This is a genomic window from Oceanobacillus indicireducens, assembly GCF_014647195.1.
Lineage (GTDB): Bacteria > Bacillota > Bacilli > Bacillales > Amphibacillaceae > Oceanobacillus > Oceanobacillus indicireducens.
Genome location: NZ_BMOS01000022.1, coordinates 1 through 57,671 on the forward strand (window position 1 = coordinate 1; position 57,671 = coordinate 57,671).

52 protein-coding genes, 3 pseudogenes and 2 riboswitches are annotated in these 57,671 nt (G+C 38.9%); of the genes and pseudogenes, 39 read left to right on the plus strand and 16 right to left on the minus strand.

Features of this window, described 5'->3' with window-relative positions:
- The first annotated feature begins 491 nt into the window (after positions 1-491).
- Together IEX94_RS13595 and IEX94_RS13600 are read left to right on the plus strand one after the other, a co-directional pair.
- On the plus strand, positions 492-1,220 hold the full coding sequence (locus IEX94_RS13595) for a Fic family protein (protein ID WP_188858259.1): 729 nt from the start codon (positions 492-494) through the stop codon (positions 1,218-1,220).
- Position 1,221: 1 nt separating this feature from the next.
- Positions 1,222-1,947, plus strand: a pseudogene (locus IEX94_RS13600) (class I SAM-dependent methyltransferase); the annotation flags it as partial.
- A 387-nt stretch (positions 1,948-2,334) separates the two neighbouring features.
- Here the strand turns inward: IEX94_RS13600 and IEX94_RS13605 are convergent.
- Positions 2,335-3,354, minus strand: coding sequence for an AI-2E family transporter (locus IEX94_RS13605; RefSeq protein ID WP_188858261.1), 1,020 nt, complete (start codon positions 3,352-3,354; stop codon positions 2,335-2,337).
- 261 nt (positions 3,355-3,615) lie between these two features.
- Positions 3,616-3,727, plus strand: a riboswitch (SAM riboswitch).
- A 165-nt stretch (positions 3,728-3,892) separates the two neighbouring features.
- Here IEX94_RS13605 and IEX94_RS13610 point away from each other — a divergent pair.
- From IEX94_RS13610 to IEX94_RS13645, 8 genes are all read left to right on the plus strand, one after another.
- The gene (locus IEX94_RS13610; protein WP_188858263.1) at positions 3,893-4,876 is read left to right on the plus strand and encodes an aliphatic sulfonate ABC transporter substrate-binding protein; all 984 of its coding nucleotides are present in this window, start codon (positions 3,893-3,895) and stop codon (positions 4,874-4,876) included.
- A 16-nt stretch (positions 4,877-4,892) separates the two neighbouring features.
- The gene (locus IEX94_RS13615; RefSeq protein WP_188858265.1) at positions 4,893-5,735 is read left to right on the plus strand and encodes an ABC transporter permease; all 843 of its coding nucleotides are present in this window, start codon (positions 4,893-4,895) and stop codon (positions 5,733-5,735) included.
- A 13-nt stretch (positions 5,736-5,748) separates the two neighbouring features.
- On the plus strand, positions 5,749-6,450 hold the full coding sequence (locus IEX94_RS13620) for an ABC transporter ATP-binding protein (protein WP_188858267.1): 702 nt from the start codon (positions 5,749-5,751) through the stop codon (positions 6,448-6,450).
- Between the two features lie 15 nt (positions 6,451-6,465).
- Positions 6,466-8,169, plus strand: coding sequence for an acetate--CoA ligase (gene acsA / locus IEX94_RS13625; RefSeq protein WP_188858269.1), 1,704 nt, complete (start codon positions 6,466-6,468; stop codon positions 8,167-8,169).
- A 56-nt stretch (positions 8,170-8,225) separates the two neighbouring features.
- Entirely contained in the window at positions 8,226-8,903 is a 678-nt protein-coding gene (locus tag IEX94_RS13630) for a carboxymuconolactone decarboxylase family protein (RefSeq protein WP_188858271.1), read from the plus strand.
- 246 nt (positions 8,904-9,149) lie between these two features.
- On the plus strand, positions 9,150-9,359 hold the full coding sequence (locus IEX94_RS13635) for a helix-turn-helix transcriptional regulator (protein WP_188858273.1): 210 nt from the start codon (positions 9,150-9,152) through the stop codon (positions 9,357-9,359).
- On the plus strand, positions 9,356-9,778 hold the full coding sequence (locus IEX94_RS13640) for a hypothetical protein (protein ID WP_188858275.1): 423 nt from the start codon (positions 9,356-9,358) through the stop codon (positions 9,776-9,778). The genes IEX94_RS13635 and IEX94_RS13640 overlap by 4 nt, the downstream gene beginning before the upstream one ends.
- Positions 9,779-9,831: 53 nt before the next feature.
- Positions 9,832-10,926: an ISL3 family transposase gene (locus IEX94_RS13645; RefSeq protein ID WP_188858277.1), complete on the plus strand. Its 1,095-nt coding sequence runs from the start codon at positions 9,832-9,834 to the stop codon at positions 10,924-10,926.
- 322 nt (positions 10,927-11,248) lie between these two features.
- Here the strand turns inward: IEX94_RS13645 and rocF are convergent, their stop codons facing one another.
- Positions 11,249-12,172: an arginase gene (gene rocF / locus IEX94_RS13650; RefSeq protein ID WP_188858279.1), complete on the minus strand. Its 924-nt coding sequence runs from the start codon at positions 12,170-12,172 to the stop codon at positions 11,249-11,251.
- Between the two features lie 334 nt (positions 12,173-12,506).
- Between rocF and IEX94_RS13655 the strand changes: the two genes are divergently transcribed.
- The 3 genes from IEX94_RS13655 (at position 12,507) to IEX94_RS13665 (ending at position 16,404) form a co-directional block, all read left to right on the plus strand.
- Positions 12,507-13,823, plus strand: a complete 1,317-nt coding sequence (locus IEX94_RS13655; RefSeq protein WP_373290840.1) for an aspartate aminotransferase family protein — start codon at positions 12,507-12,509, stop codon at positions 13,821-13,823.
- Between the two features lie 209 nt (positions 13,824-14,032).
- Positions 14,033-15,397 carry a YjiH family protein gene (locus IEX94_RS13660; RefSeq protein WP_188858283.1) on the plus strand — a complete coding sequence of 455 codons (1,365 nt, stop codon included), beginning with the start codon at positions 14,033-14,035 and terminating at the stop codon, positions 15,395-15,397.
- A 35-nt stretch (positions 15,398-15,432) separates the two neighbouring features.
- Positions 15,433-16,404 (plus strand): C-terminal binding protein, encoded by a 972-nt coding sequence (locus tag IEX94_RS13665; RefSeq protein ID WP_188858284.1) that lies wholly within the window; start codon positions 15,433-15,435, stop codon positions 16,402-16,404.
- A 136-nt stretch (positions 16,405-16,540) separates the two neighbouring features.
- Here IEX94_RS13665 and IEX94_RS13670 read toward each other — a convergent pair whose 3' ends face one another.
- The 3 genes from IEX94_RS13670 to pruA form a co-directional block, all read right to left on the minus strand.
- Entirely contained in the window at positions 16,541-17,425 is an 885-nt protein-coding gene (locus IEX94_RS13670) for a LysR family transcriptional regulator (protein ID WP_156857502.1), read from the minus strand.
- Between the two features lie 214 nt (positions 17,426-17,639).
- A complete protein-coding gene (locus IEX94_RS13675) occupies positions 17,640-18,842 on the minus strand; it encodes an ornithine--oxo-acid transaminase (RefSeq protein ID WP_188858285.1) in 1,203 nt (400 codons plus the stop codon).
- A gap of 58 nt (positions 18,843-18,900) precedes the next feature.
- Complete coding sequence (gene pruA / locus IEX94_RS13680; RefSeq protein WP_188858286.1) at positions 18,901-20,448, minus strand: L-glutamate gamma-semialdehyde dehydrogenase; 1,548 nt, start codon at positions 20,446-20,448, stop codon at positions 18,901-18,903.
- Positions 20,449-20,653: 205 nt separating this feature from the next.
- Here pruA and IEX94_RS13685 point away from each other — a divergent pair, with 205 nt between their 5' ends.
- From IEX94_RS13685 to IEX94_RS13700, 4 genes and pseudogenes are all read left to right on the plus strand, one after another.
- Positions 20,654-22,060 (plus strand): sigma-54 interaction domain-containing protein, encoded by a 1,407-nt coding sequence (locus IEX94_RS13685; RefSeq protein WP_188858287.1) that lies wholly within the window; start codon positions 20,654-20,656, stop codon positions 22,058-22,060.
- Between the two features lie 146 nt (positions 22,061-22,206).
- A riboswitch (cobalamin riboswitch) is annotated at positions 22,207-22,400 on the plus strand.
- A 132-nt stretch (positions 22,401-22,532) separates the two neighbouring features.
- Positions 22,533-24,735: pseudogene (locus tag IEX94_RS13690) on the plus strand (ribonucleoside-diphosphate reductase subunit alpha).
- A 93-nt stretch (positions 24,736-24,828) separates the two neighbouring features.
- Complete coding sequence (locus IEX94_RS13695; protein WP_188858288.1) at positions 24,829-25,296, plus strand: flavodoxin; 468 nt, start codon at positions 24,829-24,831, stop codon at positions 25,294-25,296.
- 43 nt (positions 25,297-25,339) lie between these two features.
- The gene (locus IEX94_RS13700; protein WP_188858337.1) at positions 25,340-26,380 is read left to right on the plus strand and encodes a ribonucleotide-diphosphate reductase subunit beta; all 1,041 of its coding nucleotides are present in this window, start codon (positions 25,340-25,342) and stop codon (positions 26,378-26,380) included.
- A 122-nt stretch (positions 26,381-26,502) separates the two neighbouring features.
- On the opposite strand, the gene IEX94_RS13705 is transcribed toward IEX94_RS13700, so the two are convergent.
- The 4 genes from IEX94_RS13705 to IEX94_RS13720 form a co-directional block, all read right to left on the minus strand.
- Positions 26,503-27,693 carry an MFS transporter gene (locus IEX94_RS13705; protein ID WP_188858289.1) on the minus strand — a complete coding sequence of 397 codons (1,191 nt, stop codon included), beginning with the start codon at positions 27,691-27,693 and terminating at the stop codon, positions 26,503-26,505.
- The gene (locus IEX94_RS13710) at positions 27,680-28,105 is read right to left on the minus strand and encodes a MarR family winged helix-turn-helix transcriptional regulator (protein ID WP_188858291.1); all 426 of its coding nucleotides are present in this window, start codon (positions 28,103-28,105) and stop codon (positions 27,680-27,682) included. Before IEX94_RS13710 ends, IEX94_RS13705 begins: the two co-directional genes overlap by 14 nt.
- Before the next feature lie 136 nt (positions 28,106-28,241).
- On the minus strand, positions 28,242-29,159 hold the full coding sequence (locus IEX94_RS13715) for an EamA family transporter (protein ID WP_156857510.1): 918 nt from the start codon (positions 29,157-29,159) through the stop codon (positions 28,242-28,244).
- A gap of 29 nt (positions 29,160-29,188) precedes the next feature.
- Entirely contained in the window at positions 29,189-29,563 is a 375-nt protein-coding gene (locus IEX94_RS13720; protein ID WP_156857511.1) for a hotdog fold thioesterase, read from the minus strand.
- A 134-nt stretch (positions 29,564-29,697) separates the two neighbouring features.
- On the opposite strand from IEX94_RS13720, the gene IEX94_RS13725 reads away from it, so the two are divergent.
- The 11 genes from IEX94_RS13725 (at position 29,698) to IEX94_RS13775 (ending at position 39,726) form a co-directional block, all read left to right on the plus strand.
- A complete protein-coding gene (locus IEX94_RS13725) occupies positions 29,698-29,862 on the plus strand; it encodes a hypothetical protein (RefSeq protein WP_188858293.1) in 165 nt (54 codons plus the stop codon).
- A gap of 268 nt (positions 29,863-30,130) precedes the next feature.
- Entirely contained in the window at positions 30,131-31,585 is a 1,455-nt protein-coding gene (locus IEX94_RS13730; RefSeq protein ID WP_188858295.1) for a nicotinate phosphoribosyltransferase, read from the plus strand.
- 20 nt (positions 31,586-31,605) lie between these two features.
- Positions 31,606-32,148, plus strand: a complete 543-nt coding sequence (locus tag IEX94_RS13735; protein ID WP_188858297.1) for a cysteine hydrolase family protein — start codon at positions 31,606-31,608, stop codon at positions 32,146-32,148.
- Positions 32,149-32,240: 92 nt separating this feature from the next.
- A complete protein-coding gene (locus tag IEX94_RS13740; protein WP_156857513.1) occupies positions 32,241-32,402 on the plus strand; it encodes a hypothetical protein in 162 nt (53 codons plus the stop codon).
- A 20-nt stretch (positions 32,403-32,422) separates the two neighbouring features.
- Positions 32,423-33,145: a cytochrome c biogenesis CcdA family protein gene (locus IEX94_RS13745; protein ID WP_156857514.1), complete on the plus strand. Its 723-nt coding sequence runs from the start codon at positions 32,423-32,425 to the stop codon at positions 33,143-33,145.
- A gap of 176 nt (positions 33,146-33,321) precedes the next feature.
- The gene (locus IEX94_RS13750) at positions 33,322-34,023 is read left to right on the plus strand and encodes a response regulator transcription factor (protein WP_156857515.1); all 702 of its coding nucleotides are present in this window, start codon (positions 33,322-33,324) and stop codon (positions 34,021-34,023) included.
- Positions 34,020-34,997, plus strand: a complete 978-nt coding sequence (locus tag IEX94_RS13755) for a sensor histidine kinase (RefSeq protein ID WP_188858299.1) — start codon at positions 34,020-34,022, stop codon at positions 34,995-34,997. Before IEX94_RS13750 ends, IEX94_RS13755 begins: the two co-directional genes overlap by 4 nt.
- A 97-nt stretch (positions 34,998-35,094) precedes the next feature.
- Positions 35,095-35,865 carry an ABC transporter ATP-binding protein gene (locus IEX94_RS13760; RefSeq protein WP_188858300.1) on the plus strand — a complete coding sequence of 257 codons (771 nt, stop codon included), beginning with the start codon at positions 35,095-35,097 and terminating at the stop codon, positions 35,863-35,865.
- Positions 35,840-37,747, plus strand: a complete 1,908-nt coding sequence (locus IEX94_RS13765) for an ABC transporter permease (RefSeq protein WP_188858302.1) — start codon at positions 35,840-35,842, stop codon at positions 37,745-37,747. The genes IEX94_RS13760 and IEX94_RS13765 overlap by 26 nt, the downstream gene beginning before the upstream one ends.
- Before the next feature lie 509 nt (positions 37,748-38,256).
- Complete coding sequence (locus tag IEX94_RS13770; protein WP_188858304.1) at positions 38,257-39,249, plus strand: LLM class flavin-dependent oxidoreductase; 993 nt, start codon at positions 38,257-38,259, stop codon at positions 39,247-39,249.
- Between the two features lie 69 nt (positions 39,250-39,318).
- Positions 39,319-39,726, plus strand: a complete 408-nt coding sequence (locus IEX94_RS13775) for an NUDIX hydrolase (RefSeq protein ID WP_188858306.1) — start codon at positions 39,319-39,321, stop codon at positions 39,724-39,726.
- Positions 39,727-39,774: 48 nt separating this feature from the next.
- Here the strand turns inward: IEX94_RS13775 and IEX94_RS13780 are convergent, their stop codons facing one another.
- Positions 39,775-40,164 carry a thiol-disulfide oxidoreductase DCC family protein gene (locus IEX94_RS13780; RefSeq protein ID WP_188858308.1) on the minus strand — a complete coding sequence of 130 codons (390 nt, stop codon included), beginning with the start codon at positions 40,162-40,164 and terminating at the stop codon, positions 39,775-39,777.
- A gap of 313 nt (positions 40,165-40,477) precedes the next feature.
- On the opposite strand from IEX94_RS13780, the gene gnd reads away from it, so the two are divergent.
- Positions 40,478-41,884, plus strand: a complete 1,407-nt coding sequence (gnd, locus tag IEX94_RS13785; protein WP_188858310.1) for an NADP-dependent phosphogluconate dehydrogenase — start codon at positions 40,478-40,480, stop codon at positions 41,882-41,884.
- 373 nt (positions 41,885-42,257) lie between these two features.
- On the opposite strand, the gene IEX94_RS13790 is transcribed toward gnd, so the two are convergent.
- The gene (locus tag IEX94_RS13790) at positions 42,258-43,430 is read right to left on the minus strand and encodes an ROK family transcriptional regulator (RefSeq protein ID WP_188858312.1); all 1,173 of its coding nucleotides are present in this window, start codon (positions 43,428-43,430) and stop codon (positions 42,258-42,260) included.
- A gap of 455 nt (positions 43,431-43,885) precedes the next feature.
- Between IEX94_RS13790 and IEX94_RS13795 the strand changes: the two genes are divergently transcribed.
- A complete protein-coding gene (locus IEX94_RS13795) occupies positions 43,886-44,560 on the plus strand; it encodes a hypothetical protein (protein ID WP_188858314.1) in 675 nt (224 codons plus the stop codon).
- Positions 44,557-45,840, plus strand: coding sequence for an efflux RND transporter periplasmic adaptor subunit (locus IEX94_RS13800; RefSeq protein WP_188858316.1), 1,284 nt, complete (start codon positions 44,557-44,559; stop codon positions 45,838-45,840). Before IEX94_RS13795 ends, IEX94_RS13800 begins: the two co-directional genes overlap by 4 nt.
- A gap of 290 nt (positions 45,841-46,130) precedes the next feature.
- Here IEX94_RS13800 and IEX94_RS13805 read toward each other — a convergent pair whose 3' ends face one another.
- Together IEX94_RS13805 and IEX94_RS13810 are read right to left on the minus strand one after the other, a co-directional pair.
- Positions 46,131-47,486 carry an IS1182 family transposase gene (locus IEX94_RS13805; protein ID WP_188858318.1) on the minus strand — a complete coding sequence of 452 codons (1,356 nt, stop codon included), beginning with the start codon at positions 47,484-47,486 and terminating at the stop codon, positions 46,131-46,133.
- A 649-nt stretch (positions 47,487-48,135) separates the two neighbouring features.
- Positions 48,136-49,495: pseudogene (locus tag IEX94_RS13810) on the minus strand (IS4 family transposase).
- 193 nt (positions 49,496-49,688) lie between these two features.
- On the opposite strand from IEX94_RS13810, the gene IEX94_RS13815 reads away from it, so the two are divergent.
- Together IEX94_RS13815 and IEX94_RS13820 are read left to right on the plus strand one after the other, a co-directional pair.
- Entirely contained in the window at positions 49,689-50,282 is a 594-nt protein-coding gene (locus IEX94_RS13815) for a trypsin-like serine peptidase (protein WP_188858340.1), read from the plus strand.
- Positions 50,283-50,300: 18 nt separating this feature from the next.
- Positions 50,301-50,822, plus strand: a complete 522-nt coding sequence (locus tag IEX94_RS13820; protein ID WP_188858320.1) for a DUF3221 domain-containing protein — start codon at positions 50,301-50,303, stop codon at positions 50,820-50,822.
- Positions 50,823-51,086: 264 nt separating this feature from the next.
- Here the strand turns inward: IEX94_RS13820 and IEX94_RS13825 are convergent, their stop codons facing one another.
- A complete protein-coding gene (locus tag IEX94_RS13825) occupies positions 51,087-51,938 on the minus strand; it encodes a YihY/virulence factor BrkB family protein (protein ID WP_188858322.1) in 852 nt (283 codons plus the stop codon).
- Between the two features lie 191 nt (positions 51,939-52,129).
- Between IEX94_RS13825 and IEX94_RS13830 the strand changes: the two genes are divergently transcribed.
- From IEX94_RS13830 to IEX94_RS13840, 3 genes are read left to right on the plus strand one after another with little or no spacing between them, the layout of a single operon-like run.
- Complete coding sequence (locus tag IEX94_RS13830; RefSeq protein ID WP_188858324.1) at positions 52,130-52,609, plus strand: DUF948 domain-containing protein; 480 nt, start codon at positions 52,130-52,132, stop codon at positions 52,607-52,609.
- A 2-nt stretch (positions 52,610-52,611) separates the two neighbouring features.
- Positions 52,612-53,070 (plus strand): DUF948 domain-containing protein, encoded by a 459-nt coding sequence (locus IEX94_RS13835; RefSeq protein ID WP_188858326.1) that lies wholly within the window; start codon positions 52,612-52,614, stop codon positions 53,068-53,070.
- A complete protein-coding gene (locus IEX94_RS13840) occupies positions 53,060-53,275 on the plus strand; it encodes a hypothetical protein (protein WP_188858328.1) in 216 nt (71 codons plus the stop codon). Before IEX94_RS13835 ends, IEX94_RS13840 begins: the two co-directional genes overlap by 11 nt.
- A gap of 56 nt (positions 53,276-53,331) precedes the next feature.
- On the opposite strand, the gene IEX94_RS13845 is transcribed toward IEX94_RS13840, so the two are convergent.
- Positions 53,332-53,775 carry a DUF948 domain-containing protein gene (locus IEX94_RS13845; protein ID WP_188858330.1) on the minus strand — a complete coding sequence of 148 codons (444 nt, stop codon included), beginning with the start codon at positions 53,773-53,775 and terminating at the stop codon, positions 53,332-53,334.
- A gap of 253 nt (positions 53,776-54,028) precedes the next feature.
- Here IEX94_RS13845 and cwlD point away from each other — a divergent pair, with 253 nt between their 5' ends.
- Positions 54,029-54,748: an N-acetylmuramoyl-L-alanine amidase CwlD gene (gene cwlD / locus IEX94_RS13850; protein WP_188858332.1), complete on the plus strand. Its 720-nt coding sequence runs from the start codon at positions 54,029-54,031 to the stop codon at positions 54,746-54,748.
- Positions 54,749-54,839: 91 nt separating this feature from the next.
- The gene (gene salA, locus IEX94_RS13855; RefSeq protein WP_156857538.1) at positions 54,840-55,895 is read left to right on the plus strand and encodes an iron-sulfur carrier protein/transcriptional regulator SalA; all 1,056 of its coding nucleotides are present in this window, start codon (positions 54,840-54,842) and stop codon (positions 55,893-55,895) included.
- A gap of 33 nt (positions 55,896-55,928) precedes the next feature.
- On the opposite strand, the gene gerD is transcribed toward salA, so the two are convergent.
- Positions 55,929-56,582: a spore germination lipoprotein GerD gene (gene gerD / locus IEX94_RS13860; RefSeq protein WP_188858334.1), complete on the minus strand. Its 654-nt coding sequence runs from the start codon at positions 56,580-56,582 to the stop codon at positions 55,929-55,931.
- A 279-nt stretch (positions 56,583-56,861) separates the two neighbouring features.
- Here gerD and IEX94_RS13865 point away from each other — a divergent pair, with 279 nt between their 5' ends.
- Positions 56,862-57,536: a KinB-signaling pathway activation protein gene (locus IEX94_RS13865; RefSeq protein ID WP_156857533.1), complete on the plus strand. Its 675-nt coding sequence runs from the start codon at positions 56,862-56,864 to the stop codon at positions 57,534-57,536.
- The last annotated feature ends 135 nt before the right edge of the window (positions 57,537-57,671 follow it).

Consider the following 57,671-nt stretch of genomic DNA (forward strand, 5'->3'; position numbering starts at 1 on the left):
TTTTGGCTATAAAGTTCTTTATAAAGACAACAGTTTAGACCGCAAACAGCTGAGGATCAGCACTGATCTTGCGCTACATGGATGGCTAACAGGTCTATATTGAAGATCCAGCTGCCATTGATGCAGCTTTTTGTGCGACGGCAGTTGCACAAAAAAGGCACTTCAAATTATTTTTTGGAATAGTGAACAAGGATGTTATTATATCTATTTATAGGCATGAAACTTAATTATTTTTACTGAACTTTCATTGTATTATACACTCATTAGAAAGAACGTAAGAAATACGGTCTTAAATCTGCACGTCGCGCGCCACAGTTCTCAAAACGTCAATCTTATATTACGTATCAACCCTTTCTCACTTCGGTGGGAGAGGGTTTTTGTATAAAGAATCTTATTCCATTTCTGCTATGTTATAATGAAAAGTAATAAAACGCTTGAGTAATTCTATAAATATAGCGTCATAATGAAAAATAGTGAGAGAGGTGAATTATTTGTTAAGTAATATTCTTAAAAAAAAGGAGCAGTTAGATGCTGCTCGTCCTTTACCAACACACACATTACGGACGCTAAAAGAAAAGTTATTTTTAGAGTGGACATACAACTCTAACGCAATTGAAGGGAATACGTTAACGTTAAATGAAACAAAAGTTGTTTTAGAAGGGATAACGGTTGGTGGAAAAACATTAAGAGAACATTTAGAAGTAATTAATCATAGAGATGCGATTCGTTATGTAGAAGAAATTATTAGAAATCAGGAACCTCTTTCAGAATGGCAAATAAAAAACCTTCATCGCCTTGTGTTAAAAGGAATTGACGATGCATATGCAGGTGTATACAGAGCAGAGCAAGTGTTTATTTCGGGAGCGGAGCATGTCCCCCCTGCTGCCTTTTTGATTCATGAAAAGATGGAAAAGATGATGAAATGGTATGAAAATGAAGGGGCCCTTCATCATGCTATTAAACGTGGCGCAATGTTACATGCCATATTTGTAGGTATTCATCCGTTTATTGACGGAAACGGAAGAACTGCGAGGCTCTTACTAAACTTAGAGTTAATGAAAGACGGGTATCCACCGGTTGTTATCAAAGTGGAAAATCGATTAGCTTATTATGAAGCTTTGGATAAAGCGCATACGACAAAAGATTATCATGATTTTATTTCATTAGTTGAAGCAGAAGTCGAAAATTCACTTGATCTCTATTTACAAGCGATAAAATAAGGATGAAATTTACAAGAGTGTAATCATATATTTCTTTAACAGGAGAGTTCAACTATCCCTAATATCATTAGCACGTTCTGCTTACTGTGAAAAAGTATTGCTAAATGAAGTTAATTTAGGAGTAGAATAATATGTCATACTCGGAGCTGGATTAGATACTTTTGGCTTCCGATATCCAGAGTTGAACAACAGCTTGAAGATTTTTGAAATTGATCATCCAGCTACGCAAGAATTTAAAAAGAAGAAGTTAAAGGATGTTAAACTTAATATCCCAAAAAATCTTCATTTTGTTTCTATGGATTTTACTAATAAGTTTTCTAAGCAATATTTAATAGATAAAGGATTTGACAACAAAAAGACTTTCTTTAGCCTATTGGGCGTTTCATATTATTTAACAAAAGAGGAAAACGCGAGATTGATTAGTCATTTATTTACTAACATCTCACCGGGTAGTTCTCTTGTTTTTGATTATGCAGACGAAAAACTCTTTGAAGAAAAAGGGATGCCTAATAGAGTTGAAAATATGGTAAAAATGGCTTTAGCAAGTGGGGAACCAATGAAGTCAAGTTTCACTCATAATGAAATAGAGAGTATGTTAGAAAAATCAGGTTTGCTAATTTATGAACATTTATCACCAAATTCGATAAATGAACTTTATTTTAGAAATAGGACAGATTATTTATCTGCCTTTGAGACAATTCATTTTATACACACTGTAAAGAAATAATTTCAATAAAAGAAGGGGTGCTAAACATTTTTATTGCACCCCTAATTTATATATTATTGCGGATAATATAAAACCAATAGACTTGTAAGACCTTGTTATATCAAAAACGCCTGTTTGGATTTTTCCAAATGGGCGTTTTTTATAAATTAATATGCATGTGTATGTTTTAATAATTTGCATTTAGATCATTCATTTCGTTAATAAGCATATTGAATTTGAGTCGGACACTCCTGGAAATAATAAAAGTTCAAATTAAGAATCCAATTACCTCAAGTCTTAGTCAGCTCCCGTAATGTTTTTTCTCTACGGAGTTACAAGGACATCAAGCGAACCGCGAGCCTTTTTTATTTTATGAATAAGTGGGACAAATAACCCCGTGTCCCACCTCTACTCTATTTGCTCATGTTTATCATTATCGGTTACATCCAGTATATCCAGCAAGAATACGAACACTGGTATTCCGATAATTAATCCCCAGACACCAAAGAAATGCTGTGAAAAGATTAAGACGATAAATGTATAAAATACAGGTAAATCCGTTTTAGAAGACATCAATTTTGGATTAAGAATATACGCTTCAATTGCATGGATAACCATAATTGCGGTGAGCAAGTAAATAACGGTTAAAAAGCCCCCGATTGTATAGGCGATGAGAGATAGCGGGATAAGTGAAATGATTACACCTGCAACAGGGATAAGCCCTAAGAAAAAGACCATAATCGCTAATCCAAAGATCTGTGGGAATCCAAGAATGATTAATACAATGACCGTAAGAAATGTATTAATCAGGGCAATCATAAATTGTGCTTCAATTACTTTGCCAAAGGTGCGTGAAAACTTACTGCCGAAGTACTCGATCTCCAGGTAAAATGGCGCAACCTTACTTTTTTTGAACTTACTCGTAAATGCAAGTAGGCGGGGTTTTTCGAGCAGGAAGAATAAGCTAAGTATTAACGAGATTAAAACCTGTACACTTACCGTGCTAATATCTGTAATCGATTTTAAGAGAAATGAAAAGCCGTTTTCTATGTAGCTCGTAATTTGAGCGCTTGAAATAATCGGTTCTATAAAACTAAAAACTGGATTATTATACGATTGGATGGAGAAATTTGAAATCTGCCCAATGACTTGACTGATTTCCATCGTAATAATTGGTAAGTATTTTACAGCTCCTACTGTTAATAAACCGACGATTACGGAGTATAGCAATAACACGAGAATCGATCGGTTAAATTTGATCCGTTTCACTGTAAATTCAACTAGCCCATTCATCAAAAATGAAAAAATAAAAGTAAGGAGGATAATATTTATTAAACTTCTTACACTGTAAAGAATTAGAATGATTAAACCAAAAATAATAATGCGTTTTACTCCGGTTTTTCGGAAAAAGTCGACGATTGATTCCATATAATATTTCCTCTCTTATGCCATGTGAAGTAAGTTAACTAGTTTTGCCTATATCCTTTAGTATCCACTTATAGCAGGAAAAATACAAGATAAAATCTTAAGTAATTCTGCAATCATATTAAAACTGGGACAAATGCTCTGACCCTCTGTCCCACTGAAATTTTAAAAAAGAAGTTGACAATTTTATTCACTTTGATTAGAATAGTTTCCAATCGGTAAAATTTTAAAATAATTTGTTCAATACAATTACATATGTATACTCTCTTATTAAGAGTGGTGGAGGGAATAGGCCCGACGAAACCCGGCAACCTGCAGTTGGCTAAACTGCAAAGGTGCTAAATCCTACAGTTTTTAAGAATCTGAAAGATAAGAGGAGGAATTTTAAAACCCTCTTCTTAAGGAAGGGGGTTTTTTATATGAAACATCTTTGAAAAGATGGAAAGTCCACACTTAAACCCGACTATACTTATAAGGAAAATGATATTTAGCAAACTTAAATTGAAATTCAATATAAAAATAAGCCTAGGAGGAACTAGACATGAGAAAGTGGATTGCGTTTATTGCAGTAATGATTGGAGCATCGCTCATTATAACAGCTTGTGGCTCTGCCAAGGGAGAAGGAAAGGACACATTAGATAAAGTGGTATTAGATTATGCATATTATTCCCCGACAAGTCTGGCATTGAAAGAATTTGGTTGGGCGGAGGAAGTGTTTGAGGAGCAGGGGATAGAAGTGGAATGGGTGCTCAGTCATGGAAGTAATAAAGCACTTGAGTTTTTAAATTCGAGTAGTGTAGATTTCGGTTCGACTGCTGGGGCAGCTGCATTAATTGCAAAGTCAAATGGATCGGCAATTGAGTCCGTCTATATTTATTCGAAGCCGGAATGGACGGCACTTGTCGCAACAGCTGATTCTGACATTAAATCGGTAGAACAGCTGGAAGGAAAGAAAGTAGCTGCCACATTAGGAACAGACCCATACATTTTCCTGTTGCGTTCGTTGCAGGAAGTGGGACTTTCCTCACAGGATTTGGAAATTGTGAACTTACAACATGCTGATGGGGCAAATGCTCTTTTAACCGATCAAGTCGATGCATGGGCTGGGTTAGATCCACATATGGCAAGAGTTGAAGTTGATTCTGGTGCAAATTTATTTTTACGGGACCATGACAAAAATACGTATGGAACATTAAATGTCCGCTCTGAATTTGCAGAACAGCATCCAGAGGTTGTAGAAAAAGTAATTGAGGTCTATGAAAAGGCGAGAGAATGGGTCATCGAAAATCCAGAGGAGGCAGCGGAAATATTGGCACGAGAAGCAGATATGGATTTAAAGGTAGCCGAGAAGAGCTTGGAACGGAATGACTTTTCAGATCCGATTCCCGGAGAGAAGCAAATTGAAGCACTGAACGCAGCAGGTGAAGTACTGCAAGCGGAAAATGTCATTCAAGAAAATATTGATGTTAAGGAACTGGTGGAAGAATTAATCGTAGAAAAATTTTCAAAAAATGTAATTGAATGAAGTAGGGGGAAGAGGCATGTCGGTCAAAACAGATGTAAATGAAATATTTGAAGTAAAAGAAAAGAAAGCAATTAAGGTCAACTCAGAATGGAAGAAAGTGAAGGGGTTTGCGCTTGGTCTCATCATCCCAGCTGTTCTGTTGATCATCTGGGAAGTGGCGGTTCGTTTCAGCTTGCTCGATGCATATGTCTTCCCCGCTCCAACAACGATTGTACAAAAAATCATCGAGTTAGCAAATGAAGGGACACTTTGGGGGCATGTTGGGGTCACTTTCTATCGGGTTGCCGTTGGGTTCCTAGCTGGGATGGTTGCAGCAGTCGTAATTGGATCTGTTGTCGGTTATTTTAAATGGTTTGAACAATTGATGGATCCATTAATTCAAGCGTTTCGTTCGATTCCGTCGCTCGCGTGGGTGCCGCTATTTATCCTATGGATGGGGATTGGAGAGGCCTCTAAAGTGATGTTAATTGCAGTTGGTGTCTTTTTCCCAATTTATTTGAATATCGTTTCGGGAATTCAAGGTGTAGACCGGAAGTTAATTGAAGTTGGGAAGATTCATCATTTCACAGCCCTACAAACAGTTCGTCGCATTATTTTTCCAGCATCCCTCCCATCTTTCCTCGTTGGGTTACGGAGTGGGGTTGGTTTAGGCTGGATGTTCGTTGTTGCCTCCGAGTTAATGGGGGCGAGCCAGGGGCTAGGTTATTTGCTCGTTGTCGGCCAAAATACGTATTCACCTGAACTTATCATCGCAAGCATTATATTATTCGCACTACTAGGTAAAGCAACCGATTTCCTATTGAAGACATTAGAGGCCCGTGCATTAAAATGGCAGGATAACTTACAAAATCAGTTCTGACGGAGGGATCATCATGTTGAAAGTAGAAAATGCATCTAGAACGTTCAATAACGGACTGGCAGGCTTTAAAGATCTATCATTTGCCATTCAAGAAGGTGAAACGGTCGGGATCTTAGGGACGAGTGGCTGTGGTAAAAGTACATTGTTACGGGTGTTGTCTGGTCTGGATGCGGGGTTTGAGGGAGATATTGTACTTGCAAGCTTAGGTGAGCGACCAATCGGAATGATTTTCCAAGAACCGAGATTAATGCCTTGGCTAACCGTGAAAGAAAATATCTTATTTGGTGTAAAAGATAAGAAAAGTGTTGACGTGCAGGAATATTTGAATCTAGTCGGGTTGTCTGAATTTGGCAATCATTTTCCAAAAGATTTATCCGGTGGAATGGCGCAACGAACGGCGATTGCCCGCGCACTTATTGGAGAGCCTAGTGTTTTGTTATTAGACGAGCCGTTTAGCGCACTTGATGCTTTCACCAAGATGCAATTGCAGGATTTATTGTTAGAAATTCAAGAGATTCGCTCGACAACGATGATTATCGTTACACATGATATTGATGAAGCATTGTATTTATGCGACCGGATATTGATTCTTGGTGGTCAGCCGGGGAGATTGGAAGGAAAGCTGTCCATTGAGGAAGCGAAGCCCCGTGACCGGGGAGATTCAAACTTAGCAGCAAAAAAAGCTAAAATTTTAGATGTATTACATATTGAATAAGGGGGCTAACGAACGATGGGGAAAGAAGAAGTCATTGATTCATATGAAGGGAATTATAATATAGCAGCTGATCTGCCTGTCAGAGAGGATTTCACTTGGAAGACAATCGAGTCTCATTTTAGTTGGTCGGATACTGGAAAAGTAAATATGGTATATGAGAGTGTGGATCGCCATGTGGCAGATGGTTATGGAGAAAAAATCGCACTTCATTATTTCGGAGAAGCTGAAGAATATACATTGACTTACCGTGAATTAAAAGAGAAATCGGATCTTTGGGCGACAGTTCTAAAAAATAAAGGGGTGAAAAAAGGTGATTTCGTATTCGTTTTTTTAGAAAAACATCCTGATTGTCATATAGCTATGCTTGCCGCAATCAAGCTTGGTGCGATTGTCGGCCCACTGTTTGAAGCGTTTATGGAAGATGCTGTGAAAGAGCGTATTGCGGACTGTGAAGGTACTTACTTAATTGCTTCACCGGAATTGATCAAGCGTGTTCCGCGGGAAGAGTTGCCTTCCCTTCAGACGGTCTGGATTACTGGAGAGCCCGAGCAATGTAACGGTGATGAAATCTCTCTCTATGCGGAGGCGCGAGCGACACAAGCAGAAGAAGGCATTACCGAGTGGGTGGATTTAAACCACGGACTCAATATTCACTATACGAGTGGCTCGACTGGTCGCCCGAAAGGTATTATCCATGCACACCGGGCAATGATCCAGCAATACATCACGGGTAGATGGGTTTTGGATTTAAAAGATGATGATGTTTACTGGTGTACGGCTCATCCTGGTTGGGTGACTGGAACGGTATACGGGGTCTTTGCACCACTCTTAAACCGGGCAACGATTGTCATTCATGGTGGCAGATTTGATGCGGATGAATGGTATTCTGTTTTAGAGAAAGCAGGTGTAACGGTTTGGTATAGTGCCCCGACAGCTTATAGAATGTTGATGGCAAAAGGGGATGAGAAGTTAACAAACTATGATTTATCTAAGATTCGTCATATTTTAAGTGTTGGTGAACCATTAAACCCAGAAGTCATTCGTTGGGGGATTAAAACATTATCTAGACGTATCCATGATACATGGTGGATGACAGAGACGGGGGCACAGCTTATTGTCAATTTACCGACAGAAAGAATCGTTCCAGGATCAATGGGCAAGCCTTTTCCAGGGGTTGAAGCAGTGATTTTAGATGAGGCTGGAAAAGAACTTTTACCTGGAAAGGTAGGGCATTTAGCGCTGAAAGCAAATTGGCCTGCTATTATGCGCGAAGTTTGGAAAGACCCGGCGAAATATGAGACGTACTTCCCGTTTGAAGGCTGGTATGTGTCAGGTGACTTGGCGACGATGGATGAGAATGGCTATATCTTTTTCCAAGGGAGAAGTGACGATATGATTAATTCTTCCGGTGAACGAATCGGTCCATTTGAAGTAGAAAGTAAGCTGATGGAACATCCTGCAGTCGCAGAAGTTGGTGTTATTGGGAAGCCAGATGCGGTCAGAGGAGAAATTGTGAAGGCGTTTATTGTATTGAAGAGTGGCTATGAGACGAGTGAAGCGTTACTACAAGAATTGCGCCAATTCGTCCGTAAAGGTCTTGCAGCACATGCCTCCCCAAAAGAAATTGAATTTATGGAGGAGCTTCCGAAAACACCGATCAGCGGAAAAATTTTACGTCGGGAGTTAAAAGCGAAAGAGCTTGAAAAAGTAGGAGTTTAATTCATTGGAGAAGTAATTGTTTTTAAATAGATGAACATAACAAGGAGGAATTTATCATGAGTCAAGAAACAGTAGCTACAAATCAGGAAGCATTGTACCAAAAATCATATTTCAACCGTCTTGGTGAATTAGGTGATCTGGCGCCGGATGCGTTTAAAGCGTTCGCGCAGTTTGATAAGGTGGCATTGGCTGAAGGAAAGTTATCTAGAAAGTTGAAAGAACTCATTGCGATTGCTGTTGCACATACGACAGGTTGCCCGTATTGCATCGAGGTCCATGTGAAAGCGGCTAAAACTGAAGGTGTAACGAAAGAAGAATTGTCTGAAGTAGTTCTCGTTGCAACAGCGTTAAAAGCAGGATCTGCAATTGCTCATGGTGTAAACGCACTGAATGCTTACGATGAAATCCAGGATGAAGAATTATATAAACAATCTTATTTCAACCGGTTAAAAGAGTTTTCCGCCCTTAATGGCGATATATTCAAAGCGTTTGTAGATTTTGATACGTTGTCACTCAAGGATAATATATTAAGTGTGAAAGAAAAGGAACTTATCGCAGTAGCTGTTGCGCATACAACGGGTTGCCCGTATTGCATTGATATCCATACAAAGGGTGCAAAGAAAGCGGGTGTGACGAAAGAAGAGCTAGCAGAGTCGATCTTTGTTGCAACGGCATTAAAGGCGGGCTCGGCGATCGCGCATAGTGTGAATGCTTTAAATGCGTATGATGACTAAGATTAAAAGTCTATAGAAAAAACAATAGAAAAGCCGCATGGAAACAAGAGAAAAAAATCTAATATTCTCCCCCTATTCCATGTGGTTTTGATTTTATCATGTTATCGCCCGAACGAACTTAAATGGGGTATTCGGATTATCGTGTGGGAAAAATAACGACTGACTGTAAAGAAGTCTTTACAGTCGGTCGTTATTTTGTTATTGTATGTGTAAAGATATCTTTACTATGACTTGGAGGGGTGATTAATGAGGGTAATTAACCATATTCGAGAAATCCGCCTAAAAAAGGGGATAACCCAAGTTAAAATGGCTGAAGATTTACAAGTTACACGTCAAACTATAAATGCAATTGAAAAAAACAAGTATAATCCCAGTCTGGAGTTAGCGTTGAAATTAATAGCATATTTTGACGTACCAATTGATGAATTATTTATTTTAGAGGAGGATGACAAATGAATGTAAAGGATAGAAAAAAATGGGGAGCATTTTTAGAAAAGTGGACTCCTTTCTTTATAATTATTTGCACTTTTATGGGTGCTGTTTTAGGTTCAATTCTTATTTACTTTATTCAAGGAGAATTTCCGTCTGAAGTTCTTACAGCTGGTTTGATAGTAGCGGTTATTCTTACAATTATTGAAGTGGTTAAACAAAAAGGAAAAAAAGATAATCTTCCCGAAGCAGATGAACGAATCATTCGTAATGTGTTCCGTTTTTTTGCATACGCATCGCATATTTCCTTAGCTATTTTATTTATAGCTTTAGGAGTTTTTACACTTTTAGGAAACGAGTCGATTTCAATTTTTTACCTATGGATCTTTTTCTTTTCGTATATTTGGATTGTAGGTATAGGTTCTCTTATTATTAAAAGAAGATAATAGGATTTAATTAACAACCGAGTATTAACTACCGACAGTAAGGGATTGTAAAAATGTTAACCAATATGATTAATCTATCAAACTTTAATATTCTGGACGTCAATCGTTCTGTTACTAATAGGCTATTTAATTGGATTCAAGAAGCAAGCCTTAAAAAGACGTTTACTAGTGTTGCAGATGAGATTGGCGTTGATGAAAAAACTGTACGAAACATCTTTAATGACTACGTTGCTGAACTTGAAGATCAAACTGATTTTAGAACTCCTAAATGGCTTGGTATTGATGAAGTTCATTTGCTTAAAAACTATCGTTGTGTTATCACCGATGTTGAAAATAAGTCAGTAATTGATATTTTAGGAAAACTCAATAAGGATATGGTTATCAGTTACTTTTCAAAGCTCAAAGACATTGATAAAGTTGAACTTGTAGCAATGGATATGTGGAATCCCTATAAAAGTGCTGTTAACTCAGTGATACCACATGCCAAAATCGTAATTGATAAGTTCCATGTTGTTAAATTAGCTAATGAAGCCTTGGAAAAGATACGAAAGGCTAACCGTGAAAATGTATCAGCTAAAGAGCGTAGGCAACTCATGAGAGACCGTTATGTGCTTCTAAAAAGGCGTAAAGAGCTTAATGATTTTGACGATCAAATTAAACTGCAAGTGTGGACTGATATGTTCCCGTTACTGGGTCAAGCGTACGAGCTTAAGGAACAATTCATTGATATTTATGAAGCTAATACAGTCAACGAAGCCTATGAACTCTATCAAAACTGGCTTTCAAACGTACCCACAGAATTAATAATCTACTTTGAGGATCTGATTAGGGCAGTGAACAACTGGGAAGAAGAGATATTCAACTATTTTAATTCTCCCATTACAAACGCTTATACAGAATCCCTAAATCGCTTAATTAAAACAATGAACCATGTTGGTCGTGGATATTTGAGGCACTTAGAGCAAAGATTTTGTTTACTCAAGGCTATCGTAAAGCTAAAAAGAAAAAGAAATTCAAAGAGGTTGAGGTTACTTTCGGAAAAATGTTGCCTGATCAATTACCAAATTGGACACAAACTGGCTTTGAATGGGTATATGAAGAAATCTATGGTGCTGACTTTTCCACACTATTTTCCGATTACCCCTTAAATGTATCTAGTTCGGTTGGTAAGAACACCTTTAATTGCCCGAACAAACTCAAATCTAAGCCCGTTCGAGTGATTATAGCACTCCTAATCACCCGAACGAATTCAAAACTTGTTCAAATGGGCAATGAAAAATGAAAATGCCTATGCCCTCTTGATTAAGATGTTGGAAACGTGTCCAATACCATAATGAATTACTTGTTGCATTGCATTAATTATTCCAGGGAAGAGCCTACAGTTTCAGACTGCAAAAGTTAAATGAACAACTATTAAATATCTTAATACATGAAGATAGATTTATAGCTGCGTTCCTAAGATACTTTAATTTAAACTGTTGCTTTCGGTGGAGATGTTTTTAAGATTTTCTCACCTAGTAAAGAACCTATAAGATCAACTGCAACTTCAGCTGTTTTATTCCTTTCATCTAGAATAGGATTTACCTCAACGAATTCAGCAGAAGTAATTAAATTTGTATCCGCTAACATTTCCATTGCAAGATGACTTTCACGATAACTGATTCCACCGTTTACTGGAGTGCCTACACCGGGACAATCAAGTGGATCTAAACCGTCTAAATCTAAAGATAAATGGATTCCATCTGTATTTTTAAGATAGTCCATTGTTTCGAGTATAACTTGATTCATCCCGAGTTTATCAACTTCATGCATCGTGTATACCTTCAGGCCAATTTGATTAATCAATTCTTTTTCTCCCTCATCTAAATCGCGTATTCCAATCATCACTACATTCTCAGGTTTTACTTTTGGAGCCTTACTCCCGATATTGACAAGGGAAGGGTGACCATATCCTAAGCTAACTGCAAGCGGCATCCCATGAATATTGCCAGAGGGAGATGTATCAGGTAGATTGAGATCTCCATGAGCATCGAACCAAATAACACCCAAATCAGAATAATTCTGTGCTAATCCTGCTAGTGTTCCAATTGCTATACTATGATCCCCTCCTAGAATTAAGGGAAATGCTTGGCTTTTAATTATATTATCTACCTGTTCCTGTAAATCTATATTAGTCTTAAGAACTGCATGTAAGTTTTTCAAGTTTGTTAATGATAAATCATTCCTATCCTTGTTGCTGACAGCAATATTTCCATTGTCAACCACAGAATGGCCGAGTTCCTCCAGTCGTTCTACAATACCGGCATAGCGGATAGCATCTGGCCCCATGTTTACCCCCCTTCTTGATTGTCCTAGATCCATTGGAACTCCTAAAATTGAAATATTCTTTCCCATAAAAAGTACCTCCCCTATTAAAGCTTAAGGACATCTTAGTTCTTTAAGCGAAATGAATCAAACGAACATTAAATGTTAATAAATATACACTAATTTACCTCATGATTTTCTGATGGACGTTTATTAACACATGAATAATAGCATTTAGGTAATAAAACTTATAGTACTCTTTGTATTTTTATAAATAACTTTGAGGTTAATTACAAAAAAATCGTGGATTTAGACTCCTTCGTTAGTATTAATTTTTCTTATGGATTGCGTTTGACGAGGTTTTAATATTGTGGAAGAATGATGATTAATATTTCAAAATTTGCGGAAAAGGGAGATGTTATCAATGATTGATTGGAACACAATTAATAATGAAGGATTATTGGCACCCACGATGGCTAAAGATTTCCCTAATTTACCAGTTAAAAAATCTGAAGGTTTGTATTACATCGGTATGGATGATCGTAAATATCTAGATTTAACAGCGGGTATAGCTACGGAAAATACTGGTCACAGACACCCTAAAGTTATTGCTGCTATTAAAGATCAGGTCGATTATTTAATGCATGGCCCAATTGGTATTATCAACTACGAGTCTATTATTGAATTAGCAAAAAAGCTGCGAACCGTTTTACCTAAGCCGCTTGATTGTTTCTTCTTTAATAATAGTGGTGCCGAAGCAATTGAGGGTGCAGTAAAATTGGCGAGACACGTAACGAAGAGACCATATGTTGTCTCATTTATTGGCGGATTCCATGGAAGAACGATGGGAGCATTAGGTTTGACATCTTCTAAAAGTAAATACAGAAAGCATCTTCCGGTTGGAGGGAGTATGACCTACCAGATTCCTTATGCAAAAGTAGATGAAACACCACAAGGGGAAGATCCGGAGCTTTACTGGTCCGACCATGTAGAAAAGGACTTTGAATTACTATTTAATCATCAAGTTGACCCTGGTGAAGTTGCAGCAGTTATTTTAGAACCTGTCTTGGGTGAAGGAGGATATGTCGTGCCTCCGAAAGCTTGGTTGCAAAAGATTAGAGAGATTTGTGACAGGCATAATATTTTACTAATCTTTGATGAGATCCAAACAGGGTTTGGAAGAACCGGTGACTGGTTTGCAGCTAATAGATTCGGTGTTACTCCAGATATCATGGCAATTGCAAAGGGAATTGCTAGTGGACTTCCATTAAGTGCAACTGTGGCTTCGAGGGAATTAATGGAACAATGGGAAGTTGGGAGTCATAGTACAACATTTGGAGGGAATCCAGTGGCATGTGCGGCGGCATGCGCAACGATTGATGTTTTTAAAGAGGAAAATTTAATTGAAAATACTAGAATCTTAGGTGAGTATGCGTTGGAAAAATTAGAGAACCTCAAAGAAAACCATCCAGCTATTGGTAGCGTAAGAGGAATTGGATTGATGATAGGAATTGAAATTGTTCACCCAGACACAGGCGAGCCGAATGGGGAAGGATTAATGAACATACTTGAAAAGTGTCTTGAAAAAGGAGTTATTCTTTACTTGAGTGGTAATCAGGGGGAAGTAATTCGTATGATGCCACCTCTAACCATTGATAGAAAACATTTAGATCAAGGAATTGCTATATTGGGTGAAGCAATAGCTGAATATGAGCAGGATTTAAAGGGAGCAGATAACTGAGTAGCTTGGGAAAATAACTTTTTGTGTTTACCCCACAACATCATGTGAGTCATGATGTTCTAATCTGTGATAGGGTTTATTGTTTAGATGTGCGTTTGAATGTAAGCGGTATCTTGAGGAGGTAGACCTATTAAGAATTGGAAAATAGATATTCAGCATGTAAGTATGGTTTATGGTCTAGTGTGATCTAAGATTGGAGAGTGATCGTTATGAGAGCGCAAAAGAAGGAAGTTGAAGAATACTCAGTCTCAATATCTGGTTTGTTAAAGTTTATCATTCCTTCATTATTCGGAGTAATTATTTTTTTAATGCCAGTAAGAGATGCAGATAATAATTTTAATATCCCGCTTGGAGTAATCACTGAATTTTTTATTGATTTATTTTCAAGTTTTCTTCCATTCGTAATAACATTAGTAATTATCATTTCAACTGTTCTGTCAGTCATAGCCTATTTCTTTAAGCCTAAATTCATTACATCATCTAGAATGTTAAATTCAATGTTCAATACATCGTTTTTTTGGCTCGTCATAAGAGTCATTGGAATGGCAGCTATCATTATGACACACTATCAAGTTGGACTTAGTGTGGTGTATTCTGATAGTACAGGTGGTACAATGATGGGATTATTGACAACATTGATTATGTGGTTTTTAGTAGCTTCATTCTTGATGCCTTACCTGATTAATTTTGGGATTATGGAATTCACAGGAACACTATTACGAGATGTTATTAGACCATTGTTTACCCTGCCTGGAAGATCGGCTATTGATTTATTAGCGTCGTGGATCGGAAATGTTAACGTTGGCGTGGTACTAACACGGGAGCAATATAATACAGGATTTTATACTGGGAGAGAAGCGGTAGCCATTGCTACAAACTTTTCAACGGTATCCTTACCATTTTGTCTTGTTATTGCAAGAATGCTAGAAGTGGATCATATGTTTCCAGTGTTTTATTTAACGATTGTTATTGCAGGGATTATTTGTGCAATGATCATTCCTAGAATTCCACCGATATCGAGAATCCCTGATACATTCCATGTTGAGAATCATTATACAGAAGTAGTGCCAAAAAACAAAAATAAATTTGCTTGGGCGTTGGAACAAGCTGTAAAACGTGCGGAAAAGTCTGGTTCATTAAAGACACAATTGAAGCAGGGGTATGAAGTTTTTGTAGATATTTCATTTGTCTTGATACCTCAAGTGATGGCAATTGGCACGATTGCATTGATTATTGCAGAATATACATCTTTCTTCACTATTATTTCTCAGCCAATGGTTTATGTGCTAGAGTTCCTTCGAATCCCTGAGGCACAAGCTGCGGCGCCTGCTACGATCACTGGATTTATTGATATGTTTATTCCTGCAGTGTTAGCTTCAGGAATAGAAACTGAAATAACACGATTCTTTATTGGAGCTTTATCATTAGTTCAAATTATTTATTTAACAGAAATGGCAACTTTAATAATCATTTCAAAAATGCCGGCGAATTTCTGGGATTTATTAATTATCTTCATTCAAAGAACAATCATTTCAATGCCGATTATTGCTATCATTGCACATATTATTTACTAGACTTTAAAAATTAACTCAATAACGGAGGCAATTTTATGTTTAAAGTAGTACGTACCTTTGACTTTCCGGGTGCACTCGAAATTGAGAAAGAAATCTTTGGTGACCAGCTTGAAATTAAAGAAATTCCATCTTATACGGAAGATGATTTGATTAAAAACTGCAAAGATGCAGATGCTGTCATTTGTGAATATGAACCATTTACAAAGCGGGTAATAGATGCATTACCTAATCTAAAGCTGATTGCATTCGGTACGATAGGATTCAATTATGCAGATGTAGACTATGCAAAATCTAAAAACATTGCAGTATCCCATGTTTCAAAATACTGCATTAAAGAGGTTGCTGATTATACGATGGCTATGATATTGATGCTTAATCGTAGAATTAGTTCATTTCATCATCAAGTTAAAAAAGAAAGAGTATGGAAGTTTGATACATTTCCAAATACAAGAAGACTTGAAGAACAAACGATAGGTCTATTAGGATTTGGTAATATTCCTAGGTTGGTAGTCGAAAGATTGAAGCCATTCGGGTCAAAAGTAATTGCGTATGATCCGTTTATTGATAAACGTGAAGTGAAGGAAAGATATCATGTGGATCTAGTTTCTTTTGACAAAGTGCTGGCCGAGTCAGATATTTTAAGTATTCATCTGCCGGTAAATAATGATACATATCAAATCATTAATGATCAAAGTATCGCAAAAATGAAAGACCAAGTTATTTTTATTAACTCAGCAAGGGGACAATTGATTGATGAATCTGCAATTGTACGTGCCATTGATTCTGGGAAAATGCAATATTATGCTGCAGATGTATTAACTGAAGAAAACCCTGATTTGCACACCCATGCGTTTATGGAGTATGAAAATATAATTCTTACTCCCCACATTGCATTTTATTCCCAAGAAGCGATTCGGGAGGCTTCAATTGAAAGTGCAACAAATGTAAAAAACTTCTTTGAAGGGAACTATAAAAAGGCTCAGATTGTAAATGGAGTGTATGTATAATATTTTGCTAAAAAATTGAAGTATACTAGCATGTTATATTTTTAATTTGTAAGGATTAATTAACCCACATATTCATTTGATGTGGGTTAATTGATGTTTTTTGCATTAGTTTAGATATAACTGGCTTAGTTAAATTCTAATGATGAGTAGCTAGTGGCCAAGCGCTTTGTAATAGCTCATTAAATGTTTGAATATTTGGCTCTTCCGAACGAACCTTTAAATAAATAGATGAAGTGGTGACAAGATCAGCAATCCTTTCTAAAACGATAAGAGAACCATCCTCCAATTCTTCTTTGACTATATTCTCTCCTAATACAGCGGAGCCTGTCCCATTTAAAACAATTCGCTTTATTGTTTCATCACTACCTCCACAAATAATGGTTGATTCGGGTTTGAGACCCGTTTCTTTAAAGTAATTACTAGCAATTTCACTAAAACTACAATCGTCATCATAAGAAATAAATGGGTAATCAGAAAAAATTTCATCTACATTTTTTCCCTGACTAATCTCAGAGGAAGCGACTAATACCACATGCTCTTCATCTAAAATAATCTTATTTAAATCAGCTCCTCCATCGTTACCTGCCACTATGGCGATATCAGCAACATGGTTTCTAGCGCATGCAAGAGCGTGGTGACTATTTAGTGGGAGAAGGTTTAAACGAACATTTGGATACATCTCGGAGTAAGCCTTTATTATTAATGCAAGATAGCGCGTACAATAGTATTCAGATGCTGCAATCGTAAGAGTTCCATCAGGGCGGTGCAGTTTCTGCATGTCTCTTTCGATGTCTTCTATATAGGCAAGTAAATGATCTACATGTACCTTAAACTTCTTACCAGCGGCCGTTAAAAAGGTCTCTTTACCAATTCGGGTGAAAAGTTTATGGTTTAATCTTTCTTCTAAAGCTTGGATATGTAAAGTTACAGTAGGTTGGGTGTATTTCAATTCCTTTGCAGCTTCCGTTAAGTTTAATTTTTCCGCTACAACTTGAAATGTCTTTAGATTTCTAATTTCCATTTTATCGCTCCTTCCATAACAAACAGAAAAATATTACTGATTCTTCTAACTTTAATACCCTATAATATACCACTTTAGATTGTTATTAGCAGCAGAGAAGATTATAAAATAAAGCTTTATAGCAGTTAAATGGATAAGATAAAAAAATACAATCGCCGTTCAAGCCTGATAAAGATACAGCGATTGTACAAATAGGATGATAGATTATCTATTTTTATGATGATAATACGTTATTAATTTTTTCAATAGCCCAGTCAAGTTCATCATGTTTTATCGTTAATGGTGGTGCAAGTCGGATTGTGTTTTCGTGCGTTTCTTTACATAAGACGCCTTCTTCTTTTAGTTTCTCACAATAACCGCGAACCGGATGATTGAACTCTAGACCGATGAATAGTCCGCGAGCTCGAATTGCTTTCAGTTCGGGGATGTTCATTTTACGCAATTCTTTTTCGAAGTATTCACCAAGCTCCAGTGATCTTGTCACAAGATCCTCTTTTTCTATTACATCAAGGGCAGCTAAAGAAACTGCACATGCTAGTGGATTTCCACCGAAAGTCGAACCGTGTGATCCAGGTGTAAAGACATCCATTATTTCTTTATCCGCAGCGATAGCGGATACTGGAAATACTCCACCTCCAAGGGCCTTACCCAATACATAGATATCTGGTACAACATCTTCCCAGTCACATGCAAACATTTTTCCAGTGCGTGCCAAGCCTGTTTGCACCTCATCGGCAATGAATAACACATTATTCTCCGTACATATTTCACGAATTCCTTTGAGATAGCCTTCGGGGGGAATGATGATTCCGGCTTCCCCTTGAATAGGCTCTACAATAATAGCAGCAGTATTTTCTGTAATCGAACGCTTGACAGCATCTATGTCACCGAAGTCTACTCGCTTAATATTGGGGATAAATGGGCCGTAATTCTTTCTTGCAGTAGGATCATTAGATAAAGAAACTGCATTTATTGTTCGTCCGTGAAAGTTCCCTTTTGCAGCAATGATCTCTGCCTGATTATCCTCTACTCCTTTTATTTCATAAGCCCATCGGCGAGCAGCTTTTATCGCAGTTTCTACTGCTTCTACTCCTGTATTCATTGGTAATACTTTATCTTTACCAGTTAATTTTGAAATTCGTTTTGTCAAGGGACCTAGCAAATCATTATGAAAAGCGCGGGATGTCAAAGTTACTTTATCGGCTTGCTCTTTAAGTGCTTTAATAATTTTGGGGTGCCGATGTCCTTGGTTGACTGCTGAATAAGCACTAAGCATGTCCATGTATTTATTGCCTTCCGGGTCCTTTACCCAGACCCCTTCTGCTTCCGAAATTACAATCGGTAGTGGATGATAGTTATGTGCACCATAATGCTCGGTTAATTCAATAATTTCTTCGGTTGTTTGCGTTAAAGTCATCCGTACTCCTCCTTTAGAGTAGTGCAAGGAGCTATGATGCTCCTTGCACTGTTCTATATTAGTATGATTCAGAAATTGTTTTCGCTAACATATGGAGTGCCAAATAATCTGGACCTCCCGCTTTTGAATCCGTACCAGACATTTTAAATCCGCCAAACGGGTGGTAACCAACAATTGCCCCCGTACAATTACGGTTGAAGTATAAATTACCGACATGAAATTCTCTAGAAGCTTTATTTATTTTTTCACGATTATTTGTAATTACCGCTCCTGTTAATCCATATTCAGAGTTATTGGCAATTTCCAGTGCATGATCAAAGTCTTTTGCCTTTGCAAATGCAACAACAGGGCCAAAGATTTCCTCCTGCATGATACGTGCTTCTACATCTAAATTAGCAAAAATGGTTGGCTGAATAAAATAACCTTTGGAGTCGTCCCCCTCGCCACCAGTCATTAGTTTGCCTTCTGCTTTACCGATTTCGATATAATTCATAATCTTGTTGAAGGCAGCTTGATCGATAACAGGTCCCATATTAACGTCGGGTGTGGTAGTTTCACCAACAGTTAGCTCTTTCGTGCGTTTTACTACCCTTTCTAGTACTTCATCATAGACATCTTCATGAACGACTGCGCGAGATCCAGCAGAGCACTTTTGCCCTGAAAATCCAAATGCAGAAGTTACAATGGCGTCGACAGCAATATCAATGTCTGCTTCATTATCGACTACAACTGTATCTTTTCCACCCATCTCTACAATTGTACGTTTTAAGTGAAATTGGTTCTCATTAACCGCTGCGGCACGTTCATATAAGCGAGTTCCAACTTCACGTGAACCTGTAAAGGTTATTAGCGCTGTTTTTGGATGATCCACAAGATAATCTCCAACTTCTGAACCACTGCCTGGTAGGAAGTTGATGACGCCATCTGGTATGCCTGCTTCCAATAAAACATCTACAAATTCTGCAGCAATTACAGGGGTTGCACTTGCAGGTTTAAGTATGACTGTATTGCCTGTAACAAGTGGTGCTACCGTTGTACCTACCATAATGGCAAAAGCAAAGTTCCATGGCGGAATGGTCACTGCAACGCCTGAAGGGGTATAGAGGTACCGATTGTATTCCCCTGGTCTACTATTTATTTCTTTTCCTTTATCTAATTCAATCATTTGTCGGGCATAATACTCCATAAAGTCAATACCCTCTGCAATATCAGCATCGGCTTCGTTCCATGGTTTTCCAGCCTCTTTAATCAGTAAAGCTGTAAATTCACTCTTTCTGCGACGGATAATTGCTGCAGTCCGTATTAAAATATTCGCCCGGTCAATTGCATTCGTATATCTCCAAGTTTGGAAAGCTTGATTCGCTGCTTGCACAGCTTTTTCAGCATGTTCCTGATTCGCCTTGGCAACGTATCCAATTATTTCTTCTTTTTTCCCCGGATTAATAGAAGTGATCTTTTCTTCAGTAAGTACTTTTTCTCCATCTATTAAGAGGTCATAAGTTCCCCCGAGTTTTCTTTCAATTTTTTCTAACTCAGATTCCAATCTTTTGCGATTGCTCTCTATTGAGAAGTCTGTAAATGGTTCGTGCTTATACGGTGTTAACATAGAATCCACTCTCCTTATAAAATTTCGCTTGCTTGTATAAATAGCAAAAATCATGCCAACTATTTAAGTGTTGACTTATCAAGGTTTTAATAAAAAGAGATGCAAAATAAATTTGCGTTATTTTTAAAAAGCGCATAACCGTGCAAAATTATTTTGCTATTACAGTATATTTCCATTAAGCTGATAATAGGGAGGGAACACTTTCATGGGAAATGATGTAATGGATCTGCAAGCACTAAAGCATAGAAATAAACTATATGAACAGTTGCTGGATGAAGTGAATGTTGGTATCCACGTAATTAATAATCAAGGGAAAACAATTATTTATAACAAAAAAATGATGGAAATTGAATCAATGGAAGCAGCTGACGTATTGGATAAGGATGTATTAGAAGTTTTTTCATTTAAGGAAAATCAGCATAGTACACTTGTCCATACATTAACAACCGGGAAAGAAACTAGAGGGATTAAACAAACTTACTTTAATAATATTGGAAAAGAAATCACGACAATTAATGATACTTTTCCAATTATAGAAGATGGAAAGATTACTGAGGCAGTCGAGATAGCAAAAGATATCACTCAATTAGAACAAGTTATTAAGGAAAATGTGTTACAGAGGAAAAACACCAAATTTACATTTGATCAAATTATTGGAGATAGTGAAGAATTTGCTACGGTAATTGAAGATGCAAAACTAGCAACTCGAACAACTTCATCTGTTCTTATTGTTGGCGAAACAGGAACTGGTAAGGAATTATTTGCGCAAAGTATCCATAATGGTAGTGCAAGGTCATCTGCTCCTTTTGTCGCCCAGAATTGTGCAGCAATACCCGAAAGTTTAATGGAGAGTTTATTATTTGGTACAAAGAAAGGGGCCTTCACGGATGCGATAGATTCACCCGGTCTATTTGAACAAGCAGATGGTGGAACTTTGTTACTTGACGAGATTAATTCTTTAGACGCTTCCCTTCAAGCAAAACTCTTGAGAGTGCTGCAAGAAAGAACAGTAAGAAGAATAGGGGATACAAAGGATAAAAAGGTGGACGTTCGTATTATCGCAACGATTAATGAAGACCCGGCCGATATGATTATGGAAAATCGAATAAGGAAAGATTTATTTTATCGTTTGAGTGTCGTAACTTTATTCATCCCCCCCTTACGTGAAAGAAAAGTAGATATTATGCCTTTAACGACGGAATTTATTAATAAATACAACACACTTTTTCAAATGAATATAAAGAATGTTAGTGCGGAAGCAAAAGAATTACTCTATGAACACGACTGGCCAGGGAATGTAAGAGAGTTAGAGCATACTATTGAAGGTGCGATGAATCTAGTAGTTGAAGAAAAGGAAATTCAAGTTCATCATTTACCCACTCGTTTTCGAAACCATAATAAATATAAGAGAGACAATGATAGAAACAGCAAGGATAGTCCCCCTATAAACGATTTTCATTCGAGAAAGCTGCGAGTTAGAATGGAACAGTTGGAAAAGGAATATATTAAACGAACACTTTTAGAAAATAACTATAATATAACACAAGCTGCAAAGATTCTAGGTATAAGCAGACAGAGCCTTCAATATCGCATAAAGAAATTTAATATTTAAATTTAGCACGTATTAACGGTCTGTAACATTTGAGTAAATTTTCCTTCAGCTAACGGAACCTTTTCGTAAGTTATTAATTGTTGAAAAGGGGTATACTCTATGATAGAATTCAATATATAGTGCTTGACAAGACAATTTAATACTAAATGTAGTATATAAGTAATGGTGACAAGATAACTGTTTAAAAGGGAATCCAGTTAAAAGCTGGAGCTGCCCCCGCAACTGTACGTGTGGACGAATTAGTAAACCACTATATCGCTTGCTGTTAGGTGACGATATGGGAAGGGCTATAGTAGGAAGAAGCACAAGCCAGGAGACCTGCCATAACTTGCAAGTTTTGTTTCTTCGGGGTGTAAGAAAGGTAAAACGATAAGAAGTGTGTATTTTTTTATGCATTTTGTCGTTTTTTCCTGCCGTTCATCCCGAAAATGAACGGTTTTTTTAATGTGTTTACATAAAGGGAGGAAATAAAATGCAAACAATGAGTCAAACTAAAAGTTCTAAAGGGATTGAATTAATTGATGAATGGGCCAAGGGATTAAATATTCAAACCGAAAAATATAAAGAAAAAGTGGAAGGACTCTGGAATTCTGACCAAATGAGGGATGAATTTTATGATGCTCTAATTAACCATGCCCTTGAAAATATAGACGAAGTATCACCAGACTGGACTTATTTTGCTACACGAATTTATTTGCATGAACTCTATCAAAAGGCTGCAGAAAATAGGGGTTATGACGCTTCTCTTTCGTATGGTCCCTTCTACGATTTATTAAAGCAATTGACCGATAAAGGAATTTATTCTACTAATCTTCTTTCAAGCTACACGAAAGGGGAAATTGATTATTTTGGTGAGTCACTTGAACAGGAAAGGGATTTATTATTTACGTACCCTGGCATTTATACATTGGCAACTCGTTATCTTGCAATGGATCATGAAAAGAATATCTATGAATTGCCACAAGAGCGCTGGATGGTTATTGCGATGCATCTTATGCAAGAAGAACCAGCTGAGGGTCGCACGAAGCACGTTCTAGAAGCATACTGGGCGCTGAGTAATTTATATATGACGGTTGCGACACCAACATTGGCTAATGCAGGGAAGAGTCACGGGCAATTGTCGAGTTGTTTTATCGATACGGTAAATGATAGTTTAGAAGGCATTTATGATAGTAATAGCGATGTTGCCCAACTGTCGAAAAATGGCGGTGGAATTGGGGTTTACATGGGTAAAGTCCGAGCGAGGGGCAGTTCAATTAGAGGATTTAAAGGGATGTCTAGTGGGGTTGTACCATGGATTAAACAGTTAAATAACACGGCGGTAAGTGTTGATCAGCTTGGTACTAGAAAAGGTGCAATTTCGGTTTATTTAGATGTATGGCATCGCGATATTGAGGAATTTCTTGACTTGAAGCTAAATAATTTTTTTGGTAAGTATGCCAGACTTATTTATGGAACAAGTGGAGAACAGAGGAGACTGGTATTTATTTGACCCTCATGAAGTTCGTGAGGTGATGGGCTTCTCTCTAGAAGATTTCTACGATGAGAAGAAAGGTGATGGAGAATGGCGCAAGAAATATCAAGCATGCATTAACGCTAATTTAGATTCGAAAAAGAAAGTACCTGCAATTGAAATTATGAAGAGAATCATGCGTTCACAGCTTGAAACAGGGGCACCATTCATGTTTTACCGAGATGAAGTGAACCGCCGGAATGCGAACTCTCATACTGGGATGATTTATTGCACGAATTTATGTACGGAGATTACGCAAAACCAATCCCCGACAGAGTTTGTCCAGCAATATCTCACGGAAGAAAATGCCGTTGTGAAAAAATACAAGCCTGGTGATTTTGTTGTTTGTAACCTGAGCTCCGTCAACTTAGGAAAGGCTGTACCAGATAATGTATTGGAACGCCTCATCAAAATTCAAGTTCGCATGCTTGATAATGTCATTGATATCAATACGTTGCCATTATTACAAGCAACGCTCACGAACCAAAAGTATAGAGCGATTGGTCTAGGTACATTCGGATTCCACCATCTGCTTGCAAAAGAAGGAATTGAGTGGGAATCAGAGCAAGCTGTAGAATATACCGATGCAATTTATGAAAAAATCGCCTACTTAGCGATTTCTGCATCAGCAGATTTAGCGGAAGAAAAAGGCAGCTATCAAGTATTTGAAGGAAGTAAATGGAGTACAGGAGAGTACTTTGATAACAGAGGGTACGATGATTCCGAAGAGTGGATGGCATTGAAGGAGCGGGTGAAAGAAACCGGAATCCGCAATGGTTATGTAATGGCTGTTGCACCGAATGCGTCTACTTCGATTATTGCCGGCTCTACTGCAGGAATCGACCCAGTGTTTAAACCTTTCTATCATGAAGAGAAGAAAGACTTTAAAATGCCTGTAACGGCACCAGATATGGACCACAATAATTACCATATCTACAGACGTTCCGCTTATATTGTTGACCAGCGCTGGTCGGTGAAACAGAATGCAATGCGCCAGAAACACGTAGACCAAGGGATTTCATTTAACATGTATGTGCCGAACACGATCCGGGCTTCTGTTTTACTAGACTTGCATCTACAGGCTTGGAAGAGCGGACTGAAAACAACTTACTATGTACGCTCTTCTTCTACAGATATTGAAGAATGTGAGTGGTGTCAATAATGGATATGGGAAAGTTTTTACTTTCCCATATCTCTGCCCAAAGGAATCGATGACAAAGGGATTAATCGTACGTTATAAACAGGAGTGAAATAAATGAAGATACTCATTGCTTATCATAGTTTTAGTGGCAATACCGAGGAAATAGCGGAGATGATCCAGGATCGATTAAATCATCACGGTTATCAACCTGAATTATATGAAATTGGTATGGGTGCCTATTTTCCTGAGTTAAGTAATTACGATGTCGTCATGTTAGGGACGTTTACTTGGGATCTGGGTAGTACCCCGGCTGAAGTAAAAGACTTTGTAGCAGATGTCGGCTATAAGCCGGATAATATTGCCGTGTTTGGCTCAGGCGAAACCCAATTTGGCGGGGAAGAGATGTTCTGTCTTGCAGTTACGAAACTAGCTAGATTTTACAATAGTCCATGGGAAGGTTTGAAAATAGAACAGTCCCCAAGGGGAAGCCAGGAGATAAAAGTTTCCAATTGGGTAGATGGAATTGTAGAAAGTGTAAGAAAAGAAAAAGAGCAGAAGAGCTGGGTGACAGTAGGCGTATAGAGTGAGTAAGAATAGAAAATTAAAAGAGGCAGGGAATACAAATATGACTGTAGTTTTAAAAAAAGCTAGAACGTTAGAACCAAAAAACCCTAATAAATCAACAGGGATTTTTGGGGGGAAGTCCAGTGGTATTTTAAATTGGAATGATATTGCATATCCCCATTGGTATCAGATTTACAAAAAGTTACTAGGAAACTACTGGCAAGCGGATGAAATCAATATGTCTTCCGATATTAGGCAGTTTCCCGAGTTGACGAAGGATGAACAGGATGCCTATTTGAAGATTATCGGATTACTGTCTACGTTAGATGCACCACAGACACGGACGGCCTTGTTATTATCTTTATACGCAACCGATCCATCCGTACAATCCATTATGGCTGTAATTTCGCAGCAAGAGGCTGTGCATAATGAGAGCTACTCGTATGTTTTATCATCTGTCGTGTCGTTGGATGAACAGAATAAGTCATTCGAGTTAGGCCGGACAGATCCAGTTCTCCTAAAACGGAACGAACGGATTATCAAAGTTTATAATGAATTTGCAGAGAATCCGACAATCAAAAACATATTAAAAGTCATGGTCTATACTTCTCTGCTGGAGGGAATGTTTTTCTATTCCGGATTTGCCTTCTTTTATAACTTAGCACGAAATAATAAAATGGTAGGAACTAGTACGATGATCAGCTATATTAATCGGGACGAGCTCGAGCACGGAAGATATATTGGCGAATTGTTCCGCGCAACACTAGCTGAGAATCCGGAGTATAATACGGAAGCGTTCAATGAGTGGGTATATGATGCGTTCCGTCATTCGGTGGAACAAGAGATTAATTGGTCCAGATATGTATTAGCTCATGTTGATGGAATTGATTTAGATGAAATGGAAGGCTATATTAAATATCGAGCGAATAAGATGTTACGTATGTTGGGCTTAAGTGAGATATATGATGGTTACTTCGATAATCCGATGAAATGGATTCGCGCATATGTAGATAACTTTGATGGAACGAAGACAGACTTCTTTGAGCAAAAGTCACGTGCCTATACAAAAGTAAGTGATTTGAACGGGTTTGACGACTTATAAAGTGAAACTTCATTCAGTGGGGGTATTACAGACCGTTAATGCGCGATAAAAGAATCGTTTGTTAGATAGGAAAATCCGAACAATCTAGGAGGAACTTCTACCTTAGATTGTTCGGATTTTTGTTATGTTATTCTTAGCATTTGCTTCTCTTTTCTACCATACAAGAAGAAATAAAGCACGGTTGAAGCTAATACTACAAAACCTAAAATACCGTAAAGGGAACTGTAACCTATTAAAGGTATAATGAATCCGAGCAGATAAGGGCCGAACCCAAGCCCTGCATCAAGCGCAATAAAATAGGTTGATGTAGCGAGTCCTAATCGGTGAGGCGGGGTCAGCTTAACTGCGATAGCCTGTGAGCAGGACTGGATATTCCCAAACCCAAGACCAATCAGAAATCCAGACAATAATAGAGTCATCCCGCCACTTGCTGTACTTAGAAGCAGCATTCCAGCTGTAAAAATCACAAAAGCTGGATACATGACATAGTTTGCTCCTTTCAAATCCATTAAGCGGCCAGTGAAAGGGCGTGATAGTAAGATTGCCACAGAGTAGACGAGAAAGAAGAAACTCGCCACTTCAACGAGGTTTTTTTCTGCGGCATAAAAGTTAATATAAGAAAGCACACTCGAATAGCAAAGACCTAGCACGAGAACAATAATTGCAATAGACATCGCCCTTGGTTCGATAAAATTAGAGATTTTAAATCCTTTCTCCTCTAACTCTTCTATTGAAAAGTCTACTTTTGGCACATTGATTAGAAATGCTGTAATTAAACTAATAACCCCCAATAGTAAACAGAAACCAAAAATAATCGAATAGCTCGTGTTTTGACTTAGATAAAGCCCAAAGAATGGACCAATAGCTGCAGCCAAAGTTGCACTCATACTGTAATAGCCGATCCCTTCAGCTTTTCGAGATGCCGGAATCAGGTCAGCAACAATTGTTCCAGCTGCTGTACTCGCTATTCCAAGTGTAAATCCATGCAACAGTCGCACAATTAATAGCGAATAGATACTCGCACTAAAAAGATAAAAAATACTCATAATCGTAAAAAGAATTAGGCCAATAAATAATGTTTTCCGCCGGCCGATCAACTCAATATTTCGCCCAGCTAATAGTCTTCCGATCAGCGTGCCGATAATAAAGATTCCAGTTACGAGCCCAGCAAGGCTTGTGGAAGCTTGATATTCGTTAGAAGCGTAGACCGCCATGATGACAATTAATAAGTAAAAGACCATCGTCAGGAAAAAGTTAATCATGGCAGTAATGATGAAATCCTTTGTCCATAGTTTCGGTTTACTCACGTTCATTATCCGCTCTAATATTCTCTTGTAATTTAGGGAAGATATGATAAGCAGCTAGTTGCTCTTCCTTCGTGATACCTTCCATGACATGATTTTCTAAATCCGTTATTTTTATTCTGCATGTTCGATAAATCTCTTTACCCAAATCCGTTAATTGAATAATCTTCTCTCTTCTGTCTTCACTTGGAATTGGTTTTATAATTTGCATTTCTTCCAAGCGGTGAACTCTTCTTGTGATTGTTGGTTTCTCCACATTATAGTAGTTCGCAATCTCAACTAATGTAGAGGGCCCGTTATTATTTAAGTAAAAGATAACTTGCCATAAGGAATAGGAAAGTCCATGATCGCTTAATAGTTCATTCAATTTGCTAATGAGCGGGCGATATAAGCTTAAATAACGCTGAAAGAATCCTTCCAAGTTTTAACCTCCTCCTGCGAAAATTAGTTACCTAGGGTAATAGTTAACGAAGGAAACTATAGAGTATTTTAAAGGAAATGTCAAAAGTAAAAAAGCATAAAAAGACATCCAGGCCATACTCCTGAATGTCTCTTCCTCATTCAATCTCAGCTTTCTCACTATCTGCTAAAGCCATAAAGACAATCATCGCAATCACACAAGCTGTGCCAAGCCATTGAAACGATCCGAATGGCTCTTTCAGCCAAAATACAGTCGTTAAAACTGCGGCGAGCGGCTCTAAGCTACCTATTAAACTCGTTTCCTTTGGTGAAAGACTATGTAAACTCTCGATGAAAAACCAAAAAGCAATCATCGTTCCAAAAATCACGACGAAAAATAAATAAAGATACCCTTCTAGTGGGAGCGCCGCGAAATCCATTTGCCATGGTGGATGGATAAAGCTTAACGTGAAGCCTCCAATGACCATCGCCCAGCCGACAATAACGAGGGAATCGAAATAGGCGAGGAGGGAAGCAGCATATAATGTGTAAAAAGCGAAAGCGACCCCTGACAGAATTCCCCAGATGACTGCCGGTGCGGGGACAGATAATCCTGATAACGATCCATTCGTCAGTAAAAAGAAACAGCCGCTCAAAGAAAGGAAGACAGTTACAAAATCAATTCTTCTTAACTTCATCTGTCTCCGTACCAATAAATAGGCGATAATCATAATTGGCGCTTGATATTGTAATAGGGTAGCAACAGCCGCGTTTCCGTGATTTATCGAAGCCATATACGTATATTGGACCGCAAGCATACCAAAAAGTCCGAATATAAGAAGCTGGAACGCATTCCGCTTATTTTTCCAAACATCGAATACTTGTTTCTTATCCCTTGTGAGATATTGAATCGTTAATAATAAGATTCCAGAAACAAGCAATCGGACGGTAACAAGCCAATCTACTTCAATTTGGAAATCTTGAAAAAGTTTTTGGGAAACCGTACCACCGACTCCCCAAAATGTTGCACCGATAATAACAAAGAAAAACCCTAGTTTCCTGTTCTGTCTACTCATTCTTTCTTCACCATCATAATTATAAATGCTTATTTCTGAATGACTGCGATTGTACAACGGGATACACAGACAAGCTTGCCTGTTGCTTCATCCGTAATTTTAACTTCCCATATATGGGTTGTCCTTCCGATATGGAGCGGTTTTCCAACTGCAGTTACGTTACCATCCCGCACACTGCGGATATGGTTCGCATTAATCTCAAGCCCCACTGCTGCTTCCGTTTCAGCATCTACTAGATTCATGCTTCCTACACTGGCCACGGTCTCCGCAAGAACCACTGACGCTCCTCCATGCAGCAATCCATAAGGCTGGCGTGTTGGTCCATGTACAGGCATTGTCGCTATCACTTTTTCCTTTGTTACTTCAATTATCTCTATTCCAATGGCATCCATGATTGTATTCATCTTACGTCCTCCCTACCTGAATTCTGTATTCATCATAGCTGGAAGAGACTGCTTTGTAAACATGGTAACATAGGTTATACTGAAAGTGATTCATACCTTTTCATAAGGAATAAAACAGTAAAAGGATGTTAGATATGAATATGAAACGAGATGGAGAGAATGTTCTAGACATGATAAAAGCCGGGATGAAGTTAATAGAACTTTATTCAGGCTTTTTCTTTTTCACACAGATTGAAGCTAAGATAAAAAATAAAGACTTCTTTGTCGTTACATCGAATGTATATGATCATTTTAGATAAGCAGGATTTCCGGAAGATCGTCTTTTTGAAAGATAGGGTATAAAAATGGGCGCCATGCTATGATATATCTTAAAGATGACGCGCTAAGCAAAATGAGCACATCTTGCTCGCTTGGATATAAATTTCTTACGGACAAAAGAAGTGCATGAACTTGTTGACTTTGCAAAAGATATATTGCAAAAAAGGTGAAAAAACAAATGAGTAGGTGTAAAGTTTATTTATAGTACGGGTGTCCAAGCACCATTAGTCAGCTTAGGAGGAAATTATTATGAACAATTACAGTGATGATAGTCTTGCCCTTCATACGGACCTATACCAAATTAATATGGCAAAAGCTTATTGGGAAGATAATATTCATCATAAAAAAGCTGTATTTGATTTGTATTTCAGGAAGTTGCCATTTGGGAATGGATATGCAATATTTGCTGGGTTAGAACGAATCATCGATTATCTACAGACCTTTCATTTTTCCGAAAGTGATCTGGATTATTTAAAGGAGTTAGGCTACAAGCGAGATTTTATTGACTATTTACGAACGGTGCGCTTTACAGGGAATGTCCGTGCAATGAAGGAGGGCGAGGTTGTATTTAATAATGAACCAATTCTTCAAGTCGAAGCCCCGTTAATCGAGGCGCAACTAATTGAAACGGCTCTGTTGAATATCGTTAACTACCAAACGCTTATTGCAACGAAGGCCTCCCGGATTATGCAAGTTGCGGGGGACAAGCCGGCATCGGAATTCGGTACGAGACGCGCGCATGAATTTGATGCTGCATTATGGGGTACGAGAGCAACTTTTATCAGTGGCTTCTCTAGCACAAGCAATGTTCGAGCAGGCAAGCGCTTCGGTATTCCTATATCTGGAACGCATGCCCATTCGTATGTTCAGGCATATGAAGATGAATATATTGCTTTCCACAAATATGCAAAATCCCACAAGAATTGCGTTTTCCTAGTGGATACTTATGATACGTTAAAGTCAGGTGTTCCAACGGCAATCAAAGTTGCGAAAGAGCTTGGCGATAACATAAATTTTGAAGCGATTCGATTAGACAGTGGAGATTTAGCCTATCTCTCCAAGGAAGCAAGAAAATTATTAGATGAAGCAGGGTTTGTAGATACCAAAATCATCGCTTCAAATGATCTAGATGAATATACCATGATGAATTTAAACGCACAAGGAGCGAAAATCGACGCATGGGGTATTGGAACGAAAGTGATTACTGCTTTCGACCAACCAGCCTTGGGAGCCGTATATAAGATGGTAGCTATGGAAGATGAAAATGGCGAAATGACCGATCGGATCAAGCTTTCTTCCAGTCCTGAAAAGGTTACGACACCGGGACTAAAAAAGGTATACCGTATCATTAATAAATTTACAAATAAATCAGAAGGGGATTATATCGCCTTAAATTACGAACAACCTGAAAAAGAATCTAAACTTCATATGTTCCATCCCGTGCATACGTATATTGGAAGTTTTGTTACCAATTTCATCGCAAAGGATTTACATGAGGATATTTTTGTGGATGGTATACTTATGTATGAAAACCCACCACTCCAAGAGATTCAATCTTACTCCAAGGAACAATTGAATCTATTATGGGAAGAATACAAGCGTTCCTTAAATCCGGAAGAATATCCAGTCGATTTAAGTCAGGCTTGTTGGGATAACAAGATGAAGCATATAGAAGAAATGAAAAAATATAGTTTTAAAAAATAACATATAGGAGCGGATTCAAATTGGTAAAAGAAGCGTTATTAATTGTTGATATGAGTAATGACTTTGTAGCAGACGATGGCCCATTAACTGTCGGTAAACCAGCACAAGAAATTGTACCTTACATTAAGGATTTGGCAACCGAATTTCTAGAAGCAGGAAAGATGGTTGTTGTATCGATGGATGCCCATCAGCCAAATGACCCTCACTTCGAATTATGGTCACCTCATAATATTGTCGGTACGGAAGGCCAGCAATTGTACGGGGAGCTCTATGATTGGTACGAAGCTAATCAGAATAATGAAAACCTAATATATTCGGCAAAGACTAACTATAATGCATTCTTCCAAACAGATTTGGCTGAAACATTCAGGAAGGCGGGTGTGGAGAAGGTTCATACCGTTGGGGTAACGACGGATATCTGTGACTTTTTAACAGTTTCAGGAGCAGATGCAGAAGGTTTTAAAACGGCGATTCACAAACGAGGTATAGCAACGTTTACAGATCTTGGGGAAACAATGGTTAATCATATGGTACGTTGTTTCCATACAGAAGTGATTGATTGAACCGCTCACGATTGAAGTTACAAGTGTGCTTGGCTTCTTAAGTATAGTATGATAACAAATACTTATCCTAGTGTAAGGTAAAAGGAATAGCAATGACGTTTGTGAAAGGGAAGAGTGACATGGGTGCGCATGAAACAATAAAGACAATTTCTGAAGAAGAAAGAAATCAAATAAAGTCGCTGCTTTTAAATTACTCGAAAGAAGAACTAGCGATTGTCTTACACCATTTTACTAAGTGTAAAGAAATGAAATAGCAAAGCAAAGGAGGTGGAGTATGCTAACGGAAGTTTCTATTATTCTAGCGTTTGGCGCAGGGGTATTATCCTTTGTATCACCCTGTGTATTTCCGCTCTATCCAGCATTCTTATCCTATATTACTGGAATGAGTGTGTCTGATGTACAAAGCGGTAAAATAGGAGGACAACGCAAAGCGATATTTCATACATTATTCTTTCTATTAGGATTTTCCATTATTTATCTCGTGCTGGGATTAGGGTCAACTGGAAGTGCCAGTTTAATTGAGACGTGGTATATACAATACGGAGATATCATCCGCCAGGTCGGCGCGATCTTCATCGTGTTTTTTGGTTTAGTTACAGTTGGGATCTTCACCCCGACCTTCTTGATGAAAGACCATAAACTAAACTTAAAAAACAAGCCATCTGGTTATCTAGGCACTGTGTTGATTGGTTTAACCTTTGCATTGGGCTGGACACCTTGTATGGGACCGATATTAGCAGCCACGTTAGCTCTTGTCGGCGCGAATCCGTCCCAAGGTATCTGGTACATGGGAGCTTATATATTAGGCTTTAGTATCCCGTTTCTGTTGATGGCATTTTTTATCGGGAAATTTACGTGGATTAAAAAATACAGTGGTGCATTTATGAAAGTCGGTGGAAGCATCATGATTCTAATGGGAATTATATTGTTTTTTGATATGTTCACTATTTTTAATTCATTATTTGCGCCAATTTTTGGGGATTTCCAAGGGTTTTAGTCTTTGGAGGGAAAGAAATATATTTATATCATCCAGTGAAACTGTGAGTGAATCAAAATTTGAATTGCTTAGATCGATTCCCGTTTATTCAATTGAAATGCTTATGTTAAAAATGGTCCGACTTACGTTATACTATAAGGAACGATTATAACTTATGTATAAAAGGACGGTTACCAATGGCGAAGATCTTAATTATCGAGGATGATCCAAAGATTGCCGTACTCCTGCAGAGCCATTTGCAAAAATATGGTTATAACGCGGTAGTCGCAGAACAATTTGATGCAATAACGGAAGAGTTCCACAAAGTTCAACCGGATCTTGTATTATTGGATATTAATTTACCTAGCTTTGATGGTTTCTACTGGTGCAGGCAGATTAGACAGTTTTCAACCTGTCCGATCATATTCATTTCTGCCCGTTCAGGGGAGATGGATCAAGTCATGGCACTGGAAAATGGCGGGGATGATTATATTACGAAACCATTCGCTTATGAAGTCGTCGTTGCGAAAATTAAGAGTAACTTACGGAGAGCATACGGGGAATATGCACCAAAAGTGGAAGAGCGGAAGATTGAGCTGGACGGGCTTACTCTTTACGCGGAACGGATGGAATTAGTGAAAGGTGGAAACGTGATTACTCTAACAAAGAAAGAAGCTGTTTTGCTCGAAATGCTGTTGAGTCGTTCTCCGAGGGTTGTATCAAGGGAATTACTCCTCGAAAAGCTGTGGGATGACCAAGCTTTTGTTGATGAAAATACACTGAATGTGAATGTCACTCGCGTTCGGAAAAGGTTGCAGGAGTTAGGGATTCAAGATGCGATTGAAACGATTCGAGGTGCAGGCTACCGGCTCGTAGCGAATTGGGAGCACGGCTCATGAAGAAACTATTTTTTCGTGACCAGTTTTCGCTCATTTTTTTAAATATTATTCAGCTCACGGTTATGGTGCTTGTGCTCTGGTTAAGCGGCCTTCGTGAAGTGTCACTCATCTTTTATCTTTTATTTTTAAGCATCCTCTTTCTAACAGGTTATTTAGTATACCGTTACGTTACATTACGGAAATTTTACCAACGCTTGGCAAATCCGATTGCCTGGCTGGAGGAAGTGTTTGAAACATTTGACGAAGCTCCACTTTCTGCTGCCCTAAGCGAACTCTTAAAGACACAACATCGTTTATATATTAGCGAAATAGCACATGCGAACAGTAAGAAAAATGAACATATGACATTCATCAATCAATGGGTGCATCAGATGAAGACACCATTATCTGTCATCGAGTTGATTATCCAGGAATATGAAGATGAGCAAATTCTAAGTATCCGTGAAGAAACGGATAAGCTTGAAAAGGGATTGGAAATGGTTTTATATGCTGCTCGCCTAGAAGTGTTCGAACAAGACTTTCACGTGAAATCGGTCGGATTAAAGCGAGCGGTGGAACAAGTAATTCGCGATAATAAGCGGCTATTCATTAAGAACAGGGTTTACCCGGAGCTCGACCTTTCGGAAGTTCGTGTGGAGTCAGATGAGAAATGGTTAGTCTTTGTCATCAACCAGCTTATTACGAACGCTGTAAAATATTCAGCAGGGAAAGCACATAAGATTTATATCTTGGAAGCAAGGACTGCTGCAGGAGTTCAATTACTCATTCAAGACCATGGAGTCGGTATTCCGAAATCAGATATAAAACGTGTATTTGCTCCATTTTTTACTGGTGAAAATGGAAGGATTTATCGTGAATCGACGGGGATGGGACTTGCGCTAGTTCGAGATATATGTGACAACCTAGGACATACTGTGGAAATAGAATCTACGCCTGGAAAAGGGACATTAGTCAAATTAACATTCCCGAGTTAAGAAACCTTACAGAAATGTAAGCTAATTGAAAGCTAGACCGATGTTTAAAATTCCTCTTTTCTTTTACACTAGTTGTAGAAGGAAAGGGGTTTTTAGCATGGAAATTTTAAAAACACAAAACGTAAGCAAAGTATATGATGGAAAAGTAGCGCATAAAGCGCTTGAGGATATTGATTTAGTTATTGAAGAAGGGGAATTTGTTGGAATCATGGGTCCTTCGGGAAGCGGTAAGTCGACATTGCTCAATATGGTTGCAACGATTGACCAGCCAACTTCAGGTTCGATTCTTATCAGTGGCAAGAATCCGCTAGAGATGAAACATAATGAAATGGCAGAGTTCCGCCGCCGAGAATTGGGCTTTGTGTTTCAGGATTTTAATTTGCTGTCGACATTGACCGTGGAGGAAAATATTGTGCTGCCACTTACGCTTGAAGGAACAAAGGTCAAAGAAATGGAGAAGCGTGTCGCAGCAGTTGCTGAAAAGCTCGGCATCTTGGAAATTTTGAAAAACCGCACTTATGAAATCTCCGGTGGACAAGCACAGCGGACGGCTATAGCCCGAGCGATTATCCACCAGCCGAAAATGGTGCTCGCCGACGAGCCAACAGGTAACCTTGACTCTAAAGCATCCCGGACGGTAATGGAAATGCTTGAACAAATTAATCGGGACGACCGGACAACGATGATGATGGTGACCCATGATCCAATCGCTGCAAGTCACACGCAGCGGGTTGTTTTTATTAAGGACGGGAAGCTATATAACGAGATTCAGCGTGGAGATAACCGTCAAGCTTTCTTTCAAAAAATAATTGATGTGCTATCGCTGTTGGGGGGAGATACAAGTGACCTTTCGTCAATTCGCGTTTAATAATGTCTTAAGAAATAAACGGGTCTATGCTGCTTATTTCCTTAGTAGCTTATTTTCAGTAATGGTTTTCTTTGTTTATGCGATTTTTGCCTTTCACCCGGCATTAAAGGAAGTGCATTCGAGCGTTACGGTAGGTCTGCATTTTGCTGAGGGAATTATTTATGTTTTTTCGTTCATCTTTGTACTCGTTTCGATGAGTGCCTTCCTTCATTCACGGAAGAAGGAATTCGGCTTAATGGTTATGCTCGGTATGACGAATAAGCAATTGCGTAGGATGGTCTTTTTAGAAAATGTGTTGATCGGCTTCATTGCAACGATTTTCGGTGTGGGAATCGGGCTTGTGTTCGCGAAGCTCATCCTAATGACGGCGGAAACGGTGCTTGAGTTAAAAGAATCCTTGCCGTTTTATATGCCATGGGAAGCGATCTTGCTTACTTGTGGTGCATTCTTACTCTTGTTTGTTGTGATATCCTTCTTCACGGTGTTCATCTTGAAAGGAAATAAATTAATCGATTTGATCAAGGGAAGCGCTGTTCCGAAGAAAGAACCGAAAGCTTCTGTTCTCCTCTCGTTATTAGCTGCTATGTTACTGGCGGTTGGTTACGGGGTTGCATTAACAGTGAAAGGGGATCAAGTCGTATTCGCCATGATTCCTGTAACAATTATTGTCATTATCGGGACCTATTTCCTTTTCACTCAATTAAGTGTCTTTATGATCAATCGGTTGAAAAAACGAAAAGGGCTGTTTTGGAAAAAGACGAATCTCGTATTATTTTCCGATTTGGCGCACCGGATGAAGGATAATGCGCGCACCTTTTTCTTTGTTGCAATTGTATCAACGGTTGCGTTTACTGCGATAGGTACGCTTGTCGGTTTCCGGTTTATGATTACGAATAATATATTAGATGAACGTCCCTTTGCGGTAGAATATTATTCAGAGCATGGGGATGAACAAGAAACGGAACATATTGCAATTATTGAGGATAAACTTGATGGCATTACCTATCAGAAACTGCCTGTTCATATAAAAAATGTTTCAATTCCAAGTCTCGCCGATGATGGCTATAATCCACTAACGGGGATTATTTCCGAGTCGGAGTTTAATGCAATTGCTGAAGCAGCAGGACGGGGCGAGGAACAGGTTGCCTTAGATGGACAGGAGGCGGCTTACCTGTATTATCATAGTGCAATGCTTCCACCAAAAGAAGTGGAGGGGAAGCGAATGCTTGAATTTGCGGGTAATGAAGTAAATCAGATAACAGCATTCGGTTCGGCTCTGATCCGTACGTTTGAAAATTATTTAATTGTTGATGATGCATTTTATGATACAATCACTGACTTTGAGCAGGAAACCTTCTATGCCTTTCAAGTAGAAGATTGGAAAGCGACAGCGGATATAGGAGAACAGCTGCTAGAAGAGCTAGGGGTAAGTGACACGAATGGATATGGTGAGCACTTCACCTTTAGTAATCTTGGTTACGATTGGTATATTATCAATCAATCTTTCGGTACAGTTCTGTTTATCGGCTTATTCATTGGTGTTGTATTCTTCGTAGCAGCAGGCAGTTTCTTGTATTTCCGCTTGTATGCTGACTTAGAAAGTGAACAGCAGAAGTTCGCGATGATCAGTAAAATCGGTCTGACGGATAAGGAATTGTCGAAAGTGTTAACAACACAGCTTGCCTTATTGTTCTTTATTCCAATTATCGTAGCAGTTATCCATGGTGCAGTTGCTTTAACGGCACTAAAGAACATGTTCGCTACAAGTATGCTCGAAAGCTCTGTTCTTGTTCTTGGGAGCTTCACACTGATCCAAATTATTTACTTTATCTTTATTCGTCATAATTATATACGGAGAATAAAAAAACATATTGTGAACTAAAAGGGAAATCCTAAGGTGGCCTTCGTGGCTGCATTAGGATTTTTTAGTACAATAAGAAACTATAAAATAAAATGATGTGATAACTTAGGTATCCAGGGCTGGCCACGTCCGCTCTGCGCCCAGCAACTAGCAAACTTCACACTCCTCCAATCGATAATGAAGACTTGCCGAGCGGTCTTTGTGAGGCTTAGTCGCCCTTATACCCTTGTGGTGAAAGTCAACATCAACTCAAAACTAAAGGAGGGCCGTTTAAATTCGGGCTAAAGCCCAACAACGGCATACCCCTAAAGGGACATGTTTCCTTTATCTCATTCCAGTAAAGGGGAAGTTCGATTAAGTTCGCCCCGTCCTGGGGCAACATCGAACTACCTCCCGTCCTGGGAGGCACAGTTTGTACGTTGCTTAACGGGCGCTTGCGCCTTTGTTGGTTCAAGCAGATGAATGGTGTTCGTGGAATGATGTATTATACTAGGCTGTAGATTAAAAAATGTTGGAAAGGGATCGATAGAATGAAGTTAAGCATACTGGATCAAGCTCCGATTACAAAAGGAAACCGAGCATCTGATGCATTAAAGAAAGCGAAAGAGTTGGCTATCTTAGGGGATGAATTAGGGTACCACCGAATGTGGATGGCAGAACACCATAACACGAACACACTTGCAAGTTCCGCACCGGAAATCATCGCCGCCCATTTAGCAGCAAAGACAAAAAACATCCGGATTGGAACAGGCGGTATTATGATGATGCATTATTCCCCATTGAAAATGGCTGAAGTGTTTAAAACATTGAGCGCTTTTTCTCCAGGGCGAATAGACTTCGGAGTAGGAAGAGCTCCTGGAGGCGATAATTATTCAATCTATGCCTTATCAGAAGGAAGGCAGCCGATGGTCCATAATATGTATGAAAAATTGGAAACAGCACTTCAGCTCATCAACGACGAGGCCCCAGATGATCCGTTATATCAGCGAATGATTGCTTCCCCGTATCAAGTCACGTTACCAGAAGCATGGTTACTCGGTTCAACAGGTGATAGTGCAACACAGGCCGGACGCAGCGGTATTGGGTATTCCTATGCACAGTTTTTCACCGGGGAGATGGAAAAAGAAGTGTTTGATATTTATAAGAACAGCTTCAAACCTTCCAGTTTCATGGATAAACCGGAGATTAATGTTTGCTACATGGTGACGACTGCGGAAACGAAAGAAGAAGCAGAATTCGAAGCGAAACCACAGGATATTTGGCGTCTGCTTTTCGAGAAGGGGAAAAATATGCAAGTCCTTACACCAGAAGAGGCAAAAGATTATCCATTAACAGAAGTGGATAAGATGAAGATTCAAGATAATCGTAAGTTACATCTTGTAGGCAGTGCGCAAGAAGTGGCAGCAACGTTAAAGGAGCAGCAGGAGCAGTATGGCTTTGATGAAGCAATGATTGTGAGTATCCCGCATTCGCAGGAGAAACGGTTGGATGTGTATCGGTTGCTTGCGAGAGAATTGTTGTAAATAAAAGATAAAGAGGGCTTAGAAAGTTTTATACGAGATGACATCACAAATCTTAAAGGGGGCTTTCGTATGGAGGAATGGCGAGGAGCCGCTGGCGTCTGTATAAATGAAAAAAGCGAGTTATTGATGGTTTTGCAAGGTGCGCCTGACGAGAGACGAACATGGTCCGTACCTTCTGGTGGAAAAGAACTGAATGAGACATTTGAAGATTGTTGCATGAGGGAAATAGAAGAAGAAACGGGATATAAAACAGAAATTATCAAAAAAATGAAAGTGAAAAAAAGAAAATATGAAGAATATAATATTTCTGCAGAAGTCCATTATTTCTTAGTAAAAATTATTGGCGGTACTAGAAGTATTCAAGATCCTGATCAACTCATTCATGGGATAGCCTGGAAGAATGTACAAGAAATAAAAGAACTTGAATTATCGTTTCCGGAAGATCGGGAATTTCTAATCGAATGTATAATGAAATAGACAAGAATGAATTCCCACCGCTCCAATAGGATTTAATTTACTTTCATTTTATAAAAACCTTTTTCTTACCTCAGGGGAAGGGATTGCACAGCTTTCCTTTTTCCCAAACCACTTATATCTATTTCGAGCGACTACATCATAAAATAAGTCCCGAACTGGACGTGGCATAATGATTAAGGCATACGCTAATTTCCAAATACCTGATAACTCCTTGGCAATCCGTAAGGCAGCACTCGATTTAAGGTGGGCTTTCCCGTCAGCAATAAGCACCATGCTGTCGATGTTCCCGGAGAGTTCGTATGCAGCTAAAAGTTGTTTTCCTGTTTCACTTTGGAGGGAAGCGAATGAGAAAACAGCTTTTTGATCTCTTTTAATAATAAACTGGACGCTCGCATCGCAAAAGTGGCAATCACCATCAAATAAAATAATGTTATTCATACACAGTCGCTCCTGTAATTTGTTATAGTTATTATATGATGAATCCGCAGTTTCTACAATGTATTCCCACGCATTATCACTTGTAAAACCTGTACTAGTCCGATATGATATAATTATGAAATACTTAATTTGTTTAGTCAGTCAATTAATTGATAGGACAAGGATGGAGAGGAATCTTTATTTTTTTAATGAAGTAGTTTAGGGAAATAGATTAAATTGTCCCTTTAGGTTCCGGATGTAATCTTGAATACCAGTTAGATAGAGCATTTATAATAATATAAAAACCATAATCTATGAGAGGAATGGGAATAATATGGCACAACAATTTGGTGTAATTGGCTTAGCGGTCATGGGTAAGAACCTGGCAATGAATATTGAGAGCAGAGGTTATTCCGTTGCAGTGTATAACCGTACATACGCACGAACAGAGGAATTCTTAGCAAACGAAGCGAAAGGCAAGAATTTTGTTGGTGCAGAAACAATTGAAGAATTTGTAAATTCCCTAGAGAAACCACGTAAAATCATGTTGATGGTTCAAGCGGGACCAGCTACAGACGCGACAATCGAATCATTACAACCGTATTTAGAAGAAGGCGATATTCTAATCGATGGTGGAAACACACTTTATGAAGATACAATGCGTCGTAATAAAATGTTGGACGAAACAGGTATTCACTTTATCGGTACTGGTGTATCCGGTGGGGAAGAGGGTGCTTTAAAAGGTCCATCTCTCATGCCAGGCGGACAGAAGGAAGCTTACGAACTTGTTGCACCTATCTTTGAAGCAATCTCCGCAAAAGTTGAAGGCGACCCATGTGTTACGTACATTGGACCAAATGGGGCAGGTCACTTTGTGAAGATGGTTCATAACGGGATTGAATATGGCGACATGCAATTAATCGGAGAAGCATACTTCATTCTGAAACATGTTCTTGGCATGGAAGCTGATGAATTAAGTGAAGTATTCGCTGAGTGGAATAAAGGCGAACTTGACAGTTACTTAATTGAAATCACTGCAGACATCTTTAAGAAGAAAGATGACGAAACAGGCAAACCGCTAGTAGAGGTAATTATGGATAAAGCTGGTCAAAAAGGAACTGGTAAATGGACAAGTAAGAACGCCCTTGACCTTGGAGTGCCACTACCACTTATTACAGAGTCCGTCTTTGCTCGCTTCATCTCTTCCTTGAAAGATGAACGTATTGCAGCAAGCAAAGTGTTGTTTGGCCCAACCCCATCCCAGTTTGATGGTGACCGCAAGGAATTGATTGAAAAGGTACGTAAAGCTCTGTACATGAGTAAGATTGTTTCCTATGCGCAAGGTTTCGCACAAATGCGTGCAGCATCTGAAGAGAACAATTGGGACCTTCAGTATGGTGACATTGCAATGATTTGGCGTGGAGGATGTATTATCCGTGCAGACTTCTTGCAAAAGATCAAAGATGCTTATGATAACAATGCAAACTTAGCGAACTTAATGCTAGACCCATATTTCAAAGAGATTGTGGAAGGCTATCAAGATGCATTGCGTGAAGTTGTTGCACTTGCAATAAAGCATGGTATTGCAGTACCAACATTCTCAAGCGCAATTGCTTACTATGACAGCTACCGTGCGGAAGATTTACCAGCAAACTTAATCCAAGCACAACGCGACTACTTTGGTGCCCATACGTACGAGCGTAAAGATAAAGAAGGAACGTTCCATACGAACTGGTTTTAAGAACAAAGGCGCAAGCGCCCTTACAGTCTAAGTTCGCGACGTCCTGTCGCAATGCCTGTACTAGCACATCCTGTGCGTCGTAGCAACGTACAAACTGGAGCACTCCGGAATGAGATAAAGGAAACATGCCCCTTTAGGGGTATGCCGCTGTTGGGCTTTAGCCCGTACTTAAGCGGCCCTCCTTTAGTTTTGAGTTGATGTTGACTTATCGATTGGAGGAGTGTGAAGTTTGCTAGTTGCTGGGCGCTGGAGCCGGACGTGGCTAGCCCTGGATACCTAAGTTATCACAGCTTTTTATTTTATAGTACGCTATGAAATTAAAAAACGAGTCATTCCATTTTGAATGACTCGTTTTTATTTCAGCTTTTACTTACTAAGCTAGAACTTCCTCCCGGGAGAAGACTACTTCTTTGACTTCAAAAAAGTTCTGGATTGCAAGCGCGCTTGCCCCTAAAACACTAGCATCTTTTCCAAGGTCAGATAAGACGATTTGGCCATACACACAGACCGAAGACTGCAAGTTTGCGACAATCTCTTCAATAGCATTTGGATATACCTTCAATAACTCGCTGTTAATAATCAATGTTTCAGGATTATAGGAATTAATCATATTGTTTAATCCAATGGATATATAACTGATAAAGTTTCTCATTACATCATAAGTTTCTGGATCTTCTGCAGCCAGTAATTGCTTAATGTCATGATAATTTAAGCTCGGGCGGTCAAGCTTTTCCATCAACTGTGAAAAGACAACCGACTCTGCTGCATAAAGCTCCCAACAGCCCGAGTTACCACATCTGCACTCTTGTCCAAACGGAAAGATAATCATATGACCAATTTCTCCAGCATAACCATCGTGTCCCTTTACAAGTTTACCATCGTTAATAATTCCTGCCCCAATCCCCGAACCCAGTACGATACCAAGCATGTTATCGCTATCAGGATATTTATAAACTCTTTCAGCAAAAATGGAAAGGTTCGCTGTATTTTCAATCGAAATATCTATATCGATTTCCCTTTCAATATCTGATTTCAAGTCCTTGTTGCTCCATTGCAATCTCGGAATGAATTGAATCCATTCATCGTTATTTACGGTACCGTGCACACCGATGATCGTTTGAACAAGTCCATAATGACTTGTAGAATACTTTTCCTTGTAATTGCGGATTTCTTCAACAAGAATATAAAGGACTTCTTCGTACACTTCTGTATGGATCGCCATTGTATTGACTTCCACTATATTTCCTTGTAAATCCGCAATTTGAAATTTAATTTCTTTAAAGTCAAGATCGATACCGAGAACATAACCAGCATTTCCATTAATGGAAAGCATAATCGGACGCCTGCCGACTGTGTTATGTTCCTGTTGTGTTTCTTGCACGAGCTTTTCGTTCAATAAATCAGCAACTTGGACGGAAATCGTTGCTTTATTTAAGCCTGTTATCTTAGCAATTTCCGCTCGTGAAATAAATTCATGTTCAATAATCTTTTGCAAAATCAGCGACCTGTTTATTTTTTTTATATAGGCGCCATCCCCAATAACCATTTCGGTTCCCCCTTCATACGTCTGGATGATACATCATGAATTGTAAATATCTTAATGTTTATTTAAGATAATGCAAGTGCTTTCATCCCTCGTAATTATTATAACAAATCCTCTAATTCTGTGGGGTAGAACACAAATAGAAATTGATAGACTTCAAACAAACGAGTAAAGATGTTTTAAAGATTAATCATGGCTTCTCTTGAGTTATAAAGCGTTTACATGTAATGTTAAGTATATATTAATTTTGTTGGTTTGGCAAACAAATAAGGGTGTTTATTTAAAATGCAAAGAATTGGTTACTATAAAAGAAAGTTTTATTTCTGCATAAGTTCAACAAGCATTCGCCGTAAAGGCTTGGCGAAATGTCAAGTTTTTTAATGTAATACATAGAAATTATTCGGTACATAGGTTAAAATGTAAGTCACTACATATAAACTTAAAAAGGAAGTCGAATCATGCTCTATCGTGTCCAGTTGTTTAAATTTTTCACATCAATCTATGACCATATCTTTCGGATTAGACAAGCGGAAAAACTATCCAACGTTAGAAAAACTAGTACTCTATTGATTCTCGCGACGATAATTATCTATGGATGGATGGCTTATTTAGGCATCGGCAGTTCCATTTTGTCGGGAGGAGTAGCGGAACTTGGTGCAATGGAATATGAAACGAGTAAATTATGGTTTGTCATTGGACGAATGATCTATGGTGCCCTATTTGCCGCGTTCCTTCTTTTTATACCGAGTCTGATCTTCTACTTGATTACGGAAATACCGTACGGGAAACTCGCCATCATGCAGCAAGTCGTGCTTGCGGTCATGTTGATCGAAAGGCTTCTATGGATTCCTCTTGCCTTATTTGCAGGACTGGATTGGTTTGTATCCCCGCTATCCTTTGGAATCATCGCTTCCTATATTACGGAAATCGATTGGTTTATTTATTTCTTTGGTGCAATTACGTTGTTTCAATTTTGGATTATTTGGTTCCAATACCGGTTTTTACATACGCTCTCTGAAGTCGGAAGTCGAACGTTATGGGCATTTATCTTGTTGCTCCATGTTCTCGGTTGGGTTCTTGCGGGAACCATTGCATTCGCTGATTCTTATATGATAGGTCGGTGGTTTGAATGAGGAGAAGTCACTTTATTCAATTAGGAATACTTGTATTTATAGCTGTAAATTTACTGCTTGTCTACTTAGACGACGAAGCACGGGTCGATCGGGTCTCTTATGTGAATAAATGGTCGGAAAGCGTCACTGCGGATTTAAAGCGGGAGCTGTATAAACCAGTTGTCTTAGCGGCTGCGGATGAAGAGGAGATTTACTTTGACAGGACGGAAGGAATTTTCCAGCAGTTTCTTGTGTCAGTTGGAGAAGAAGTGACACCGGGTTCAAGCTTATTCACCTTCCGTGTGGAAAACTATTATGAAACCGAATCGGATTTACTTCAGGAGCTGGAACGTGTGCAAGGAGAAATCACTGCCACTGAACAAGCGATTTCTCAAATGAAGGCATACCAAATTCCTGCGAATGAATTTAATCCATCGAGTTCCGTTTTGATTACCGAGGAAGATATTTTCGTTGAGCTTCCAGAGTCACCGGTTGAAGCAGAATTGATGAAAGAACAATTTATCGCGGAGAAAGAACAAGAATTAGCAGCAAAAACGATTGAATTGACGACATTGGAAAATCAATTGGCAGAACTTCGTGATACAGGGGATATGATTACATATGAGAGTCCTTTCGGAGGGAAAATAAAACATATCTCAACAGATCTTAGCAATCCATTGATTGTTATTGAAAGTACAGAACTCCATGCAACAGGTGATTTAAGTGAAGCGGAACGGTTGGAAGTGGAAGAAGGCATGAATGCTGTTTTACAACTGGAGGAAACGGATGTTCTTTTAGAAGGTACGGTGGAGTTGCTTGGTGATTCCCCTGCTGAACTTAACGTGGAAAAAGAAAGTATTTACCCGTTTTCTGCGAGTTTCCAAGAAGATACTTTAGAAGAAGATATAGAGGACGAGGAAACGGAAGCAGAGGCTGAAACTGAAATAGAAGCAGAGCTATTACCAGGCTACCATGGAACGCTTGCGATTACACTTGAAGAATCGCTAGGTGCGACCACTATTTTTGAGGATGCTTTATTAAATGGGTCCGTTTGGCAAATGACCAGTGCTGGTAGGCTGGAACAGAAGGCAGTCGAGACCGGACTATATGAAGATCAAAAATTTGAAATAAACTCCGGACTAGAGGTGGCCTCGACGCTAGCTGAAGCTCCAGTTCGCCAACTTAGAGAAGGAGCATCTTACATTACCCCGTTAAAATGGAAGCAAGTAACGAAAGAATCGTTTCATATGAAGGGGAATAACTGGTTGCAGCCATTTGTCAGTGGTCTATTAGCAAGATAAAAGTAACCTGTACGAGTTTAGTTTTGAATCGTAAAAAATCAAAAAGTAAATGAAATAGAGGTGCAATCACGCATATGGATTGTACCTTATTTTTGTTGATATATAAATGAGATGGTAGTAGTTATTCCTCCCGTCACTGTGATCGAATTGGAAAACAGAAGGCAGGATTAAGAACCTTGGAGCGAAATAAATGTTCTTATTATTTAAAGAATTGAGTCAATTTCATAATTGCTCTTTTTAAAAATACAAAGACGTACAGAATTTCTAAATTGTATTTTTAAAAACAGAAATCATGCAGTTTGTGATGGATTTAATTGCGCATCGATACGATCCGCGGCGAGCTTTGATGCATTATAAACAAGGGTTACCATGTCAAAATGGACTTTTGCACGCTTTCCCGTACGATAACGAACATTGTTCAATTGGAACCATTCTTTAAGATAGGCGTTCACGCGTTCTACAGCGGTGCGACGTTTGTAAATATTGTCCCATGCTTTGGAACCGCGGGCTGGAGCAGTATACTTCCGAAGGTCTTTCGTTATTTTCATTTTATAAACCTTTTGACAGATGCCCTCATTCGCTAAAGGGCATTCCCTGCATTCTTTTGGGCTCGTGTATTTTAGTGTTTCATATTTGGCATCAAAGCTATCATAACGGTACGAATGCTCACGAAAACATGTTGGGGCAAAGTGTTTGTCGTAACCCAGAAGTTCCCCTTCATTTCGCTTGTTGTATGCAATCACAGATTGTTGTCCCATCCGATGGACTTGCTCGTAAATCGGTTCAAAGTCATAGCCTGCATCCATCGTATTATAACGTAAATTCAGTTGAGGAAGGCGCTCATGAATTCCCTTAAGCAACGGGATGGCAGCCTTCCCATCATTTAGATTTCCTGATGAAAAGAGTGAATCCAAAATATATTGACTGGATGTGCCAACGATTAAGTGAGCTTTGTAGCCAAACCAAAAAACATTTTTTCCTTCCGAGTTCTTCTTTACGCCCCATTTTGGCTCTATGGGAACTTCGGAACGCAACTCCGCTAAAGGAACATCTAATTGTGCTTCTATTTTCTTTTCATATAAAGGCATAGTTGCTTCTTTTTCGGCTTGGTCTTTTAGCCACTGTTCACGCTCTTCTTTTGTTTTGCGCCCACGTTTTTTCTGCTCGGACTTTGGCTTTTCTTCTTTCGGAGGCGTTTGGTCACGAGCTTCAAAATGAGTGGCATCAATGGCAACTGTATCGTCTGTGATAAAGCCTTCTTCAATAGCTTGAAGCACAACTTTTTCTTTTTGTTTCTCCAGTATGTCGCACTCCAGTAATTTCGTCACAAGCCGAGAGTAAGAGGCTTCTGACGGAACGGCATCCGATACGAGGAATCCACAATTTAGTTTAAAAGCAATATCCTCATGGAGACGTTTGATCAGATCTTTAATAGTTGGGATTCGTTCTACATATCTCACAAAACAGGAAATAATCATGGCCGCATAATTTAGTTCTTCAGGTGCACCAAAACGTGACTTTTTAGTTACTGCATGATAGATGGCATCCACATCTATCGTAGAAATAATCGCTTCGTACTTTTGAGTAGGTTCCATGTTGTATAATTCTTGGATGCCAAATAGGCTTGGTTGTCGTATAATGGTCATAAGAAGCACTCCTTCAGTCTTTTTATGGTTTTGTGGATATTACCATTATACAAGATTTGGGGAGGTGCTTCTTTTTTCATCTCTCAAAACCGATGGGAGACAAGGACTGTGAATTATGAAATTCATTCAATTGGTATTCAATTGGAACGGAGAAAATAATTGATATAGAGTTAGAACCCTATCACTAGATTTATTGTGGAATTAAGCCATTTCATAAAATTTGATATGTTGATTTTTTCTGACAATTATATTAATATTAAAGACAAATAAATAACGAGGGGGAATTTTGATGATGAAGAAATTATTATCAGTACTTATGATACTCATTGTAGCAATTCTAAGTAAACCATTTTATGCGAGCGCAGAATCACTCACCGTTAATATAGTACCTGTCGAAAAAGGTGTTAATACTCAACAGCAGGAAAAAGTAATTAAAAGTATAGATGTTGATACTGGTTTTTTAAACAATATAATAGAGCTAGACGAAAATGGGATATTAAGACAATGGAATAACTTAAATTCTGATCATAAAATTAATGAGGTAATATTTGTAGATGATTTTAAATGGGCATCTAATATAATCTCACCAAATAAAGTAATAGGTTCAGATGGTAGAAAATTAGTACAAAATATTGGTATAACTCCATACTCAACTTTCGCAGCCCAAACTAGGCAGGTATACCTTGATAGTTAGGTAATCCCGCAAACCAATACTGTAGTTGACTTTTGATTAACTTTTTGAATTTCTTGTTCGTTTTATTCAAAGCATCTTCAAGAAGCTCGATTAGTTGTTGTAATGCAACTGCCCAATCCAGTTCATTTACTTCGTCACAAAGTTCATAAAACATCCCGCCAAGTGTGCGGTCATCTGTACTACAGCGGTTTTGCCAAGACAAAAGGATATATCTTGAAAAGACAATCGTCGTGTGGCTGATTAGTGAATCATAGGATCTACCTTGAAATTCCTTTTGTAATTTCAACAGAGATTTTGTCGCCTTGAAAAAGACTTCAATGTCCCAGCGCATTCCGTAAATTCGAATAATCTCTGTTTCTGTTAACGTACAATCCGTACTTAAGATAGCTAACCATTCACTTCTTTTATTGCGATTTCGAACGAATACAACTTTTACTGGTACTCCGTTTGCCATCGTTGTATGAATAGAGCGCAAGATACTTTTGTTTCCCGATGCTGGTTTCGCTAGACGATAAAGTTCTTTTAAATTAACCCGTTTTTCATCAACTAAATAACGTTGATTGGTAGCTTTCACCATACCAATCACGTCTATACCTTGTTCCACAATCGATTGAATCAGTGGCTGCTGGGTAAACCAACTATCCATTAACACATAAGATGCGTCTATTCCTGCAGAAAGTGCCCGTGAAATCATAGATGGTAGTTGTTCTGGAGCTGTTTGTAGGGCTTCTTCCCGTCTTTTATAACCAGAAGTGCGTTTGTCTACTTTATTCGAAATATCATTGATTTTTGACTTCTTTGAGCTTAATAAGGAGAAGTCGACTGGCATGAAAGTGGCACCATCCGACCAACCAAGCGTAAGCATACGAAAACCTTTGTAAAAACGCATTTTTTGAGATGCGTGATCAAAACAGCGAGCCAGTAATTCTACTTTCTTACTCCGGTTCCGTTCATAGGCAGAGTCATCAACGATTAACACTTTTGGACGATCGTTTTTGGTCAACCGACTTACTTTAGAAATGGTTGAAGCACTTAGTGAAAGTAAAAAACGGCGCCAATTATACTTGGAATAGTTTAAAAAGCGATAGATGGTGTCTTTCCCTGGCAGACTTTCTGATTTTTTGCTTTCAAGCAATCGAAACCAATTTTTCTGTTCGAAAATTAAACAAAATAGGAGCTGAAATAAATAAGCACAAGAAAACCCAAATCCTTTGGTGATACCGGCTTTCCGCAAATGTTTAAGCATCTCTAATTCATTAAAACCAGATTTTAATTCGGTTGGCATTTGATTATTTTGGTCATTATTCGCTATCATAGTAGGAGGCACCTCTTCTATTTGGTAGTTTTTTCTAGACAATTAAACTATACCAAAAGTGGAGGTGTTTTTCTTTTTTATAGTAGGCAGATGTCAAGGTCCATAATGAATTTCCAAAAGTACTTTACCAGATAAAGGTTAGATGTCATTTTTACTCTGCGAAAGTTGAGCTCCATATAAACAAACAGTTTACATCAATCAATATTATTTAAGTTTAGACTCAAAGCTTTACGTATATAGATGTTCAGGGGCTGTAGTTCCCAAAAATCTAGGAGGTAGTAGGATTTTAACAGCTGCACATTGCCTATATAAATTAGATGACGAAAAATTGATTGAGGGTCATCCGGTGGGAGTATCAGTATTTACGGGCTATAACAATGGAAATTATGATGAAGTATCAAGTGCCACATCAATAAAGTTACCGGCGGAATATATAAATACATTAGCAAATCAATATGATTTCGGAGTTATTGATCTCGCTGACGATCTGTCGTCAAGAGTTGGTGTGTTAGATTTAGAAGTTGCAACCAATAGGAACGTGAAGATTGGTGGATACCCTGCAGATTTAGGACAAAGACAATACATTATGAGTGGTCCTGCTACCTTAGAAAGTAATGGTAGACTGCATTATACGATTGATACTTTTGGGGGTCAAAGCGGGGCACCTATTTTAGATAATGTTAATAATCGGATTATTGGTGTTCATTCAGCCGGTTACAGGGATTTGGATTTAAACTTGGGGGCTGCATTAGATTCAATAAAAATTTTATTTATAAAAAGTCCATAAAGTAAAGAAGGTAATCGGATGCGCAAAATTATATATTCACTCATTGCAATCTCCCTGCTGTGCATAATCGTATTTATCAATTATGAATTCAAACCATTGGAAAACAAAGATCCTAAATCTACAGTAAATTCTGATAACGGAATGGTGAATCAAGAACCAGAGAGTCCAAGTATAACAACAGTAACAGGTTATTTCTTTTTTGATTATGTCGATATACGTGAAAGATTAGTGGGAGATGAGGAAGAAGAATATTATTATTATATGGACAGGTATTTCCAAACATACTCTTTTGAATTAATCACTCCTACAGAAGATACGGACGAAAAGACTGACACAGGGGATGACTATGAAGATTACTTTAAAGAGAGAGGGATGGATATCCTTTCTCTTCCGAATAAACTCACAAATAAAGATGGGCTTTTTTTCAAGAACGGCGACTATATCTCAGTCGAAATAGAAGGACCTATAATGGAATCTTTTCCAGCACAGGCGAAAATAACAAAAGTAGAAAGAATAGCCCCACGTACGGTTTATAGGTAGCATGAAACATTGCTATTTTAGCGCGATAAGAAGAAATAGTTAGTAAAAGTCCTAGCTAGTTTGAATGTGGTGCGCAATCCCCTGGTATACGTTCGAATTCGAACGACAACTGAGAATTGCGCACTATTCCTGACCGAACCCACACCACAACTGGAATTTAAGCATCAGCCCTAAAACAAATTCATTACAACTGTAAAATTCGCACCAGCCAAGAATACCATTTGTTTTATTCAACCTATATAGATTGATTTTCATCTATATCGCCTAAATATTCGCTGCCTTATGAAGTTCTGTAGCGTTGTGGGTTTTATAGCGATGATAAATAACAGTGATACTTGCTCCAAGCATCAGGATAAGCCCTGTCAGGAAGAACCATGTCATGAGAATGATCACCCCACCAAGTGTCCCGTATGTTGCCGAATAGTTACCAAAATTACTTACATAAATTGAAAATCCGAATGAAATAATCTGCCAAAGCAGACTAGCAACTAAAGCTCCAGGGATAATATGCTTAAAGGAAATCTTCTTATTCGGTGCAAAGCGGTACAACAACATGATAAATGTCGTAAGAACAATGATACTAATCAGCCAGCGCAAGATATGCAGCAAAACCCCCATTCCTGTGGTCAATCCGATAACCGATCCAACTAATCGTAAAATAACGTCTCCGAGAACCGGTAAAAGAATCGCGACAATGACAGAAATAATCAGTCCGATTGTGAGACCAAGTGAAATTAAGTGAACAGTAATAAACGAGCGGGTTTCCTCCACATGAAATGCTTCATTCGATGATTTAATGAATGCATTAATCCCGCCTGATGCCGACCATAATGCACCGATGATCCCGACGGTTAGTAATCCGCCTCTTGGGGTTTCGACTAGGCTGACAATATTTTCTTCAAATAAAGAGGCGATTTCTCCAGGTAAGACGGTAGAGAAGAAACCGAGCGCGTCGTCTGCTGAAATATTGAAATAAGGGATAATTGCAAAGCCGACGATCAATAATGGAAAAATCGCCAACAGGAAATAATAAGCCAAGGCGGCAGCTAGGAATGTAATATTATCTTCTTTAAGCTTCTGCAATAATTCTTTTCCAAATCCTTTTATTTTACCCATTATCCATTAACCTCCAGTAAACTTCCTACTATAGACTCTATACCCCGCCTGTTTTGAAAATAATCTTTTTGAAAAAGAGAGGCAGGGAAGAATTGTGAAACGTTAAAAGTTTTAATTACACCATCTAGTGGTATAATATCACTATAATAGATGCCTGTATATGTGGATGCTAAAGGAGGGGGACAGTACATATGGGACTTATTTATCTTAGTATTTTACTTGTAGCCATCGCCTTTCTGATCACGGTCGTTTATATTTGTTTCGTCCTGAAGCGTGTGACGAACACAATACAAACGTTACGTGGAACAATAGGTAGTGCCGAAGAGCGGGTCGAGAAGATGACGCCAGTTCTTTCGCAGACGATAAAAGAGACGGATGAGTTAATGGCTGATGTAACGGAAAAGGTCCAAGCAACGGACAGTATGTTTGACTCGGTCCAATTATTCGGTGAGTCTGTTCAATCTGCCAATACTGCGCTACAAAGTGGGTTAGGCAATTTAACGGACGAGGAAATGGCTCGTAAAGTAAAGCCGTTTATTGAAGGAATTAAATGGAGTGAAGTTGCGGTGCAATTGTATGGCACGTGGAAAGATAAGCAGCCGAAGCAAAAGAATGAACTTATGATTCAAGAAGAACATGATATAGTAGAAGTAACAGGGAGAGAGGGATAGACATGACATTAGTTGGTGTAGGAGTATTATTAATTGGTGTTGCATTTCTTGTGTTAGCTGTGTTCGTGGCTCATGTGTTGAATAATTTGGCTGGTGTCTTGGACGGAGTGGATAAAACTGTTCAGCAGCTGCCTGGACAGCTTGATGATATGTTGAATGAAACATCTAATATTATTCGGGAGAGTAATCAGACTTTAGCTGACGTAAATGTGAAGATGGAGCAATTGAGCCCATTATTCTATATTGTTGGTGACGTTGGGAATGCGACAAGAAAGCTTACATCATCTTTAGTAGACGTAACCGACTCGATGAAAGAGAAGAGTGAGGCAGGTAAAGGCATTGCCGATACGAATAAATTGGGTGGTATATACGGTTCTTTCGCATTGGGATATTACTGGCTGAAGCGGCGCCAACAATTAAAGAATGACGATGCTGAAGGGGAATTTACTGGTGGTAACTAAAAATCTAATCTGTTCGATTGCTAGTGGCATTGTGAGCGGTGCCGTGCTTGCTGTTATTGCAAATTACCGGGATGAGCATGCGGACGACCCCTCATTACTCGAAAAAGCGCAAGCGTGGGAAAGAAAGCTCTACCAGGATGGTGCAGAGCGCGCGGACCTGATCAAGAAGATTAAACAAGATGCACGCTTAGCCGCAAAGGAGTAATAAAAATGCATGGTACCTGTTTTTCAGCGGATACCATGCATTTTTTTAATTAATGATTATTCGTTGTCGATTACATTTCTCTCTTTACTGAATTCTCTAGCCTTCTGGATAACCATCATCCCTAGGGTGGCCGCACCATATAATGCTTCCAAATTTTTCCTTGTGGCAAATGTACCGGTTTCTTTCCGTTCGAAGTCTTCCACAGCATTCACCATTTTAGAGGAGAGTTCATGTGTTGCTCTACCTACATCTCCAACAAGGTAAAAGATAGGAGTCAGTTCCTTTAATTGTCCATTTATTTGCTGAAGCGTATCTACACCAGTATGGAGGGCCGCATTTGCTTGGTTGCTAATATCTTTTACCGTCTCAGGAAGATCCTTCGTTGTGTCTTTTACGTCAGCTAAAATAGCAGCTATCTTATTAAGCGGTTTAATTAATATGCCAGTTAATGCTAATAGGGCAATTCCGATGATGATTAATCCGATTCCAATCCAAATCATCGTAAAAACTCCTCTCCGTCATTATATATTTATCATACCACGTTATCCTTATTATAAAACGAAACTTTCTTACGTGGAAGTTTTTGCTCCTTCACCCTAGCTTATCACATATCCCTAGTCATAATCCCTTCCAGTCACCCATAAAATTTTAATAACATACTCAACTTACGCAGCCTAATGTTGAAAAACTGTGGATTGCTTTCATTTAATTTGATATTAAAAGGTTGAGTAATATAGTAAAGGTGGCGACGGGATGGAGCGTCTTTTTAAACTTGGGACATGGCTTTTTGGACTTTTTATTTTAGTGTATTTGATTCAAATGCCGATTGAGGAGACGGATAAGACTTGGGCGTCTTGGTCACTCCCATTATCGGGAAAAGTGATTGTCCTTGATCCGGGGCATGGCGGACCGGATGGAGGGGCGGTTGGCAAGGATGATACAGTAGAAAAAGATATTGCGCTGGCGGTTACGAAACAACTGCAGCGCTATTTACAACAGGCAGGTGCGCTTGTTTATTTAACCCGAGAAGCGGACGAGGATCTTGCTCATGAAGATACGAAAGGACTCTCCCGTAGAAAATCGGAAGACATAAGAAATCGACTTCAATTTATTGAGGGTAAGCAGCCTGATTTATTTTTGACCATCCATTTGAATGCTCTACCTTCAGAGAGATGGCGGGGAGCCCAGACATTTTATTATCCATCTTTTGAGGAAAATGCACATCTTGCTCGTATGATCCAAGCGGAAATTAGGGGTAATCTAGAGAATACAGACCGGGAGGCGCTAAAGATTGATGGAATTTATCTGTTGAAACATGCAGAGGCACCAGGTGCTCTTGTTGAAATTGGTTTTTTATCAAATGTTGAAGAGCGGGAGTTATTGAAGCAAAAGGACTATCAGGAACAGATGGCAGCAAGTATTTACCGGGGGTTACTACGCTATATTACAGAGCCAGCTGAAGCGGAAGAGTGAAACCGTCATCACAATGCATTTTACTTAGGTTTCCAGTTGTTTATGTTATACTTGAGGATGTACATAAATGCAGATAAGGATGGTGACAACATTGCTAACGAAAGAACAAGTGATGGAACTCTTAGGTCCGGTAAGGGATCCATTTATACATACAACATTAGCAGAAACAGACGGGATTAAGAACGTTACCATTAGGGAGGAAAAAAAGCACGTCAGTGTGAAGATTGGAATTTCCAAACTGAATACCGGCGAACAGATGCAGATGCAACAAGAAATTGTTGGGATTCTAAAGAAAAATGGTGCGACAACCGTAGGACTACGTTTCGAACAATTGCCAGATGAAATCATACGAGAACATCAACCAGCTGTCGATCAGGCGAAAGAAGCTTCCTTAATGGGTGGTGTGAATCCGCACTTTATTGCAGTGGCATCTGGTAAAGGTGGTGTCGGTAAATCGACAGTAACCGTTAATCTTGCAACAGCGCTTGCACGGCTCGGAAAGAAGGTTGGGGTTATTGATGCAGATATCTACGGGTTCAGTGTGCCGGATATGATGGGAATTGAAGAACGTCCAATCGTCCGCGGGAAAAAGATTATCCCAGTGGAACGCTTCGGTGTGAAAGTCATTTCCATGGGCTTTTTTGTTGAAGATAACTCGCCGATCATATGGCGCGGTCCAATGCTTGGTAAGATGCTGAATAGCTTCTTTTCTGAAGTGGAGTGGGGTGACTTGGATTATCTATTGCTCGACCTTCCACCAGGGACAGGAGATATTGCAATGGACGTTCATGAGCTTCTTCCAACTTGTAAGGAAGTAATCGTTACAACACCGCATCCGACGGCCGCATTTGTTGCCGCCCGTGCTGGTCAGATGGCAATGAAGACGAACCATGAGATTCTCGGAGTTATCGAGAATATGTCTTACTTTGAAAGTAAAGTGACGGGGGAAAAAGAACATGTCTTTGGTAAAGGCGGCGGGAAAAAGCTCGCTGAGGTATTGAAGACGAAAGTACTTGGCCAACTACCGCTCCAGCAACCATATATGGATGATGAAGTATTCGCGCCATCCGTTTATCAAGAAGACCATCCAACTGGACAGGAATTCCGCCGAATCGCTGCGAAAATTGTTGCCCAAGTGGAAGAATGAAAATAAAAAAGAGCCTGAGGGCTCTTTTTTATTTTAACCGCCTCCACCACCAGCGCCAGCTCCTTGTTCATTTTGTGTTTCGGCACCTTGTTGCTCATCACCACCACCCTGTTGCCGCTGGTTGTTCTCCTGACCTCCACCATTTTGTTTTGCTTGTTCTTCAGCGGCTTTTAGAAGAATTTCTTGGATTCTTGCTTGGAATAGCGGGGTTTCCAATGTTTGCTGGATTGTTTCTTCCAAATGAGCGCGAAATTGCTGACTTTTTAAGGTTGCCAAGATCAATGCTGTTACCTCTGGATTCTGCAGTAATTCGAGCACCTGCTTTTGATATTCTGCATCATTCATTAAATTCTTCATCCATTTTGTTTGCTCTTTTTGAATAGCTTCTGTATATCCTTTGACAAAACTTGGATCCTTGAAGAGTGATTGCCACATTTCCTTTCCCTTGTCACTCACTAATACTTCATTTATCGCAGATTTCACTTCATCGGATTGGATTGTAAGTTCTTGCTTCACTTTCTCATCTTGGAATAATTCGGTTAATGCTTTTTTACCATCTTCAGTCTGCAAGATATCGACAACCATCTTTTTTGTCTGCTCATAATCTGCTTGATCCTTTGCCGCCTGATTCCCGCCACAAGCTGTTAGGGGAATAATGAAGAGAATGAGGAAGAAAAGCTTTTTCATGATGAACCACCTTTCATTTTATGTCCAGCTCCCGTGCCGGCGACTAGCGGATTTCCAGCACCTCTGTGTAAAAGGAAATCCGATAAACGCTCACGTATGTGGCAATATTGAACTACCCTTCGTCCTAGAAGGCACAATGTGTACGTCGCTACCCGGGCGCTTTGCTTTTAGTTATAATATGATTGACAAATTTACCAACTATACAGTTAAAATGAGGAAAAAAGCTGCTGTTCGTGTTAAAATACAAACATACGCATGGAAAGTGTAGGAGGATTTACATTGAATATTCGTAAATTGATTAAGTTTTTATTCAATACGTTAGTCATCGGTGGAGCTACTGGTATTATTATAAGTTTTTTTGTTAAGTGGGATACATATGCTGCCTATCTTAATCCAATCAATTGGATGGAATTATTAGGATTACTGACATTTTTTGTTGGTTTAGGCTTTACTTTCGCTGTTGTCAGTATGACTGGATATTTTGCTTACTTATATATTCACCGGTTCGGAATTAGTTTATTTCGTTCTTTTTGGCCAGCAGTGCAGATTGTGTTAATCGTATTTGTATTATTTGATTTAATTTATTTCCCATACAGAGGGTCTGATGGGGAAATAGGAATATATTGGTTGATTTTTGGCACCTTACTCTTCTACCTTTATTCTTGGTTTGTCGCCAAGCTAAAACAGAAAGAAACAAATAAATCTGCTTTTATTCCGACATTGTTTTTCATGATTGTCATTACAACGTTAGAATGGACGCCGGCTCTTATGGCGGAAGGTCCGGATTACGTCTGGTTAATGTTTGCCCCGTTACTTGCATGTAATACGTACCAAATCATTGGCCTACACCGAATCGCAAACCGTGTAGACGGCAAGTCTAAGAAAGACCCAGCTAGAAAAGAAACAACAACACCGAAAAAGAATGTCAAACAAACCGCAACAACAAAAGCGTAAAAAAGCTTGAGTCTATAGGAAAGGCTCGGCTTTAATATATGATATAACCTAAATTATTCACCTGTATAAGCCTTTTGCTAGGGAGAGAAAGATCAACGAGTTAAAGAAGGGCATCAATATAAGGGAAAAACGACT

Bases quoted from the DNA above. Each gene is read 5' to 3' on its own strand.
- gerD (WP_188858334.1), bottom strand. From the start codon at position 56,582: ATGAAAAAGCTTTTCTTCCTCATTCTCTTCATTATTCCCCTAACAGCT.
- IEX94_RS13675 (WP_188858285.1), bottom strand. From the start codon at position 18,842: ATGACTTTAACGCAAACAACCGAAGAAATTATTGAATTAACCGAGCAT.
- IEX94_RS13825 (WP_188858322.1), bottom strand. From the start codon at position 51,938: ATGGGTAAAATAAAAGGATTTGGAAAAGAATTATTGCAGAAGCTTAAA.
- IEX94_RS13640 (WP_188858275.1), top strand. From the start codon at position 9,356: ATGAATGTAAAGGATAGAAAAAAATGGGGAGCATTTTTAGAAAAGTGG.
- IEX94_RS13630 (WP_188858271.1), top strand. From the start codon at position 8,226: ATGAGTCAAGAAACAGTAGCTACAAATCAGGAAGCATTGTACCAAAAA.
- IEX94_RS13775 (WP_188858306.1), top strand. From the start codon at position 39,319: ATGGAGGAATGGCGAGGAGCCGCTGGCGTCTGTATAAATGAAAAAAGC.
- IEX94_RS13790 (WP_188858312.1), bottom strand. From the start codon at position 43,430: ATGGTTATTGGGGATGGCGCCTATATAAAAAAAATAAACAGGTCGCTG.
- IEX94_RS13700 (WP_188858337.1), top strand. From the start codon at position 25,340: ATGACTGTAGTTTTAAAAAAAGCTAGAACGTTAGAACCAAAAAACCCT.
- IEX94_RS13665 (WP_188858284.1), top strand. From the start codon at position 15,433: ATGTTTAAAGTAGTACGTACCTTTGACTTTCCGGGTGCACTCGAAATT.
- IEX94_RS13830 (WP_188858324.1), top strand. From the start codon at position 52,130: ATGGGACTTATTTATCTTAGTATTTTACTTGTAGCCATCGCCTTTCTG.
- IEX94_RS13800 (WP_188858316.1), top strand. From the start codon at position 44,557: ATGAGGAGAAGTCACTTTATTCAATTAGGAATACTTGTATTTATAGCT.
- IEX94_RS13620 (WP_188858267.1), top strand. From the start codon at position 5,749: ATGTTGAAAGTAGAAAATGCATCTAGAACGTTCAATAACGGACTGGCA.
- IEX94_RS13695 (WP_188858288.1), top strand. From the start codon at position 24,829: ATGAAGATACTCATTGCTTATCATAGTTTTAGTGGCAATACCGAGGAA.
- IEX94_RS13795 (WP_188858314.1), top strand. From the start codon at position 43,886: ATGCTCTATCGTGTCCAGTTGTTTAAATTTTTCACATCAATCTATGAC.
- IEX94_RS13715 (WP_156857510.1), bottom strand. From the start codon at position 29,159: ATGAGTAGACAGAACAGGAAACTAGGGTTTTTCTTTGTTATTATCGGT.
- IEX94_RS13760 (WP_188858300.1), top strand. From the start codon at position 35,095: ATGGAAATTTTAAAAACACAAAACGTAAGCAAAGTATATGATGGAAAA.
- IEX94_RS13845 (WP_188858330.1), bottom strand. From the start codon at position 53,775: ATGATTTGGATTGGAATCGGATTAATCATCATCGGAATTGCCCTATTA.
- rocF (WP_188858279.1), bottom strand. From the start codon at position 12,172: ATGGGAAAGAATATTTCAATTTTAGGAGTTCCAATGGATCTAGGACAA.
- IEX94_RS13740 (WP_156857513.1), top strand. From the start codon at position 32,241: ATGACGTTTGTGAAAGGGAAGAGTGACATGGGTGCGCATGAAACAATA.
- IEX94_RS13750 (WP_156857515.1), top strand. From the start codon at position 33,322: ATGGCGAAGATCTTAATTATCGAGGATGATCCAAAGATTGCCGTACTC.
- IEX94_RS13755 (WP_188858299.1), top strand. From the start codon at position 34,020: ATGAAGAAACTATTTTTTCGTGACCAGTTTTCGCTCATTTTTTTAAAT.
- IEX94_RS13670 (WP_156857502.1), bottom strand. From the start codon at position 17,425: ATGGAAATTAGAAATCTAAAGACATTTCAAGTTGTAGCGGAAAAATTA.
- IEX94_RS13770 (WP_188858304.1), top strand. From the start codon at position 38,257: ATGAAGTTAAGCATACTGGATCAAGCTCCGATTACAAAAGGAAACCGA.
- IEX94_RS13725 (WP_188858293.1), top strand. From the start codon at position 29,698: ATGAATATGAAACGAGATGGAGAGAATGTTCTAGACATGATAAAAGCC.
- IEX94_RS13835 (WP_188858326.1), top strand. From the start codon at position 52,612: ATGACATTAGTTGGTGTAGGAGTATTATTAATTGGTGTTGCATTTCTT.
- IEX94_RS13660 (WP_188858283.1), top strand. From the start codon at position 14,033: ATGAGAGCGCAAAAGAAGGAAGTTGAAGAATACTCAGTCTCAATATCT.
- IEX94_RS13805 (WP_188858318.1), bottom strand. From the start codon at position 47,486: ATGACCATTATACGACAACCAAGCCTATTTGGCATCCAAGAATTATAC.
- IEX94_RS13820 (WP_188858320.1), top strand. From the start codon at position 50,301: ATGCGCAAAATTATATATTCACTCATTGCAATCTCCCTGCTGTGCATA.
- pruA (WP_188858286.1), bottom strand. From the start codon at position 20,448: ATGTTAACACCGTATAAGCACGAACCATTTACAGACTTCTCAATAGAG.
- IEX94_RS13780 (WP_188858308.1), bottom strand. From the start codon at position 40,164: ATGAATAACATTATTTTATTTGATGGTGATTGCCACTTTTGCGATGCG.
- IEX94_RS13605 (WP_188858261.1), bottom strand. From the start codon at position 3,354: ATGGAATCAATCGTCGACTTTTTCCGAAAAACCGGAGTAAAACGCATT.
- IEX94_RS13705 (WP_188858289.1), bottom strand. From the start codon at position 27,693: ATGAACGTGAGTAAACCGAAACTATGGACAAAGGATTTCATCATTACT.
- IEX94_RS13615 (WP_188858265.1), top strand. From the start codon at position 4,893: ATGTCGGTCAAAACAGATGTAAATGAAATATTTGAAGTAAAAGAAAAG.
- IEX94_RS13655 (WP_373290840.1), top strand. From the start codon at position 12,507: ATGATTGATTGGAACACAATTAATAATGAAGGATTATTGGCACCCACG.
- IEX94_RS13635 (WP_188858273.1), top strand. From the start codon at position 9,150: ATGAGGGTAATTAACCATATTCGAGAAATCCGCCTAAAAAAGGGGATA.
- IEX94_RS13685 (WP_188858287.1), top strand. From the start codon at position 20,654: ATGGGAAATGATGTAATGGATCTGCAAGCACTAAAGCATAGAAATAAA.
- gnd (WP_188858310.1), top strand. From the start codon at position 40,478: ATGGCACAACAATTTGGTGTAATTGGCTTAGCGGTCATGGGTAAGAAC.
- IEX94_RS13720 (WP_156857511.1), bottom strand. From the start codon at position 29,563: ATGAATACAATCATGGATGCCATTGGAATAGAGATAATTGAAGTAACA.
- IEX94_RS13645 (WP_188858277.1), top strand. From the start codon at position 9,832: ATGTTAACCAATATGATTAATCTATCAAACTTTAATATTCTGGACGTC.
- IEX94_RS13745 (WP_156857514.1), top strand. From the start codon at position 32,423: ATGCTAACGGAAGTTTCTATTATTCTAGCGTTTGGCGCAGGGGTATTA.
- acsA (WP_188858269.1), top strand. From the start codon at position 6,466: ATGGGGAAAGAAGAAGTCATTGATTCATATGAAGGGAATTATAATATA.
- IEX94_RS13730 (WP_188858295.1), top strand. From the start codon at position 30,131: ATGAACAATTACAGTGATGATAGTCTTGCCCTTCATACGGACCTATAC.
- cwlD (WP_188858332.1), top strand. From the start codon at position 54,029: ATGGAGCGTCTTTTTAAACTTGGGACATGGCTTTTTGGACTTTTTATT.
- IEX94_RS13610 (WP_188858263.1), top strand. From the start codon at position 3,893: ATGAGAAAGTGGATTGCGTTTATTGCAGTAATGATTGGAGCATCGCTC.